Annotated in this window: 45 protein-coding genes (1 of these 45 running past the window's edge); 18 read left to right on the top strand and 27 right to left on the bottom strand. The window is 67.9% G+C overall.

The genetic code is table 11. The annotated features are described in order from the left end of the window. The 10 genes from HMPREF2914_RS10285 to HMPREF2914_RS10240 all read right to left on the bottom strand — a co-directional run. Nucleotides 1-516, bottom strand: the 5' portion of a protein-coding gene (locus tag HMPREF2914_RS10285; protein ID WP_023091508.1) for an MFS transporter. 651 nt of this gene lie to the left of the window's left edge; the window shows 516 of its 1167 coding nt (coding positions 1-516); its start codon is at nt 514-516; its stop codon lies beyond the left edge, outside the window. A gap of 91 nt (nt 517-607) precedes the next feature. After that, complete coding sequence (locus HMPREF2914_RS10280; protein WP_003130295.1) at nt 608-1360, bottom strand: SAM-dependent methyltransferase; 753 nt, start codon at nt 1358-1360, stop codon at nt 608-610. Nucleotides 1361-1477: 117 nt separating this feature from the next. Then, the gene (locus tag HMPREF2914_RS10275; protein ID WP_003091713.1) at nt 1478-1717 is read right to left on the bottom strand and encodes an acyl carrier protein Acp3; all 240 of its coding nucleotides are present in this window, start codon (nt 1715-1717) and stop codon (nt 1478-1480) included. A 13-nt stretch (nt 1718-1730) separates the two neighbouring features. Further along, nucleotides 1731-2723: a beta-ketoacyl-ACP synthase III gene (locus HMPREF2914_RS10270; RefSeq protein WP_003091712.1), complete on the bottom strand. Its 993-nt coding sequence runs from the start codon at nt 2721-2723 to the stop codon at nt 1731-1733. Between the two features lie 3 nt (nt 2724-2726). Further along, nucleotides 2727-3152, bottom strand: coding sequence for a nuclear transport factor 2 family protein (locus HMPREF2914_RS10265; RefSeq protein WP_003091711.1), 426 nt, complete (start codon nt 3150-3152; stop codon nt 2727-2729). Further along, nucleotides 3149-4405, bottom strand: a complete 1257-nt coding sequence (locus HMPREF2914_RS10260) for a cytochrome P450 family protein (protein WP_003091710.1) — start codon at nt 4403-4405, stop codon at nt 3149-3151. The genes HMPREF2914_RS10265 and HMPREF2914_RS10260 overlap by 4 nt, the downstream gene beginning before the upstream one ends. Continuing rightward, a complete protein-coding gene (locus tag HMPREF2914_RS10255; RefSeq protein WP_003119645.1) occupies nt 4398-5312 on the bottom strand; it encodes an SDR family NAD(P)-dependent oxidoreductase in 915 nt (304 codons plus the stop codon). The genes HMPREF2914_RS10260 and HMPREF2914_RS10255 overlap by 8 nt, the downstream gene beginning before the upstream one ends. A gap of 1 nt (nt 5313) precedes the next feature. Then, complete coding sequence (locus HMPREF2914_RS10250; protein ID WP_023434528.1) at nt 5314-6642, bottom strand: condensation domain-containing protein; 1329 nt, start codon at nt 6640-6642, stop codon at nt 5314-5316. Then, a complete protein-coding gene (locus HMPREF2914_RS10245) occupies nt 6639-7805 on the bottom strand; it encodes an FAD-dependent oxidoreductase (protein ID WP_003091709.1) in 1167 nt (388 codons plus the stop codon). The genes HMPREF2914_RS10250 and HMPREF2914_RS10245 overlap by 4 nt, the downstream gene beginning before the upstream one ends. Further along, a complete protein-coding gene (locus tag HMPREF2914_RS10240; RefSeq protein ID WP_023091509.1) occupies nt 7802-14860 on the bottom strand; it encodes an amino acid adenylation domain-containing protein in 7059 nt (2352 codons plus the stop codon). Before HMPREF2914_RS10240 ends, HMPREF2914_RS10245 begins: the two co-directional genes overlap by 4 nt. 481 nt (nt 14861-15341) lie before the next feature. On the opposite strand from HMPREF2914_RS10240, the gene HMPREF2914_RS10235 reads away from it, so the two are divergent. Then, nucleotides 15342-15947 (top strand): ATP-dependent Clp protease proteolytic subunit, encoded by a 606-nt coding sequence (locus HMPREF2914_RS10235; RefSeq protein WP_003091706.1) that lies wholly within the window; start codon nt 15342-15344, stop codon nt 15945-15947. A 344-nt stretch (nt 15948-16291) separates the two neighbouring features. On the opposite strand, the gene HMPREF2914_RS10230 is transcribed toward HMPREF2914_RS10235, so the two are convergent. Genes HMPREF2914_RS10230 through HMPREF2914_RS10220 form a run of 3 tightly spaced genes read right to left on the bottom strand, consistent with a single transcriptional unit; the run spans nt 16292 to nt 19839 of the window. After that, entirely contained in the window at nt 16292-17179 is an 888-nt protein-coding gene (locus HMPREF2914_RS10230; protein WP_003091705.1) for a metal-dependent hydrolase, read from the bottom strand. A 9-nt stretch (nt 17180-17188) separates the two neighbouring features. Next, nucleotides 17189-18967, bottom strand: coding sequence for an SDR family oxidoreductase (locus HMPREF2914_RS10225; RefSeq protein ID WP_023091510.1), 1779 nt, complete (start codon nt 18965-18967; stop codon nt 17189-17191). Further along, complete coding sequence (locus HMPREF2914_RS10220) at nt 18964-19839, bottom strand: M24 family metallopeptidase (RefSeq protein WP_023091511.1); 876 nt, start codon at nt 19837-19839, stop codon at nt 18964-18966. The genes HMPREF2914_RS10225 and HMPREF2914_RS10220 overlap by 4 nt, the downstream gene beginning before the upstream one ends. A gap of 311 nt (nt 19840-20150) precedes the next feature. Between HMPREF2914_RS10220 and HMPREF2914_RS10215 the strand changes: the two genes are divergently transcribed. Continuing rightward, nucleotides 20151-20963, top strand: coding sequence for a MerR family transcriptional regulator (locus HMPREF2914_RS10215; RefSeq protein WP_023091512.1), 813 nt, complete (start codon nt 20151-20153; stop codon nt 20961-20963). A gap of 7 nt (nt 20964-20970) precedes the next feature. Here HMPREF2914_RS10215 and HMPREF2914_RS10210 read toward each other — a convergent pair whose 3' ends face one another. Next, nucleotides 20971-21885, bottom strand: a complete 915-nt coding sequence (locus tag HMPREF2914_RS10210; protein ID WP_023091513.1) for a LysR substrate-binding domain-containing protein — start codon at nt 21883-21885, stop codon at nt 20971-20973. Nucleotides 21886-21973: 88 nt separating this feature from the next. Between HMPREF2914_RS10210 and HMPREF2914_RS10205 the strand changes: the two genes are divergently transcribed. Next, complete coding sequence (locus HMPREF2914_RS10205) at nt 21974-22429, top strand: DMT family transporter (protein WP_003110952.1); 456 nt, start codon at nt 21974-21976, stop codon at nt 22427-22429. Nucleotides 22430-22659: 230 nt separating this feature from the next. Beyond that, nucleotides 22660-24738, top strand: a complete 2079-nt coding sequence (locus HMPREF2914_RS10200) for a phosphocholine-specific phospholipase C (RefSeq protein WP_023091514.1) — start codon at nt 22660-22662, stop codon at nt 24736-24738. 57 nt (nt 24739-24795) lie between these two features. Here HMPREF2914_RS10200 and HMPREF2914_RS10195 read toward each other — a convergent pair whose 3' ends face one another. From HMPREF2914_RS10195 to HMPREF2914_RS10170, 6 genes are all read right to left on the bottom strand, one after another. After that, nucleotides 24796-25296 (bottom strand): hypothetical protein, encoded by a 501-nt coding sequence (locus HMPREF2914_RS10195; RefSeq protein WP_003091690.1) that lies wholly within the window; start codon nt 25294-25296, stop codon nt 24796-24798. A 65-nt stretch (nt 25297-25361) separates the two neighbouring features. After that, nucleotides 25362-26090, bottom strand: a complete 729-nt coding sequence (locus HMPREF2914_RS10190) for a hypothetical protein (RefSeq protein ID WP_003130333.1) — start codon at nt 26088-26090, stop codon at nt 25362-25364. 106 nt (nt 26091-26196) lie between these two features. Then, nucleotides 26197-26967, bottom strand: coding sequence for a phosphonate ABC transporter, permease protein PhnE (gene phnE / locus HMPREF2914_RS10185; protein WP_003091685.1), 771 nt, complete (start codon nt 26965-26967; stop codon nt 26197-26199). After that, nucleotides 26964-27797, bottom strand: coding sequence for a PhnE/PtxC family ABC transporter permease (locus HMPREF2914_RS10180; protein WP_022579668.1), 834 nt, complete (start codon nt 27795-27797; stop codon nt 26964-26966). The genes phnE and HMPREF2914_RS10180 overlap by 4 nt, the downstream gene beginning before the upstream one ends. Beyond that, complete coding sequence (locus HMPREF2914_RS10175) at nt 27791-28594, bottom strand: phosphonate ABC transporter ATP-binding protein (protein ID WP_003138286.1); 804 nt, start codon at nt 28592-28594, stop codon at nt 27791-27793. Before HMPREF2914_RS10175 ends, HMPREF2914_RS10180 begins: the two co-directional genes overlap by 7 nt. Continuing rightward, nucleotides 28591-29448 (bottom strand): putative selenate ABC transporter substrate-binding protein, encoded by an 858-nt coding sequence (locus HMPREF2914_RS10170; protein WP_023091515.1) that lies wholly within the window; start codon nt 29446-29448, stop codon nt 28591-28593. The genes HMPREF2914_RS10175 and HMPREF2914_RS10170 overlap by 4 nt, the downstream gene beginning before the upstream one ends. Before the next feature lie 148 nt (nt 29449-29596). On the opposite strand from HMPREF2914_RS10170, the gene HMPREF2914_RS10165 reads away from it, so the two are divergent. Then, nucleotides 29597-30487 carry an NAD(P)-dependent oxidoreductase gene (locus HMPREF2914_RS10165; RefSeq protein ID WP_003111584.1) on the top strand — a complete coding sequence of 297 codons (891 nt, stop codon included), beginning with the start codon at nt 29597-29599 and terminating at the stop codon, nt 30485-30487. Between the two features lie 3 nt (nt 30488-30490). Here HMPREF2914_RS10165 and HMPREF2914_RS10160 read toward each other — a convergent pair whose 3' ends face one another. Further along, nucleotides 30491-32671: a putative bifunctional diguanylate cyclase/phosphodiesterase gene (locus HMPREF2914_RS10160; protein WP_009313705.1), complete on the bottom strand. Its 2181-nt coding sequence runs from the start codon at nt 32669-32671 to the stop codon at nt 30491-30493. 331 nt (nt 32672-33002) lie between these two features. Between HMPREF2914_RS10160 and HMPREF2914_RS10155 the strand changes: the two genes are divergently transcribed. Further along, nucleotides 33003-34658 carry a phosphoethanolamine transferase gene (locus HMPREF2914_RS10155; RefSeq protein ID WP_003091675.1) on the top strand — a complete coding sequence of 552 codons (1656 nt, stop codon included), beginning with the start codon at nt 33003-33005 and terminating at the stop codon, nt 34656-34658. A gap of 69 nt (nt 34659-34727) precedes the next feature. Here HMPREF2914_RS10155 and HMPREF2914_RS10150 read toward each other — a convergent pair whose 3' ends face one another. Together HMPREF2914_RS10150 and rapA are read right to left on the bottom strand one after the other, a co-directional pair. After that, nucleotides 34728-35183 carry a universal stress protein gene (locus HMPREF2914_RS10150; protein WP_003091672.1) on the bottom strand — a complete coding sequence of 152 codons (456 nt, stop codon included), beginning with the start codon at nt 35181-35183 and terminating at the stop codon, nt 34728-34730. A 282-nt stretch (nt 35184-35465) separates the two neighbouring features. Further along, entirely contained in the window at nt 35466-38318 is a 2853-nt protein-coding gene (rapA, locus tag HMPREF2914_RS10145) for an RNA polymerase-associated protein RapA (RefSeq protein ID WP_369700334.1), read from the bottom strand. A 235-nt stretch (nt 38319-38553) separates the two neighbouring features. Between rapA and HMPREF2914_RS10140 the strand changes: the two genes are divergently transcribed. The 7 genes from HMPREF2914_RS10140 to HMPREF2914_RS10120 all read left to right on the top strand — a co-directional run bounded on the left by HMPREF2914_RS10140 (nt 38554) and on the right by HMPREF2914_RS10120 (nt 43315). Next, nucleotides 38554-38862 carry a hypothetical protein gene (locus HMPREF2914_RS10140; RefSeq protein ID WP_003091664.1) on the top strand — a complete coding sequence of 103 codons (309 nt, stop codon included), beginning with the start codon at nt 38554-38556 and terminating at the stop codon, nt 38860-38862. 53 nt (nt 38863-38915) lie between these two features. Beyond that, on the top strand, nt 38916-39518 hold the full coding sequence (locus HMPREF2914_RS10135) for an alpha-ketoglutarate-dependent dioxygenase AlkB family protein (protein WP_009313707.1): 603 nt from the start codon (nt 38916-38918) through the stop codon (nt 39516-39518). Beyond that, the gene (locus tag HMPREF2914_RS32620) at nt 39515-39676 is read left to right on the top strand and encodes a hypothetical protein (protein ID WP_003091659.1); all 162 of its coding nucleotides are present in this window, start codon (nt 39515-39517) and stop codon (nt 39674-39676) included. Before HMPREF2914_RS10135 ends, HMPREF2914_RS32620 begins: the two co-directional genes overlap by 4 nt. A gap of 248 nt (nt 39677-39924) precedes the next feature. Beyond that, nucleotides 39925-40038: a cytochrome c oxidase subunit CcoM gene (gene ccoM, locus HMPREF2914_RS33080; protein WP_003091657.1), complete on the top strand. Its 114-nt coding sequence runs from the start codon at nt 39925-39927 to the stop codon at nt 40036-40038. Between the two features lie 207 nt (nt 40039-40245). Next, complete coding sequence (locus HMPREF2914_RS10130) at nt 40246-42240, top strand: FUSC family protein (protein ID WP_023091517.1); 1995 nt, start codon at nt 40246-40248, stop codon at nt 42238-42240. Beyond that, nucleotides 42227-42430 carry a DUF1656 domain-containing protein gene (locus tag HMPREF2914_RS10125; protein WP_003091655.1) on the top strand — a complete coding sequence of 68 codons (204 nt, stop codon included), beginning with the start codon at nt 42227-42229 and terminating at the stop codon, nt 42428-42430. The genes HMPREF2914_RS10130 and HMPREF2914_RS10125 overlap by 14 nt, the downstream gene beginning before the upstream one ends. 27 nt (nt 42431-42457) lie before the next feature. Continuing rightward, nucleotides 42458-43315, top strand: coding sequence for an efflux RND transporter periplasmic adaptor subunit (locus HMPREF2914_RS10120; RefSeq protein ID WP_023091518.1), 858 nt, complete (start codon nt 42458-42460; stop codon nt 43313-43315). Here the strand turns inward: HMPREF2914_RS10120 and HMPREF2914_RS10115 are convergent. From HMPREF2914_RS10115 to HMPREF2914_RS10105, 3 genes are all read right to left on the bottom strand, one after another. Then, the gene (locus tag HMPREF2914_RS10115; RefSeq protein ID WP_003130346.1) at nt 43296-44471 is read right to left on the bottom strand and encodes an MFS transporter; all 1176 of its coding nucleotides are present in this window, start codon (nt 44469-44471) and stop codon (nt 43296-43298) included. The genes HMPREF2914_RS10120 and HMPREF2914_RS10115 overlap by 20 nt on opposite strands. 150 nt (nt 44472-44621) lie before the next feature. Continuing rightward, nucleotides 44622-45092 carry a MaoC family dehydratase gene (locus tag HMPREF2914_RS10110; protein ID WP_003091647.1) on the bottom strand — a complete coding sequence of 157 codons (471 nt, stop codon included), beginning with the start codon at nt 45090-45092 and terminating at the stop codon, nt 44622-44624. Continuing rightward, a complete protein-coding gene (locus HMPREF2914_RS10105) occupies nt 45089-46039 on the bottom strand; it encodes an alpha/beta hydrolase (RefSeq protein WP_003115465.1) in 951 nt (316 codons plus the stop codon). Before HMPREF2914_RS10105 ends, HMPREF2914_RS10110 begins: the two co-directional genes overlap by 4 nt. Nucleotides 46040-46285: 246 nt before the next feature. Between HMPREF2914_RS10105 and fadD2 the strand changes: the two genes are divergently transcribed. From fadD2 to hrpA, 4 genes are all read left to right on the top strand, one after another. Further along, nucleotides 46286-47974: a long-chain-fatty-acid--CoA ligase FadD2 gene (gene fadD2, locus HMPREF2914_RS10100; RefSeq protein ID WP_003091644.1), complete on the top strand. Its 1689-nt coding sequence runs from the start codon at nt 46286-46288 to the stop codon at nt 47972-47974. A 234-nt stretch (nt 47975-48208) separates the two neighbouring features. Next, nucleotides 48209-49897, top strand: coding sequence for a long-chain-fatty-acid--CoA ligase FadD1 (gene fadD1, locus HMPREF2914_RS10095; RefSeq protein ID WP_003091643.1), 1689 nt, complete (start codon nt 48209-48211; stop codon nt 49895-49897). A gap of 121 nt (nt 49898-50018) precedes the next feature. Further along, nucleotides 50019-50144 carry a hypothetical protein gene (locus tag HMPREF2914_RS32950; protein WP_023091519.1) on the top strand — a complete coding sequence of 42 codons (126 nt, stop codon included), beginning with the start codon at nt 50019-50021 and terminating at the stop codon, nt 50142-50144. A gap of 175 nt (nt 50145-50319) precedes the next feature. Then, nucleotides 50320-54300 carry an ATP-dependent RNA helicase HrpA gene (hrpA, locus tag HMPREF2914_RS10090; protein WP_023091520.1) on the top strand — a complete coding sequence of 1327 codons (3981 nt, stop codon included), beginning with the start codon at nt 50320-50322 and terminating at the stop codon, nt 54298-54300. 72 nt (nt 54301-54372) lie between these two features. Here hrpA and phoA read toward each other — a convergent pair whose 3' ends face one another. Next, nucleotides 54373-55803, bottom strand: coding sequence for an alkaline phosphatase (gene phoA / locus HMPREF2914_RS10085; RefSeq protein WP_003091639.1), 1431 nt, complete (start codon nt 55801-55803; stop codon nt 54373-54375). 204 nt (nt 55804-56007) lie between these two features. Here phoA and HMPREF2914_RS10080 point away from each other — a divergent pair, with 204 nt between their 5' ends. After that, nucleotides 56008-56445 (top strand): HIT family protein, encoded by a 438-nt coding sequence (locus tag HMPREF2914_RS10080; protein ID WP_003091638.1) that lies wholly within the window; start codon nt 56008-56010, stop codon nt 56443-56445. Nucleotides 56446-56561 lie beyond the last annotated feature (116 nt).

The raw sequence follows: 56561 nt of genomic DNA, 5'->3' as shown, positions 1-56561 counted from the left end.
CAGGCCGACCAGCACCGCCACCAGCGCCACTGCGAAGAAGCTCGCGCGCCAGCCGTACCATTCGCCCAGCCAGGTGGCGACGGGCAGGCCGAGCACGGTGCCGACCATCAGGCCACCGAGCACCAGCGACGACGCGCGGCCGAACTGGTTGCCTTCGACCAGTTCGGCGCAGGCGGTCAGCGCCACGCCGAAGAAGGCCGCGGCGGCGACCGCGGTGACCAGTCGCGCCGCCACCATCACCGCATAGCCCGGCGCCAGGGCGCCGATGACCTGGCCGACCACGAACAGCGCGATCAGGCCGAGCAGGGCGTTCTTGCGCGGCACGCGGAGCAGGGCGGTGGTCAGCAGCGGGCCGCCGAGCGCCATCGCGCCGGCGTAGAAGGTGACCAGGTAGCCGATCGCGGCGAAGGACACGCCGAATTCGGCGGCCAGCGCCGGCATCAGCCCGGCGACCATGTATTCGCTGGTGGTCAGGGCGAAGATCGCGGCACCGAGCACGTAGACAATCAAAGGCATGTTTCCAGCTCCCGAGCGGTTCAGACGACGATGAAGCGAGCCACGGCGAGCTGCCCGTGCCGTGGCCGCGCGATGAATGCACGACGGCGACTCATGCCGCCGACGAACCGAAGCCCTGGTCGGCGCCTTCGGGCAGCACCGTCACGCAGTGGGCGAACAGGTTCGAAGCGCTGCGCACCACGGTCAGCCCGCACTCGGCGAGCAGGGCGTGGAGGCAGGCGCGCGAATACGAGCGCGAGTAGAAGCCGTCGCTGCCGGTGAACACGGTGCCGTCGTCCCGCGCGTGCAGCTCCAGGCCCTGCACCCCGCAACGGCGGTAGTAGCTCTGGCGGACGCGGGTGGCCTCGGCGCTGTCGCCGAACACCGAGACCACCGCCGCCACGCTGCGCTCGGCGAGGGAGTCGAGCAGCCGTTTCGGCTCGCGGAAGTTGCCCAGCAGGTTGAACGGCAGCAGGTAGAGTGCGCGCGAGCCGACCGAGGCACCGCGCCTGGTGTGGTTGAGGATGTCGTCGACCACCGTGTCCGCGCGATCGCTCATGCCCTCGCGCTCGATCCGCGTGCGCAGCGTCTCGATCGCCCGCTGGTCGAGGTCGACGCCGAGATAGCGGGCATTGAGCAGGCGCGCGATTTCCAGCGCCCGGCCGTCGTAGCAGCCTAGCTCGACCAGTGCGTCGCAGCGCAGGTAGGCCATCGCCTCGAAGGTCATCAGGCTTTCCATTTGCAACAACGGCAGCACGTCGTCCGGAAAGTTGGCCAGGGTCATTATCGTCCTCGGTCCGAACTCCAGCTCGTAGAAAGCCGACTCCCGATGCGTCCCGATCGTGAGATCCATGTTCTGACTCACCTCTTCCTCCAGCGAATCTCGCTCTGGTGTTGGTTGATCGAAGGCGATGCGCGTTCCCGTGTCCCGGCACCGCCTTCGCCTGGCAGAGAAGCGACGGAACGCCGGCGTTCGCTGGCCTCAGGCGGCGCGGTGCTTCTCGACCAGCTGGAACAGTTCGTCCACCGTTTCCAGCAGGTCGAGTTCGTCGTCGATCCCGGTGACGCCGAACTCCTTGCGCAACTTCAGCGACAGCTCGCTGACCACCAGCGAATCGAAAGCCAGGTCTTCCATCCTGCTGTCCCGGCTGATTTCCTCCTTCGGCACGCCGCTGGCGACGCTGAGCACGGTGAGGAGATGGTCTTCCATGTCGTTGGGCATTGTTCTTCCCTCTTCAGTCCATTGTCGGAACGATCTTCGGCCAGCGCAGGGCGACCGAACCCCAGGTCAGTCCGGCACCGAAACCGGTGAGGACCATGTTGCCGCCGTCGCGCAGGATGCCTTGGCGCAGGCCGTGGGCCAGGGCCAGGGGAATCGAGGCGGCGACGGTGTTGCCCACCTCGGCGATGTTGCTCACCACTCGCTCGACGGGAAGGTCGAGCTGGTCGGCGACCGCCGCGAGGATGCGTGTGTTGGCCTGGTGCGGGACCAGGTGATGGAGGTCCGAAGCTTGCCAGCCGACCCGGTCGAGCACCCGCCGCACCGAGTCGCTCATCTGCGTCACCGCCTGGCCGAACACTGCCTTGCCGTCCATCCGGAAGTAGTTGGAGGCCTGTCCGGAACTGCGTTCGGCGCGACTGACGGCGGGGGTCATCAGCAGGTCGAACTGGTGGCCGTCGCTGCCGAGGTCGAAGGCCAGCAGCGCGCCTTCTTCCTCGGCATCGCCGGCACGCAGCACCACCGCTCCGGCGCCGTCGCCGAACAGTGCGCGGGTCGAGCGATCGGCGGGGTCGAGGGTATGGCTGAAAGTGTCCACCCCGACCAGCAGCGCGCTGTCCGCCAGCCCGGCGCTGATCAGCGAGCCGACGCTGGCCAGGCCGTAGACGAAGCCGGTGCAGGCGGCGGACAGGTCGAACGCGAGCGCGCCGACCAACCCCAGGCGCGCTGCGACCCTGGGCGCGGTGGCCGGGCAGCAGAAGTCGCCGGTGCTGGTTGCCAGCACCACCGCATCGACTCGCTCCAGCCCCGCCGAGGCGAGCGCGGCGGAGGCCGCCCGCAGGGCCAGGTCGCCGCTGCCGAGGTCGCCGGCGATATGCCGCTGGCGCACGCCGGTGCGGCTGCTGATCCAGGCGTCGGAAGTGTCCAGCTCGGCGGCGAGCATGTCGTTGCTGAGCACGGCCTCGGGCAGGTAGCTGCCCAGGCCGCAGACCACGGCGGCGCGCGGCATGGCTCAGGCTCCCTGGACGATCTTGGCGGCGGCCTCGACCCCGCCCAGGGCCTCGAGGTGCCGCAGCGGATTCCAGAAGTCGCGGTAGAGCAGGATCTGTCCGTCGCGGGTGCGCAGCACCGAGATGTAGTCCTGCGCCAGCTTGCCGCCGGAAACGGTGGCCACGCCGTCGCCATGGAATTCGCCGATGGCCAGGTCGGGGTCGGCGGTCTCGTAGAACTGCACGTCGGTGAAGCGCACGGTCAGGTGCTCGGGAAACAGGCGCATGTGCGCCCAGATGGTTTCGCGGCCCTCGAAGCGGGTCTTCCAGCCCGGCGGGGCGTAGGGGAATTCGAGTACGCCTTCCGGATGGAACAGGTCGCACCAGCCACGGGCATCGCCGTTTTCCAGGAGGCGCAGGCTGTGGACGAGAATTTCCTTGGCATTCATTGGGCGATCCTCTCGATCGGGTTGGCGTGGGAGGCGGTGTTCGCCGGGGCGCTGCATCCGGTGCGCACCGGCACGCTGATCAGGGCGCGGAGGAAGGTGATCGGCAGCCATTGCAGTTCCGCGTGGGGCACCGCCAACTGGAGGTCGGGGAAGCGCGCGAGCAGGCGCTGGATGGCGATCCGCCCCTCCAGCCGGGCCAGCGAGGCGCCGACGCAGTAGTGCACGCCGAAGCCGTAGCCGAGATGGCCATCGGTGTTGCGGGTGAGGTCGAGGCGGTCGGGATCGTCGAAGCGCTCGGCGTCGTGGTTGGCGGTCAGGTTGGAGACCAGGATGTATTCGCCGGCGGGAATGGTGACCCCGTCCAGTTCTACGTCTTCCACGGTGAAGCGCAACATCGAGGCGCGCACCGGGCTGTCGTGGCGGACCAGTTCTTCCATGGCGTTGGGCAGGAGTTCCGGCTGCGCCCGCAGCAACGCCAGTTGCTCCGGGTTGACCAGCAGGGTGACCAGCGCGTTGCCGATCATGTTCATGGTGGTCTCGAAGCCGCTCATCATCAGCAGGTGGGCCATGGAGACGAGTTCCGCCTCGCTCAGCTGGCCGCTCTCGTCGGCGGCCTGCACCAGCCCGCTGTAGACGTCGTCGGCTGGCTGCCGGCGCTTGGCCTCGAGCAGCACGCGCAGGTAGTCGACCTGCGCATCGGCCAGGGCCTGGGCCTCCTCCGGCGACAGCAGTTCCGCCTGGCGCTCCCAGGACTGGCGGGCGTGTTCGCGCTCGGCCTCGGGAATGCCCAGCAGCTCGAAGATCACCGCGATGGTCAGCGGGATCGCGAAGTCGGCCATCAGGTCGGCCTGTTCGCGGCCGGCCATGGCGTCCAGCAATTCCTCGGTGATCCGTTCTATATGCGGTTGCAGGCGCTCCACCTGGCGCGGGGTGAACGCGCGGCCGACCAGCGAGCGCAGGCGGGTATGGTCCGGCGGGTCGAGGTTGAGCATGTGGTGGCTGAGTCCCTCGCCGATCCCCGCGCGCGGGCTGCCGGTACGCTTCGCGTAGAGTTCGGCGGCCTGCCGGGCGTCGCGGCGGACGCCCGGATGGTTGAGGACCTTGCGCGCGTCGCGGTAGCGCGTCACCACCCACACCGGATGCTCGGCGGCGCGATGCGCGGGACGCGGCGCGCCGTCCACCTGCAGGCCGTCGTAGAGCGCGTGCAGTGGCGAGATCAGTTCCTCGCCCAGTCTCAGTTTGCGATCAGGCACGTTGCTCCTCCTTCGCCGCCGGGGCGGCGGTGACGATGGGGCGGAACATCCCGTCGATCACGCTATCGGGCAGCAGCCGCGCCAGCAGGGTGCCGCGGCGCACGTCGGCGCCCACCCGGTAGCGGGTCCGCGGCTTGGCCGCGGTGAGCGCGGCATGCACCGCGGCGGCGACGTCGGCGGGCTTGGTCGCGCTGTTGCGCGCGCCGTCCTCGTTGGCCTGGAGGAAGCGCAGGTAGGTATCGCGATAGAGGTCGGCGACGGCGTCGGGGGCGTCGGCCAGGGCGCGCTCGCCCTCGCTGGCGATCTTGCCCCAGATCGGCGTCCAGATCGCCCCGGGGCTGACCACCGAGACCTGGATGCCCATGGGCGCCAGCTCGCGGCGCAGGGCGTCGCTCACTCCCTCCTTGGCGAACTGCGCGGCGGAGTAGGCGCCCAGGTAGGGAATGGCGACCGAGCCGAGGCCCGAGGTGACGTTCACCAGGCGCGCCGCGCCGCCACGGCGCAGCAGCGGCAGGATCGCCCGGGTCACCGCGAGCTGGCCGATCAGGTTGACTTCCAGCTGGCGCCGCAGCAGGTCGCTGGAGACGCATTCCAGCGGCGCGGAAATGCAGATCCCGGCGTTGTTCACCAGGCCCCAGAGCCCGGTATCGCCGACTTTCTCCGCCACCTGCGCGGCGGCCCGGCCAATGGATTCCTCGTCGGTGACATCGATCAGCAGCGTGCTGATCCGGCCGGACGGGCAGGCGTTCGCCAGGCGCTCGCCATCCTCCTGGCGGCGCACCCCGGCGATCACCTGGAAACCCTGTTCGGCCAGGTGCAGCGCGGTTTCCCGGCCGAGGCCGCTGGAGGCGCCGGTGATCAGCACGTGGCGGCCCTGGGGCGAGAGAGGTTTGCTGGTGAAAAACATGTCATTGCTCCTCGAGGGCGGATCGTTGGGGGGCGTGGATCGCCGACAGCAGGGTGCCCAGGCAATCTTCGGCCAGGCGTTCGGCGCGTTCGCCGGGGACCGCTTCGTCGATGTAGGTGAAGTTCCAGAACAGCCGGCCATGGCTGGAGTTGATGGCGGCCACGAAGTAGCCGTTCACCGAGATGCCGGTGAGGAACTGCGCGTCGGAGAGGCGCAAGGCGCCGATCCGCTCGGGGAACGGATAGCGACCGATGTTGGAGGAGCACAGGTTGATCGGCCCTTCGGCTTCCATGAAGGCCATGAATGGCCGCGCGTCGGCCATGCAGCGCGGCGCAGCGCTGGCGACCAGGGTGACCAGGTTGAAATGATGGCCCTGGCGACGGCGTTCGCCGAGGTCGTCGGTGAGCGCGCGGGCGACCTCCCAGAACGGTCGGGCGATGTCCAGCACCACCGGTACCGTGGCGACGTAGGTGCCTACTTCGTCGGGGCGCACCGGCGGCTCCAGTTCGTCGCGGAAGTCGATCGGCGAGCCGATGGCGATGTGGCTCGGGCGGCGCTGGTGGTCGTGGCCGGCGGCGATGGCCAGCGCCGCGGTCAGCGCGCCGTGTACCGTGGTGCCGTGTTCGCGGGCGCGTCGTTGCAGCTGTTCCAGCTGCGCGCCGTCCAGCTCCCGGTGCAGCAGGCGGGTACGCCGCGCTTCCAGCGGCACCGGGTTGCTCGGCTCGATCCGGCCCGGGCGGTGGCGGCCGACCAGCGCTTCGTCCCGGGCGGTCTGCTCGGCCAGGCGCGCCGCGCCTTCGTCGCCGGTGAAGCGGCGCGGACGCAGATCCTCCGCCGGCGGCAGGGCGCTGGCGGTCCAGGGTTGCGCGGCGGGGTCGGCGGCCAGGGTCAGCCATTGTTCGGCGAGGGTCAGCACGGTAGTGCCGTCGGCGATGATGTGCGGTACCACGACCAGCAGGTCGTGGGCGCCGGCGTCGGTGGCGATCGCCACGGTACGGATCAGTGGCCCGCTGTCCGGATCGATGCGTTCCGGCAATTCGCGCTCGTTGATTTCCCGCAGCCATTGCTCCTCGCCACCACCGCGCACCTCGCGCAGCGGGATGGGCCGCTCGCAGGGCACCCAGCGCGGGTCGAGCCCGGCATCGTGCTCGATCCGCGCGCGCAGCAGCGGATGCCGCGCCTGCAGCGCGTCGAGGCCGCGGCGCAGGTCGTCGATGGACAACTGGCCATGGACCCGCACCCGGGAAATCACGTTCAGCGCGGAGAACTGGTCGCTGAGCCAGTACCAGCGTTCCACCGCGGACAGCGGGCGTCGTATCTCGGCCATCATTCGACTCCTGGGAAGGTCAGTGCCAGTTCGTTCTGCCGGGCGAAGGTTCGCTCCGGAGCGAAGCGGAAGTAGAGATCGCGGGCGACGGTGCGCAGCGGATGCTCCAACTGCTCGATGCGGCTCAGCGCCCGCGAGGTCTCGACCATCGCCCTGGCGCGGTCGCGACGGCGGTTCTCGTAGGCGCGCAGGGCGGCTTGCGGGTCGTCGATGGTGGCCAGGCAGTGGGCCAGCACCGCGGCGTCTTCGATGGCGATGGCGGCGCCCTGGCCGAGGCTGGTCAGCATCGGATGCGCGGCATCGCCGAGCAGGGTCACCGGGCCGTCGCCCCAGCGCTCCAGGAACGGTCGGTCCTGGGCCGGCAGGCTGCTGATGTCGGCCTCCGGGGTCGCCTCGATGACCGCCTGCACTTCGTCGGCCCAGCCGGCGTAGAGGCGCTGGATGCCCGCCTTGCCGCCGCGCCAGTCCTTCGCCTGTTCGGCCGGCATGTTGCGGGTGCCCCACCAATAGACGTTGCCTTCGCCGATGTCGGCGAGACCGAAGCGCTGCCCACGACCCCAGTAATGGGCGACGTAGCCCGGCGTCACCTTCGGATGGCGGAACGCCGGCGTGGCGCGCCAGATCACGTAGTGCCAGTCGGTGGGACGCTCCGGGCCGGTCATGGTGGCGCGGATCGCCGAGTTGAAGCCGTCCGCGCCGATCAGCACGTCGGCGTGCACTTCGCGGCCGTCGCTGCAGAGCACGGTGACGCCTTCGCCGTCGGCGTGGCGCAGGTAGCCGGTGGCGCTCACGCCCAGTTCGATGCGGCAGTCGCGGGCCTGTTCCAGCAGCGCCTGCTGCAGGCTCGCGCGGTGGATCGCCAGGCTCGGCTGGCCGAGCTGACGGGCCAGGCCGCCGAAGTCGATGGCGCGGATCGGTCGCCCGCGCCGGGTGAGGAACCGTAGCGAGTCGAAGGCCTGGGCGCGGGTAAGGTCAGGGCGCACGCCGACCCTCTCCAGGGCGGTCAGCGCGTTGGGCATCAGCGACAGCGCCGAGCCGACCGCGCGCAGCTCCCTGGCCCGCTCGTAGAGTTCGACCTCGAAGCCGGCGGCCTTCAGGCAGGCGGCCGCGGCGAGCCCGCCGATGCCGGCGCCGGCGATGACGATCTTCAGGGGGTGTCTGCTCATGGGCGGGTCCGTTCGCTGGAGGTGGAGGGTTCGAGCAACGCGGCGATCTCTGCCGCGACCGTCTCGACATAGGGTTCTTTCATCAGCACCAGGTGGTCGCCGGGGACGTCGATCACATCGAGGCGGCCGCTGGTCCAGTGCTGCCAGCCGTTCTTCGGGTCGCCGTAGTGGGTGCCGGCGGCGTCGTGCATCGGCTTCAGCGCCAGCGGCAGCGGGCCGTCCGCGCGCAGCAGGGTCATGTCCTGGTCGCTGACTTCCGGGCGATAGCCGATGAGTGCCTGCCAGCTCGCCCGGAACAGCTCGTAGAGCCGCTGCACGGTGGCGCGCGGGGTGCCGGCGGGAAGTACGCCGGCCTCGATGGCGCGTTCGACGATGTGGTCGAGTTTCTGCTCCAGGCTCGCGCCTTCAGGCAGCGGCTCGACCTCCTCGTCGCTGCGCTCGAACCAGACCAGTTCCCAGTAGAAGAACAGCAGCAGGGCTTCGTCGCTGGCGCTGCCGGCGTGGTTGCGGTCGACGGTGATGGAGTCGAGCACGATCAGTTGGGCGACCGCCTGCGGGTCGAGCGCGCGCAGTTGCCGGGCCATCTCGTAGGCGACGAAGCCGCCGAACGACCAGCCGCCGAGGTAATAGGGGCCTTCCGGCTGCACCCGGCGGATCGCCGCGAGGTAACTGGCGGCGATGTCCTCGAGGACCGCCAGCGGCGTACTGCCCTGGCCGGTGCCGGCCGCCTGCAGGGCATATACCGGCTGGTCCGGCGGCAGTGCGCGGACCAGCGGCAGGTAGCAGAGTACGTGGCCGCCGAGCGGGTGGACGAGGAACAGCGGCGGGCGGCTGCCGCCGGCACGGATCGGTACCAGCGGGTCGAAGGCGCGCACCGCCGAGCGTTCCCGCAGGCGTTCGGCCAGGCCCTCCACGGTCGGCGTCTCGATCAGCGCGGCCATCGGCAGGTCGACGCCATAGCGCTTCTCGATCAGCAGCATGAAGCGCATCGCGCTGAGCGAGGTGCCGCCGAGGTCGAAGAAGCTGTCGCGGATGCCTACCCGGGGACGATCCAGCAACTCGCCGAGGAGTCCGGCCAGGGTGCGCTCGTAGTCGTCGCGCGGGGCCAGGTACTCGATGTTCGACCCGTGCTCCAGCGGCAGCGCGCGCAGGGCGGCGTCGTCGCGCTTGCCGCTGGGAGTGAGGGCGAAGCCGTCGACCCAGGCGAAGTGCGCCGGCACCATGTGTTCCGGCAGTTCGCTGCGCAGCGCCTGCTTCAGTTCGGCGAGATCCACCGCCTCGGGCTCGCCGAGCAGGAAGGCAGCGAGGAATGCATCGTTGCCCTGGCGCTCGCGAGCCACCACCGCCGCGCCGCGCAGGCCCGGCTGGCGCTCGGCCTGGCGCATGATCGCCAGCTCGACCTCGGCCGGCTCGATGCGGAAGCCGCGGACCTTGACCTGGGTATCGGCGCGGCCGAGCCAGACGATCTCGCCGTTGCCGAGGATGCGCCCGAGGTCGCCGGTGCGGTAGAGCCTGGCGCCGGGGCGCCAGGGATGTTCGACGAAGCGCTCGGCGGTGAGTTCGGGGGCGCGGTGGTAGCCGCGCGCGAGGCAGTCGCCGCCGAAGTACAGCTCGCCGGTAACGCCGACCGGTACCGGGCGCAGCGCGGCGTCGAGCACCTGCACCTCGACCCCGTCCAGCGGCCGGCCGATCGGCGGCAGGTCCGGGTAGTGCGCCGGATCGCCGCTCAGCGAGTGGTAGGTGACCTGGTGCGTCTCGGTGGGACCGTACTGGTTCTCTAGCAGCAGCCCGGGCATCGCCGCGCAGAACGTGCGGACGTCTTCGGTGATGCGCAACTGCTCGCCGGAGGACACCACCACGCGCAGGGCGCCGGGGCGTACGCCCAGGGTGTTGGAGGCCTCGGCGAGGCGTTGCAGGGCGACGAAGGGCAACAGCACGCGCTGGACCTGGCGGCGTTCGAGGACATGCAGCAGCGCGGAGGGGTCCATCCGCTCGCGGTTGGAGATGAGTTGCAGCTCGCCGCCGCCGCACAGCGTGGAGAAGATCTCCTGGAAGGCCATGTCGAAGCTCAGCGGCGCGAACTGCAGGGTGCGCAGCCCCGGTACGCCGCTGGCGACGCGCAATTGCCACTGGGTGTAGTTGGCCCACATCCGGTGGCTAAGCTCGACGCCCTTCGGCCGCCCGGTGGAACCGGAGGTGAACAGCAGCATGGCCAGCTCGTCGAGCTGCGGCGCGGCGAAGGTCTCGGGCTCGATGTCGGCGACCAGTTCCTCTACCGGCAGCACCCGTTCCGCCGCGGCGACATGGGCGTGCTCGGGATGCGCGACCACCCGGAACGGCTGTGCGGTCTCCAGGATCAGCGCCAGGCGCTGCGCGGGATAGCTGACGTCCAGCGGCACGCAGACCAGGCCGGCGCGCAGGATGCCCCAGATCGTCGCGATCATCTCCGGCGAACGGTTCAGCGCCACTCCGATCGCATCGCCGCGGCGCGCGCCGGCGCGGACCAGGCGGGTGGCCACGCAGCGCGCCACATGGTCGAGGTCGCGATAGGTCCAGCGTTGCTCCTCGAAGGCCAGCGCGGCGCTGCCCGGCAGCGCCTCGACCTGGCGTTCGAACAGGCTGACGACGTCGACCAGCGGCTCGGGCTGGGAAGCGGCGTCGCGGCGAGGGGCGAGGAAGGCGAAGTCGGCGGCTTCGTCGGGATGCTCGGCGAGGCGCCACAGGAGTTCGACGAAGGTCGCGCCGATCAGCGCGGCCTGGCTGCGGCTGATGCCGCGGCCGTCGCTGTCGATGCGCAGGTACATGCCGTCGCTGGGCGTGGCGATCACGTTGACCAGCAGGGCGAAGTTGGTTTCTTCCCAGACGCGGAAGTCGCGCAATTGCCACAGCGGTTCGAGGACATGCAGGTTGACGTAGTTGAAGGCGCTGCTCAGTTCGTCGCCGACGATCTGCTGGATGGCGCTGAGCGGATAGCGGCGGTGGGCGTGTCCGTCGCGCTCCTGGCGGAACAGCGCATCGGCTACCTCGATCCAGCTACACCCGGCAATCTCCGAGCGGACCGGCACGGTATTCAGGAACAGGCCGACCATGCGGTCGGCGTCGGGCAGTTCGGGGCGGCCGTTGCTGATCGCGCCGGTGACCACGCTGTCGCTGCGGGAGAACAGATGCAGGGTCAGGCAATGGGCGGCGAGCAGCAGCGACTTCAACGGCAGTCCGCGTTGCGCCGCAGTGGCCTTGAGTCGTTCGAGCAGCCCGTCCGGCAGCGCTTCGCGATGGCTGGCCGGACCTTGCGCGGCTTGCGGCTCGTGGGCGCCGAAGCCGTCGAGGCGGGTCATCCTCGCGCCCTCCAGCAGCCCGGTCCAGTACCCCACGGCGGCCGGCGAAGCCAGCGCGGCCAGCTCCTCGCGGACATGGCAGGCCAGCGCCGGCGCGGGGCTCGGCAGCGGCTCGCCACGGTAGGCGGCGACCAGCGCGACGATCAGGTTGGCCACGCTCCAGCCGTCGAGGATCGCATGGTGGAAGCTGAACACCAGGTCCAGGCCGTCCTCGCGGACGAACGCGGCGAACAGGAACAGCCCGGGCTGTTGCAGCGAATAGCGATGGAAGCGGCGTTGGCGGATGTGCTCGTCGAGCACCGTCCCGGCCTCCGGGTTGCCGCGCAGGTCCAGGATCAGCGGTTCGCTGCGCGCCTGGGCATGCACCAGTTGCAGCGGTTCGGATGCACCGCTGAGGTCGAACGACGAACGCAGCGCGGGATAGGCGGCGACCACCCGGTCCAGCGCGTGGCGGAACGCGGCTTCGTCCCAGGCCAGGTCGAAGCGGTAGTGGAACACGTCGTGGTAGACCGACGAGTCGGGGCGCTGGCGGCTATGGAAGAGCAGGCCGAGACTCAGCCGGCTGGTCGGGAAGGCGTCCTCCAGCCCTTCCAGGCGCGGCTTGTCGACTTCGGAAACCAGTTCGAACGGCTGGTAGCTTCGCTCCGCGAGCGGACGCACCAGGCGCTCGGCGAGGCCCGCCACCGTCGGGTTGCGCATCAGGTCGGCGAGTTCGAAGCCCAGGCCGCGCCGCTGTGCGGCGGCGCGGATGCGCAGCATCAGGATCGAGTCGCCGCCGAGGGCGTAGAAGTCGTCGTGCACGCCGACCTCCGCCACGCCGAGGACATCGGCCCACACCGCCGCCAGTTCGGCCTCGGTCGCCGTGCGCGGCGCAACCGCCGCCACCTGTTCCGGCGGTGCCGGCAGTTGCCGGCGGTCGAGCTTGCCGTTGGCGCTGAGCGGGAGGCTGTCGATGCGCACGAAGAAGGCTGGCAGCATGAAGTCCGGCAGCGTCGCCGAAAGTCCGGCGCGCAATTGACCGGCGTCGAGTTCCGCCGCAGCCACGTAGTAGCCGACCAGGTGCGTGCCGCGTACCGCCGAATCGCGTGCCACGACCGCGGCGTCGCGTACGCCGGGAAGCGCGGCGAGGCGGTCGCGTACTTCGTCGGGTTCGACCCGGTTGCCGCGGATCTTCACCTGGTCGTCGGCGCGGCCGAGGTATTCGAGGTTGCCGTCGGCCAGCCAGCGGGCCAGGTCGCCGGTACGGTAGAGACGGCCGCCGGCGACGAAGGGGTCGGCGAGGAAGCGGTCGGCGTTCAGCTCCGGCCGGTTCAGGTAGCCGCGGGCGACGCCGACGCCTCCTATATATAGCTCGCCGACGGCGCCGAGGGGCTGCGGCCTGAGCGCGCGGTCGAGGACGTACAGGCGCAGGTTGTCGATCGGCCGGCCGATCGGGACCCGCGTGGGGTTGTCGCTGGCGCATTCATGGTCGGACACGTCGACGGTGGCCTCGGTCGGTCCGTACAGGTTGACCAGTCGCACGGCGTCGCCGAACAGCCGGCGGAAGCGCGCGACCTGCAACGGCGCGAGGGCTTCGCCGCTGCAGAACACCAGGCGCAGCGAGCTTGCCGCCGCGCGGGCGGTCGGGTCGCCGTCGAGCAGGTCGAGGAACGGCGTCAGCATCGACGGCACGAAGTGGATGACCGTGACCGCGTCGCGCTGGATGCTCCGCAGCATTTCCCGCGGGTCCTTCTCGGCGCCGGGCGGCAACAGCGACAGGCGGGCGCCGGTGAAGCTCCACCAGAACAGTTCCCAGACGGATACGTCGAACGTCACCGGAGTCTTTTGCAGAAGCACGTCGCGTTCGCCGATCGGATAACGACGCTGCATCCAGTTCAGGCGGTTGATCACCGAGCGGTGTTCGACCATCACGCCCTTGGGCACGCCGGTCGAACCGGAGGTATAGATGACATAGGCCAGGTCGCTGGGCGCCACGTTGGCCGCCGGCAGGTCGCCGGTGCTCTGCGGCAGGCGTTCGAGGTGCAGCACGCGCGTCTCGCCGAGGCTCTCGCCGAGTGTCGCCGCGCGTTCGTCCACCAGCACCACGCGGGCGCCGCAGTCTTCCAGCAGCAGGCGGACGCGCTCCAGGGGATGGTCGGGATTGATCGGCACATAGGCGCCGCCGGCGCGCTGCACGCCGAGGATCGCCGGCAGCAGGTGGGGACCGCGGGCGACCAGTAGTGCTACCCGCTCGTCGGCGCTAACACCCGCTGCGCGCAAGGCGTCGGCCACGGCCTGGACCTTGGCGTCCAGCTCGGCATAGCTGAGCGTGCCGCCGTCGGCTTCCAGCAGCGCGGTGCGTTGCGGGGTGCGCGCCACCTGCTCGGCGAACAACGTGGGCAGGGTAGCCTGCTCGGGGAATGCCTGGTCGGTGGCGTTGCGGGTGTGGATCAGTTCCTCGCGCTCGGCGGCCGACAGCGGATCGAGTTCGCCGAGGCGGCGCTCGCCGCCCTCCACCAGGGCGCGCAGGAAGGTTTCGATATGCCGCGCCGCGGCGTCCATGGGGAAGTCGGCGTCGAACACATCGCAGGCGTATTCGAAATCCACCTGTGCGTCGCTGTGCCCGTCGAACTCGGAGACCCAGATGGCCAACGCGTCCGGGTCATGGGCGTGGGTCTGCGCCACGGTCTCGACGCTGGCGTTCGGGATCGCCTGGGCGGCGGGCCAGCGCATGTAGGAAAGGGTGGTGTCGAACAGTGGCGAGGCGCCGCGCAACAGGTCGCCGAGGGGCATCTTCTGGTGGCGCAGCAGCGTCCGGGTCGCCTCGCGCAACTGCGCCAGGAATTCGTCGACGGTCTGTTCCGGCGCGGTGCGGATGCGTAGCGGCAGGGTATTGGCGAAGTGCCCGACCACTTGCTTGGCCGCGCGGTCGGCGCGGTTCAGCACCGGTACGCCGAGGACCACGTCGTCGTTCTGGTGGATCCGCGCCAGGTACAGCGCCACGGCGGCGGAGAGGAACAGAAAGGGCGATTCGCCGCGATCGCGGATCGCGTCGAGCAGCGCGCGTTCCAGCGTCAGCCTGTGGCGCGCGGTGCGGCGCAGCCCGGCCGGGCGCCTGCGGGTGAAGAGGGCCGGCTCCAGGCCCTCCAGGGCCTCGGCGAAATAGGCGCGGTCGCCGCGGTACTGTTCCGAACCGGAGTAGTCGTCGGTCTCGAGCTGCGCCAGGAGGGAAGCCGTCGGCATCTGCGCCTGCGGCTCGCCTAGCTCGCCCAGGTAGCCGGCGCGCACCCGGCTGAGGAATAGCTGCAGGCCCCAGGCGTCGCTGACGATATGGTGGGTGCGCACGTAGACGTAGAGCGCCTGGTCGCTATGCAGCAGGGCCAGGTCCACCAGGCTGCGGCCGTCCAGCGGGTAGGCGTGACGGAAGGCGTCGCGCAGCCAGGATCGCACGGCGGCCTCGGGGTCGCGGTCGGCGCGCAGGTCGACGTGGCGCGCCTCGAACTCGGCATCCGCGTCCAGCCACTGGTACGGCGTACCGTCCGTCTCGCCGAGGCGCAGGCGGAACGCCTCGGTGTCTCGCGCCGCCTGCAGCAGCGCCCGTTCCAGGGCCTGGGTATCGACCTCGCCGGTGAAGCGGTCGTAGCTGAAGATGGTGTACTGGTCGAGTTCCGGAAACTGCGCGGCGGCGACCCAGATGTCCCGTTGGTAGGGCGATAGCGGCAAGCGAGCGAAACGAACCATCCCTGCGTCCTCTTCAACAATCCATCGATTCGGCGAACACGGGCACCGCACGCCTCGCCGGACAGGTTCCACCCGTCGACGTTTCAGCGCGCCGTAGCCAGCGTGGTTGGCAGGGAAGCGGCGGCACCCGAAGCAAGAGCGGGGTGTACTATTACTTTTGGCAGGCTCGAAGAAATAGCTGTTAATTCTTGCAGGGTAATCGCGTTGTTAACTGTTAATTCTGGTAGGTATTTACGAGGCAACTTACAAATCTGTTAGGTTCCGGGAAACGTACGTCGCGGCCCTGCATGGCTATGCTTCACGAGATTACCTTCGCCGGTCTTTTCGAAGTTGAAGCAAGCCTTTCGAAAGTGTCTGGCTGATGCATAATGGGCCGCTCGGAAGAGGCGCATTAACGGATATATATCCGCGCCCTGGCGAACAACGAACGCATGCCCTGAAAGGTTTGCCGGATGGATTACCAACAGTTCCAGGAGGTTGCATGAAAACCGATGACAAGGACCGCGAAGGCGGCGACTCCCACGGCGCCATCGGCGCCAAGCTGATGGAGTACGCGCTCAAGGTCAGGAAGGTGTTCGTCACCGGCGGGGTCGACGAGAAGATGGCCAAGGACGTCGTCCAGCAGCTGCACATCCTCGCCTCGATCAGCGACGATCCGATCTACATGTTCGTCAATTCCCCGGGTGGCCACGTCGAGTCCGGCGACATGATCTTCGACGCGATCCGCTTCATCACACCGAAGGTCATCATGATCGGTTCCGGCAGCGTAGCCAGCGCCGGCGCGCTGATCTACGCCGCGGCGGACAAGGAAAACCGCTATTCGCTGCCCAATACCCGCTTCCTTCTGCACCAGCCGTCGGGCGGCATCCAGGGGCCGGCGAGCAACATCGAGATCTACCGCCGCGAGATCGTGCGGATGAAGGAACGCCTCGACCGGATCTTCGCCGAAGCCACCGGGCAGACGCCGGAGAAGATCAGCGCCGACACCGAGCGCGACTTCTGGCTGAACGCGGAAGAAGCCGTGCAGTACGGCCTGGTCAACAAGATCATCGTTTCGGAACGGGAGATCACGCTGCCTGGCCAGTGAGTCACCGCAGGTCGGACAAATACGAAGGCGGGCGCGAAGAGCGTATTTCTCGATTCTCTTCTCGCTCGCTTTTCTTTCTTTAATTTCCGATCGATAGGGTAACTTTTCTTACTTTTATTTTGCTTGTCTTCAAAATGCCATCAGAAGAATGGCTGGCTTTTTGCAAAGTCTCGCCTCACGCGCCCGTTATTTTCAATCATTCTATCGAGCACCATTTTTCAGGCTTACGGAAATTACCTTCCGTCTGCCGGCCTTGTTTGACGTCGACCTGACGTAAGCAATGGGCAAGCGCCGCGAAAGTTCCAACTTTCGCGGCGCTTGCCGGTATTTCCAGTGAATTGTTTTCAGGCGTTCGCCGCGCGCCGGGCCGCCGGCGAGTTGGCCAGGTATTCCAGGGCTTCCTGGGTATTCGCCTCGTGCTCGGGGTGGTACCAGGGATTGAAGTAACGGGCGACGTCGCGGAAGGTGTGCGCGAGGTTCGGCAGCAGGCCCTGCTTGCCGAGCCGCCACCAGGTTCGTAGGAATCCCTGGCGCTTGGCGCCGCGCAGGCTCGGGTCCTGGTCGAGGAGGGTGCGGGTGCCGTCGGCGAGCAGGTAGACCAGTATCGCGATGACCAACAGCATGGTCAGTTGCCGGGTGACGAAGCTGCCGCCCAGGTGCACGTGCAGGTCGTGGGCGACGCTGCGGTGCTCGACTTCCTCGGCGCCGTGCCAGCGCAGCAGGTCGAGCATCACCGGGTCGCTGCCGCGGCGATCCAGCTCCCGGGCCTCCAGCACCCACTTGCCGAGCACGCAGGTGAAATGCTCCACCGCGGCGATGATCGCGCAGCGCTGGCGCAGCCACCAGCCGTCGAGGGCGCGGGTCAGGCGGTTCTGCCCCAGCGGGTAGTCGCAGAGCAGGCGTTCGAAAAGGAAATCCATCTTGTCGGTGAACGGCTTGGAGTCGATGTCGAACCTGCTCAGGTAGCGCTGGATCGCGCCGTCGTGGGCCCGCGAATGCATCGCTTCCTGGCGGATGAAACCCTGCACGTCGTCGCGCAGGCGGGCGTCGCTAACCAACGGCAGGGCTTTGTTGTAGAGGCGGCAGAACCACAGTTCGCCCGAAGGCAGGAGCATGTGCAGGACGTTCATCACCTGGGACGCTTCCGCTTCGCCGGGAACCCAGTGCAGGGGGGTATCGCTGAAGTCGAAGCGGACCTTGCGCTGGACCAGCTTGTGGTGGAATTCGCTCATGGCAGGCTCTCAGGAAGTCAGGTCGAAGCGCGCGAGAAACCGCGTGGCCCAGGGCGCGAAGCGCCATTGCAGGGCGCCGAGGTGCACCTCGCTGCCCACCGAGACCACCGCCTTGTTGCGCTCCACGGCGCGCACCAGCTTTTCCCCAACGGTGTCCGGGCTGAGCCGGCGTCGCTTGTAGAAGCGCTGGATCTTCGCCTGGCGCCGCGCCTGGCGTTCGGCGTCCATGCCGACGAAGCGGGTGGCCTGGACGATGCCGGTATCGACGAAGCCCGGGCACACCGCGGTGACTCCGATCGAACGTCCGGCCAGTTCCGCCCGCAGGCATTCGCTGAGCATCAGTACCGCGGCCTTGCTGGTGGCGTAGGCGGGGTAGTTGCGCGACGGCGCGAAGGCCACGCCGGAGGCGACATTGACCAGGTGCCCCGGCTTGTTCGCCGCGACCATCTGCCGGCCGAACAGGCGGCAGCCATCGATCACGCTCCACAGGTTGACCCGCAGCAGGCGCTCCCATTCCGCGGGCGAGGTGTCGAGCATCGGTCCGGCCATGCCGATGCCGGCATTGCTGACCACCACATCCGGGACTCCGAGGGTGTCGCGGACCCACTCGGCGAAGCGCTCCATGGCCTGGGTATCGCCGACGTCGACCTGGTAGACATGGGCCGTGGCGCCAAGGGCGCGGGCCAGTTCGGCGCTGCGTTCGGCGGCTTCCAGATCGAGATCGGCGGCGAGCAGGCTGGCGCCGCGCTCGGCGAAGCTGAGCAGGGTCGAACGGCCGATGCCGCCGCCGGCGCCGGTGACCACCACCAGCTTGCCGCTCATCGAGCGCGCGTCGGGCCGGACCTGGGCGCGTTGCAGGGCCGGCGGCGACTCGCCGGTTTCCTGGGCGTCGATGAACTCGCCGAGCCAGCCGGCCAGTTGCTCCGGCTCGGCCAGCAGTTGCCAATGGCCGACGCTCGCCTCGCGCCGCCACAGGCGTGGCGCCCACAGGCTGAGGTGCTGGAACAGCTGGGCGCCGACGTAACGGTCGCGGGTCGGTACGATCAGTTGCACCGGCACTTCGGTGTGGCGCTTGCGCGGACGGAACAGGCTGCGGATGAAGTTGCCGCGGTACAGCTTGACCCCGTGCCGGCCGTCGCTGGCCTGGGTCGGGTTGACCTGCGGATGGCGGACGCCTTCGGCGTGCTTCAGGAACTGCGGCCAGAGCCGGGCCAGGCCGGCGCTCCAGAGCAGCTCGGGTACGACGGGGGTATGGAAGAAGGCGATGTACCAGGAGTGGAGCAACTGGCCGAATACCGCTTTCAGGGCCTTCGGACTGCGCTGCCTGAGGTGTTCGCGCATCCAGAAACCGACATGGTCCAGGCAGGGCCCGGAGATCGAGGTATAGGACGCGATCAGCGGTCGGCACTGCGGATCGGTGACGCTTTCCCAGGTCTGGATCGAGCCCCAGTCATGGGCCAGCAGGTGTACCGGGCGGTCCGGGCTGGTGGCGCGGATCACCGCCTGCAGGTCTTCGCTGAGCCGCTGCAGGTGGTAGTCGCGGCTCCAGCGTGGCTTGTCCGAAGCGCCGGCGCCACGCACGTCGTAGGCGACGATGCGGTAGCGCCCGGCCAGTTGGCGGATCAGCGGCAGCCAGGTCTCGTGGTTGTCCGGGTAGCCATGCACCATCAGCAGCGTCGGCTTGCCGTTGTCCGGCGCGCCCCAGCAATGAACCGCCAGGCGCACGTCGCCGGATTGCACGAACAGGCGTTCCGGCTGCAGGTCGGGGAGGGCGAGGAGCGCGTTCATGCGGCCTCCCGTGCTTGCGGCAGCAGTCCGCGCGCCTGCCAGCGGCGGACGTGCGGCAGGTCGTCGTCGAGCCAGTAGGCGTCGTCTTCGGTGACCACCAGCAGTTCTTCGAACTTGGCGCCCACCCCGCGTAGCCCCAGGTGCGGTTCCACCGCCCAGAGACCGGGCGTCGGCGGGTGCTCGGAGCGCTTGCCGCTGGACCACAGCGGCGACCAGCCTTCGCGCTTGCCGGTGACCAGCGCGTTGCGCGTCAGGGTGTACAGGTTGCGCACGCCGAAGCGCGCCACCGAGGGACCGCGGCGGTTGCCGAGCTTTTCCACGCGATGGGCGAGCACTTCGAAGGGATAGGCCTTGTGCCGTGGCAGGGTGCCCTGGATCACGCAGAGCCGGTCGACCGCCTGGCTGACTTCGGCCAGGGGGCGCCGTTCGCGGACCAGGTCGAGGATGATGCGTCGGTGTATCAGCAGGTCGTCCATCAGCCGCTCCTGCAACAGGTTGTGGCCGAGCGCGCCGGAGTAGCCGACATCGGCGGTATAGGCGCCGAGGGTCGGCGCGCAGTCGAGGATGAACGGCATGCCTTCCTCCAGGCGCTGCTTGCCGGGGTAGAAGGCCAGGTTGAAGCCACCGAGATGACGCAGGCCGTCGAAGCCCTTGAACGAGGTGCGGCTGCCGAACCAGGCGAAGGGCTGGTGGAACCAGTCGTCGACGCCGTGATCCTGCAGCCAGGTCTTCATCAGCGCCGCAGCTTCCCTCTCGCTGATGCCGGCGCGCAGTTCGCCGTGGATGGTTTCGCAGCAGGTATAGGCCAGTCGCTGGACCTGGCGGAAGTGATCGAGATCGTCGGGAGTGGGTACCCAGGCGCCTTGGGACATGGCTCTCTCCAGGCTGGCTTGTCGTTATTGTGACATTGATTGATGTCATGGTTGATGCTGGCCCATAAGCAGGCGTTGCGCCAGCCCTGGGAAGTCTCTTCACGCCGGTGTTACGGCACTTGCTACCGGCGCCGGAAGGCCCGGGGCAGAAGGCTCGGGACGTTTCCCCCGGGTTGTGGCGGCGGTGCCGGAGGAGCGGCTGACCGACGAGTCCAGTCTTTGGTTGGCGCCCGCGCATCCCGACGCCGGCAAAGAGCGTTGCACCCCCGGAGGTTGTGGCCGTTCGGCGGGCCTCGTTATGATCCGCCTCCATGAGCACACCCCTGACCCTCCTGCAGCGCCTGCTGCAACGTGGCGAGCAGCCGTCCGCCGAGGATGCCCGCGAATACAGTGTCGACGAACTGGCGCGCGCGGCCGGCAGCAGCGTGCGCAACGTACGTGCCTACCAGGACCGCGGCCTGCTGCCGCCGCCGGAGCGGCGCGGTCGGGTCGGCGTGTATTTCGACAGCCATCTCAAGCGCCTGCGGCTGATCAACCAGTTGCTCGAACGCGGCTATTCCAGCGCCAACATCAAGGAATTGCTGGAGGCCTGGGAACAGGGCCGCGACCTCGACCACGTGCTCGGCCTGGACCAGGCGATCATCGGCGAGTGGAACCTGGAGACGCCCGGCAGCATCGGCTTCGACGAACTCCAGGCGATCTTCGGCGACGAACTGAACGACCGGGTGATCGACAAGGCCCAGGCGCTGGGCCTGCTGCTGTTCGACGGCGAGTGCATGAAGATCCCCAGTCCGCGGCTGTTCCAGGCCGGGCTGGAGCTGTACCGCAGCGGCATCCCGCTGGAGGCGCTGCTCGATCACCTCGGCGAGTTGCGTAGCGACACCGAGCACCTGGCGGCGGGGATCGTCCGCCTGATCGTCACCCACCTGGTGGACGGCCGCGGCACCGACCTGCTGCCCGGGGCGCCGGACCTGCAGGAGTTGGCCAAGGTGTTCCTGCGCCTGCGCCCGCTGGCGGAACACGTGGTCCAGGTGGAACTGGCGCGCGGCCTCAAGCTGTCGGCCAACGAAATGCTCGGCGAGCGTGTCGGCGAGATGCTGCGCAAGCTGGAAACGCCTTCCTGACTCTTCTTCAGATCTTCCGCGCCGCCGCCTGGATCTGTTCCCGCAGCCAGGCGCCGGCCGCTTCGCGCTCGGCGTCGCCGCGCCAGATCTGCACGTAGTCGAAGCGCGGGATCGCCAGCGGCGGCTCGCAGACCGCCAGTTCCTCGGGTAGCCGCAGGCGTTCGAGGATGCGCTCGGCGATGGTCAGTACCAGGTCGGTGCCGGCCAGCAGCGCCGGGGCCACGGTGAAGTGCGGCAGGGTCAGCGCTACCTGCCGGCGCAGGCCGCGTTTTTCCAGGGCGCTGTCGACTTCCTCGGCCGGGTTGTCCTGTAGCGAGACGCGCACGTGGCGGGCCGCCAGGTAGCGGTCGAGGGACAGGCCGTCGGGGCGGTCGAACAGGCTGTGCCGACAGACGCAGACGAAACGCTCCTCGAACAGGCGCCTGGCGCGCACGCCCTCCGGAAGCAGGGGGAATACCCCCAGCGCGCAGTCCAGTTGTCCTTCGGCGACCTGCCGGGCGGTTTCCAGGCGCGGTTCCTGGACTATCCCGAAGCTCACCCCGGGCGCCAGCGCCTGTTGCTGGCGCAGCAGCGCCGGCAGCACCACCCAGGCGCCGTAGTCGGACATGCCCAGGCGGAAGTGGCGCCGGCTGCGCACCGGCTCGAAGGCCGGCCCGCCGATCACCCCGCGCACCTGGTCGAGGCTGGCCTGGAGCTTCGGCGCCAGCTCCAGCGCCAGGCTGGTCAACTGCATGCGGCTTTTCACCCGCACCAGCAGCGGATCGCCGAACAGTTCGCGGAGACGCCCGAGGGCGTGGCTGACCGCCGGCTGCGACATGGCCAGGCGCTGCGCCGCGCGGGACACGTGGCGCTCGCTGAGGAGCGCGTCGAGCACCACCAGCAGGTTGAGGTCGATACGGCGTAGGTCATGAATCTGCTGCATGGAGGCTGTACCAACTATCGATTTCCATTCGCGAAGTGGATAGCAAAAACTCCGCTCCAGAGGCAATGGCCGGAGGAGGAGAATCAGCATGCCCAATTATCTGATGGTACTGATGGCAGTTTCGGTGGGCGGCATGGTGGTGCTGCAGGCCGGCAGCAACGCCTTGCTCGGGCGCCTGCTCGGCCATCCGCTGAGCGCCAGCCTGACTTCGCTGGGCGTCAGCCTCGGGGCGGTCTGCCTGGGCCTGCTGCTGGTGCGGGTGCCGCTGCCGGCTACCGCCAGCCTCGGCGGCGCGCCTTGGTGGAGCTGGCTCGGCGGGCTGTTCGGCGCGGCCTACCTGACGGTGGCGATCCTGGTCGCGCCGCGCCTGGGCGCCGCCACTTTCATCGCGTGCGTGGTGGCTGGGCAGATGCTGGTCTCGGCGCTCTGCGACCAGTTCGGCTGGGCCGGTTTCCCGGTGCGCCGTTTGTCCTGGGAGGGCTATCTCGGCCTGGCGCTGGTGGTGGCGGGGGTATTGCTCCTGCAATGGCGGGGAAGAGCGTGAGGAGAGTGCCGGCGAAGGCTGTCAAGTGGAATCTGGCCTAGACCAAAATCTTGATCTGAAATTGTGATGAAGTTGGCATGAATAGTTGTTGCAAAGCGTGTTGAAACCAAAGCGTCTTTTTCCCTCACTAGCGTCGTCGGGGTTCGAACAGCTTGCTGCCGAGTGAGCCTGCGGGCGTCATGGATGCGCTCGGCAGCCCTGTGCCACACCCTGACCTGGTGAGTCCCCCGATGATTTCGAAAAGCAGAAGAAGCTTCATCCGCCTGGCCGCCGGTACGGTCGGCGCCACCGTCGCCACCAGCATGCTGCCGTCGAGCATCCAGGCGGCCCTGGCGATTCCCGCGCACCGCCGGCATGGCAACCTCAAGGACGTCGAGCACGTGGTGATCCTGATGCAGGAGAACCGCTCCTTCGACCACTATTTCGGCACCCTCAAGGGCGTCCGCGGCTTCGGCGACCGCATGGCGATCCCGCTGCCCGACGGCCAGCGGGTCTGGCACCAGAAGGGCAGCAAGGGCGAGATCCTGCCCTACCACTTCGACACCAGCACCACCAGCGCCCAGCGCGTCGACGGTACCCCGCACACCTGGCCGGACGCCCAGCAGGCCTGGAACGAAGGGCGCATGGACAAGTGGTTGCCGGCCAAGACCGAGCGTTCCCTGGGCTACTACAAGGAGCAGGACATCGCCTTCCAGTTCGCGATGGCCAACGCCTTCACCATCTGCGACGCCTATCACTGCTCGTTTCAGGGCGGCACCAACCCCAACCGGCTGTTCCTCTGGACCGGCACCAACGACCCGCTCGGCCAGCATGGCGGCCCGGTAACCACCAACGACCACGACAGCAACGGCCCGGTGGAGCAGGGCTACACCTGGACCACCTATCCCGAGCGCCTGCAGGCCGCCGGCATCACCTGGCGGGTCTACCAGGACATGGCCGACAACTTCTCCGACAACCCGCTGATCGGCTTCCGCCAGTACCGCGCCGCGGCGCCTGACTCGCCGCTGATCGTCAACGGCCTGAGCACCTGGAAGCTCGATGCGCTGAAGCGCGACGTGCTGGCCAACAGCCTGCCGCAGGTGTCCTGGATCGTCGCCCCGGCCAAGTACTCCGAACACCCCGGCCCGTCCAGCCCGATCTGGGGGGCCGAGTACACTTCCTGGGTACTCGACGCGCTGACCGCCAACCCGGAGGTCTGGAGCAAGACCGCGCTGCTGGTGATGTTCGACGAGAACGACGGCTTCTTCGACCACATCGCCCCGCCGGCCGCGCCGAGCCTGAACAAGGACGGCACGCTGCGCGGCAAGACCACCGCCGACGCCACCCTCGAATGGCACACCAAGGGCGATATCCGTTATCGCAACCAGCCCTACGGCCTCGGCCCGCGGGTGCCGATGTACGTGATCTCGCCGTGGAGCAAGGGCGGCTGGGTCAACTCCCAGGTGTTCGACCACACCTCGGTGATCCGCTTCCTGGAGCAGCGCTTCGGGGTCATGGAGCCGAATATCAGTCCCTGGCGTCGTGCCGTCTGCGGCGACCTGACCTCGGCGTTCAACTTCGCCAACCCGAACAACGAGCCGTTCCCCGAACTGCCCGACACCAGCCAGGCCGACGCCATCGTCGCCAGCCAGATCAAGCTGCCGAAGCCGAAGCCGCCGACGGTGGCCGCCATGCCCAAGCAGGAAATGGGCATCCGTCCGGCCCGCGCCTTGCCCTACGAGTTGGGCGTGCATGCGCGCTACCGCAGCGGCGGAGACGCGCTGAGCCTGACCTTCGCCAACACCGGCAAGGCCGGCGCGGTGTTCCAGGTGTTCGACCTGCTCGACAGCGAGAACCCGCCGAAACGCTACACCGTTGGCGCGCGCAAGCGCCTGCACGACAGCTTCCAGGGCGACGCCAGCGGCGACTACCACCTGGAAGTGCACGGTCCGAACGGTTTCCTCCGGGTCTTCCGCGGCAACCTGCGGCGCGATCTGGCGGAGCGCAAGGCGCCGCTGCCGGAAGTGCGGATCGACTACGAGCCGCTGTTCGGCAACCTGCGCGTGCAACTGATCAACCGTGGCCGCCATCCGGTCAAGCTGACGGTCAAGGACAACGTCTATCGCCAGGGCGAGCGGCGTACCGTCAACGTGCCGCCGGGACAGCGTCGGGAAGTCCGCTATTCGCTGCGCAGCAGCGGCAACTGGTACGACTTCAGCGTCAGCGCGCAGGGGTCGGACAGCTTCCTGCGGCGTTTCAGCGGTCGCATGGAAGATGGTCGCTCCGGCTTCAGCGACCCGGGCATGGGCCTGGGCACGCTGACCTTCTGACCCGGACGGCCGCGCCGGCTCCCTGCAATGGGGCGGCCGGCGCGGACGGCCTGCGCCCTAGTCGAGGGGAACCGGGTAGAGGGTATTGAGGATCCACTTGCCGTCCTTCAGGACGAAACCGTACGAAATCTCCTTGGCCATGTACGTATCCCAGCGCGTGCAGACGCCCTGGCCGTCGGCCTGCTTGCAGGAGTAGGCATCGATCTTGCCCATGTGCAGCTTCTCCAGGGAAACCACCTGGAACTTGCTGTTGCCGCTGCAGGCCACCGGATTGTCGATGTATCCGTACTGGCGCCAGGCCGCGTCGTAGTTGCCTCTCGACTTGAACAGGGTCTTGTCTTTCTGCGACGAGCCGGACGGCGGCGTCATCCCGTAGATGTGCTGGGTCACGTGGCCGCCCATCGAGGTATTGCGCGTGGCGTCGGCGCTTTGCTGCACGCTGGTGATGTCGCGGCAGGCGGCGGCGTTGGCCGAGGAGGCCAGCAGCAGAAGGGCGGAGAAACCCAGGCCGGCGACGCACTGGCGTGCGTCGGGGCGGGGCAGTGAAAAGCGGTTCATCGGCGGCTCCTGTGAGATGGATTGCTTATGAAGGAACGCCGCCGCGCAGTTTTCGTGAAGATGCCTCAGTCGCGATAGCGCGGCGGCGGCGCGTAGCCGCCGCCGTTCCGGGCGTCGGCGGGAAATGCCTGCGGTCCGTCGGCCGGCGCCTCGCGACCGCTGGCCGGAGCGTCCAGCTCGAACAGGGCCACGCCGATCACGCCGAGGTTGCGGCTGTCGCCGGCCGCGCTGTTGCTGGCGTAGGCATCGTCGGGACTGGCGAAGCGGAATGCCGCGACTTCCCGTTCGCTCTTGCGGAAGCCCTCGATCACCAGGTTCTCGCCCGGTTCCAGCACATAGCCGCGGTTCTTCAGGCTGCCCGGCTGGCCGTTGAGCACGTCCAGGCCGTCTACCGTGGCGACCACCTCGTAGGTCGCGCTGCCGAGGTTGTTCAGCCACAGTCGGTAGCGCTGGCCTTCACGACCCTGGAGTTGCAGGGTGCTGCGGTGCTGCACCAGGTCGAACTTGCCGCCATCCTCGTCGAGTACGGCGAAGCCCACCCGGCCCTTGGCCAGGGGCAGTTCCTTGATGGCACGTCCATCGAAGCGGCTCGCGCTGTAGAACACCTGGCGGCGATCGACCGGTTGCTCCGATAGACGTCGCAGGGCCACCGAGGTGACCGGCGAGGCGACGCCTTCGCCCCATTGGGTGCCGAGCCGCTGCTCGGTCGGCGCGCCGGCCTGCTGTTGGGGCAGGCTGCAGCCGCCGAGGGCCAGCAGGCCCAGCAGTAGCGCGGATAGCAGTGGTGTACGCATGATTTTCCTCTCCCTGGATGAGCGGAGGCGCAAGCCGCCTCCCCGATGTCTCTGACCGTCGATGATGGCCGATCTTCGACGGGATTCGGAAATTTCCTAAGGGAGGTTATTGACTGACCCAGCGCTGCCGCGCCCAGGCGCTCAGGCTGTCGACCCCGAGCACCAGGACCAGCATGGCCAGGATCACCGTGGCGGCCTGGGCCTGCTGGAACAGGCTGAGGCTGAAATAGAGCATCTGCCCGAGCCCGCCGGCACCGACGAAGCCCAGCACGCTGGCCATGCGGATATTGTTCTCCCAGCGGTACAGGGTATAGGCCACCAGTTGCGGCCAGACCCCCGGCAGGGTGCCATAGGCGAATGCCGCGAGGCGTCCGCTGCCGGCCAGGCGCAAGGCCTCGGCGGGCTGCGCCGGGGTGTTCTCCAGGGCTTCGGCGAACAGCCGGCCGAGCACGCCGCCGGTGTGCAGGGCCAGGGCGAGGGTCCCGGCGTTCGGCCCGAGCCCGGCCGCCAGCACCATCAGCGCACCCCAGACCAGCTCCGGCACGGCGCGCAGCGCATTGAGCAGGAGTCGCGCCAGGCTCTGCGCCGGCACGCCGAAGCGACCCGCCGCTGGCAGCGCGAAGAGCAGGCCGAGCAGTGCCGCCAGCAGGGTGCCGATGGCCGACATGGCCAGGGTTTCCAGCAGCCCCCGGCCAATCGCCCGCAGGTGCGGGGCGGACAGGTCGGGCGGGAAGAACTCGCTGGCGTAGGCGGCCATCTGGCCCAGTCCCTTGCCGCTGAAAAGACCTGCGGTGTCCATGTCCAGGTAGGCGAACGAGGCGCCCACCGCGGCCACCACCAGCAGCGGCCAGAGCAGCAGGCGCCAGGTCCGGCTCATGCCAGCCTCCCGCGCAGGAAGCGGCTCAGCAGGTCGGCGAGGAGGACCAGCAGGAGGAAGGTCAGCAGGATGCTGGCAACCTCGCCGCCGGCGAACATCCGCAGCGACAGGTCGATCTGCTGGCCGAGGCCGCCGGCGCCGACGAAGCCCATCACCACCGAAGCGCGGATCGCGCACTCCCAGCGATAGACGGTGTAGGAAATCATTTCCCCGGCGGCGTTCGGCAGCACCCCGTAGGCGAACGCCGCCAGCCGCGATCCGCCGCCCAGCAGCAGGGCGCGGGTGGGGCGCGGATCCACCGACTCGAAGATTTCCGCGTAGACCTTGCCGAGCATGCCGGCATAGGTGATGGCGATGGCCAGCACCCCGGCGGTGGGCCCCAGGCCCACGGCGCGGACGAACAGCAGCGCCCAGACGATTTCCGGCACGCTACGCAGGAGGATCAGCAGGCCGCGCACCGGCCAGCGCAGCGCCCGTGCCCACCAGGCCGGCAGGCCGCCGCGCGGCAGCGCCGAGAGCGACAGGGCGCGGGTCGCCAGCAGTGCGGCGGGAAACGCCAGGAGCCAGGCCAGGGCCATGCCGGCGGTGGCGATGGCGAGGGTTTCCAGGGTCGCGCGGCAGAGCAGGGCGAGAAACTCGGGATCGTGCGCCGGCGGCCAGAAGCCGGCGAGAAAACCGCCCATGGTGCGTGCGTTGTCGCCGCTGAACAGGCCGGGGATATCCAGTTCGCTGAGGCGCAGCCCCGGCCAGAGCAGCAGCAACGCGGCCAGGGTCAGCAGCAGGCGCGGCAGGGCGGCGGGATCGCGCGGTGGAGAAGCGGCGTTCAGCATCGTGGGATGTGCACCACGGCGGGTTCGCTGGCCGGGCTGGCGCGCTCGGCTTGCAGTTGTTCGTTGGCGTAGAGGGCGTCCAGCGCGGCGCGGTCGACTTCGCCGGCGGGCAGGTCGAAGGCGATGCGTCCGGCGCGCAGGCCGATCACCCGGGGGAAGTGTTGCAACGCCAGGTCCACCGCGTGCAGGCTGGCCAGCAGGGTGCTGCCGCGCGCGGCGGCCTCGCGGTTGAGCAGGGCCAGGGTATGGCCGGCGAGCACCGGGTCCATGGCCGAGACCGGTTCGTCGGCGAGGATCAGCTCGGCGCGCTGGTAGAGCACCCGGGCGATGCCGACCCGCTGCAACTGGCCGCCGGAAAGCTGGTCGCAGCGCTGGAACAGCTTGTCGCCGAGATCCAGGCGTTGCAGCGCGTCGTGGGCGCCGGCGCGGTCCAGCGGATAGACCAGGCTGGCCAGGCTCTTCCACAGCGGCCACTGGCCGAGGCGTCCGGCCAGTACCGCGCTGACCACCCGCTGCCGTGGCGGCAGCGGCGGCGCCTGGTGGACCAGGCCGATGCGCGCGCGCAGGCGTTGGCGGGCGGCGGCGGATAGCGCCCAGGGCTCCTCGCCGAGCAGTTCGACACGGCCGGCGCTGGGCCGCCATTGGCTGGCGAGCACCCGCAGCAGGCTGGTCTTGCCGGCGCCGGAAGGTCCGATCAGGGCCACCCGTTCGCCGGCGGCCAGGCGCAGGCGGATGTCGGCGAGGGCGCGTTGGCCGTCGGCGTGGACCAGGTCCACGCCGTCGAGGCTCAGGCTCACTTCAGCAGGCCGGCGGCGCGTGCGGACTCCTCGATGCCCTTGTAGTTGTCCGGATTGGTCTCGATGAAGCGGCTGGCGGCCTGCAGGTCGAGGATCTCCTTGTCGGCCGGTTTCGCCGGGTCGAGGGCGAGGAAGGCCTGCTTGATCTTCTCGGCCAGGGTCGGGTCGAGGTTGCCGCGCACGGTCCAGTTGTAGTCGTAGTAGGTCGGCGTGGTGGCGAAGACCTTGACCTTGGCGGTATCGACCTTGCCGCTGTCCACCAGCTTCTGCCAGACCGAGGCGTTCAGCACGCCGGCGTCGACCTTGCCGGCCTGGACCCAGGCCGCGGTGGCGTCGTGGGCGCCGGAGTAGGCGACGCGGGAGAAGAACTGCTCGGGGACGATGCCGTCCTTCTGCATGAAGTAGCGCGGCATCAGGCTGCCCGAGGTGGAGGAGACCGAGCCGAAGGCGAAGGTCTTGCCCTTCAGGTCCTGCAGGGATTTCACCTGGGGATCGGCCGTGATGAATTTGCTGGTGAACTGCTGGTCCTGCTCGCGCTGCACCAGGGGGATGGCGTTGCCGGTCTTCAGCCGCGCCTGGACGAAGGTGAAGCCACCCAGCCAGGCCATGTCCAGGCGGTCGGCGGCCAGCGCCTCGACCACCCCGGCGTAGTCGGCCACCGGGACGAACTTCACCGGCATGCCGAGTTGCTTCTCCAGATAGGCGCCGAGCGGCTTGAACTTGCGCAGCAGTTCGGTGGGCGCTTCGTCGGGGATCGCCGAGACCTTGAGTTCTTTCAGGGCTTCGGCGTGGGCGAGCGCGGCGGACAGGGACAGGGCGATGCCGGCGGCGAGCGCCAGGGAGCGTTTCAACATGGGAGAGTTCTCCGGTTCAATGGCGGAAAAAACCCGGGGAGTATAGTGGTGCGCGGCCCGCTTGGGCAGCCGTCGCGGCGTTGCTCGCCGGCGCCTCGCGGGTAATATGGCGCTCCCCGTGCCCATTCGTTGCGTATTGGAGTCCGCCATGTCCGCTTCCCTGCCTTCCCTTGCCTTCGCCGGTCTCGGCCTGATGGGCGTGCCCATGTGCCGCCGGCTGCTGGCCGCCGGCTATCCGCTGGCGGTGTGGAACCGTTCGCCGGGCAAACGCGAGTTGCTCGCGGCCGAAGGCGCGAAAGCCGTCGAGGTCCCGGCCGAACTGGCCGCCGACGCGGAAATCCTGATGCTTTGCCTGGCCGATACCGCGGCGGTGCGCGAAGTGGTGTTCGGCGCCGGCGGCATCGTCGAGAACGCCAGGCCCGGGCAGTTGCTGGTGGACTTCTCCAGCGCCGAGCCGGCCGCCACCCGCGAGATGGCCGCCGAGCTGGAGGCGCGCTGCGGCGCGCGCTGGGTCGACGCGCCAGTCTCCGGCGGCACGCCGGGCGCGGAAAGCGGCAGCCTGGCGATCATGGCCGGCGGACGCGCAGCGGATATCGAGCGCCTGCGGCCGGTCCTCTCCCGGCTCGGCCAGCGCCTGACGCGCATGGGCGAGGTGGGCGCCGGGCAGGTGACCAAGGTCTGCAACCAGATGATCGTTGCCTGCAACGCCCTGGTGATCGCCGAAGTGGTGGCGCTGGCGGAGCGGGCCGGAGTCGACGCCAGCCTGGTCGCTCCGGCGCTGGCGGGCGGCTTCGCCGACTCGAAGCCGTTGCAGATCCTCGCCCCGCAAATGGCCGAGAGCCGTTACGAGCCGGTCAAGTGGCACGTACGGACCCTGCTCAAGGACCTCGATACCGCGGTGAAGCTGTCCCGCGAGCAAGGCGCGGCCACCCCGATGAGCGGGTTGGCCGCACAGCTGATGCGTCTGCACGGCAGCCAGGGCAATCTCGAACGCGATCCGGCGACCCTGGTGGAGCAATACCGGACCGCCGTCGAGTGAACCTCAGGCCTGGTTCAGGCTGCGCAGCGGCGGCGCGGCGTCGAAGCGGTAGGCGCGGAGGAACTCTTCCAGGGCCGCCAGCGGCAGCGGCCGGCTGAACAGGTAGCCCTGCACCAGCTCGCAATGGTTCTCCCGCAGGAACGCCAGTTGCTGCGGGGTCTCCACGCCCTCGGCGACGACTTTCAGATGGAGCTTCTGGGCCATCGCGATGATCGCCTGGGCGATTTCCATGTCCCGCTGCGAGGCGGGGATGTCCATGATGAACGAGCGATCCACCTTCAGCGCGTCCAGCGGCAGGCGCCGCAGGTAGGCGAGCGACGAATAGCCGGTGCCGAAGTCGTCGATCGACAGGCTGACGCCCAGCTCGCGGAGGCGTTCGAGCAGCGGGATGGTCTGGTCGATGTTGTACATCAGCGCGTCCTCGGTCACCTCCAGTTCGAGGAAGCACGCCGCCAGCCCGGCCTGCTCCAGCGCATGACGGACTTCGTCGACCAGGCTGGCCCGGCCGAGATTGCTGGCGCAGCAGTTGACCGCCACCCGCAGCCGTTCGTGGCCGGCCAGGTGCAGGCTGCGCAGGTCGCGGCAGGCGCGTCGCAGCACCCAGTCGTCGAGCTGGTCGATCATGCCGTTGGCTTCGGCCAGGCCGATGAAGCGGTCCGGACCGAGCAGGCCCTGGGTCGGATGGCGCCAGCGCACCAATGCCTCCAACTGGTGTACCTCGCCGTCGGCGAGGGCGAGGATCGGCTGGTAGTGCAGCTCCAGCTGGTCGTCGCGCAGGGCCTGGCGCAGTTCCTCCTCCATCTGCAGTTCCTGGGTCGCCCGCACCAGCAGTTGCCGGCTGAAGAACTGCGCGTTGTTGCGCCCGCAGGCCTTGGACTGGTGCAGGGCCAGGCCGGCGTTCTTCAGCAGCTCCTCGCACTGCTCGCCGTCGTTCGGGTAGAGGCTGACGCCGACGCTGGCGGTCATCACCAGGGTGCGCCCGTCCAGGGCGATGGGTTCCTTCATCTTCTGCATCAGGCGTTGCGAGAGGATGTGCGCCTCGTGGTCCTGGGTGAGGTCGGCGAGCACGCAGAACTCGTCGCCGGCGAAGCGCGCCACCACGTCGCTATCGCGCAACACGCTGCGGATGCGTTCGGAGACGATCTTCAGCAGTTCGTCGCCGGAGTCGTGGCCGAGGGAATCGTTGATCCGCTTGAAGTGATCGAGGTCGAGGAACATCACCGCCAGGCCCTTGCCTCTCAGGCGACAGTTCTCCAGGTGCTGGACGAACACTTCGTTGAATGCCGTGCGGTTCTGCAGGCCGGTCAGGCTGTCGTAGCGAGCCATCTGGCGCAGCGAGGCGTGGGCGTGGTCGAGCTGGTTGAGCAGGGCGTTGACCCGGCTGTTTTCGCTGAGCCGGCGCTCCCGCTGTTTCTCCGACCATGCGGCCCAGATGCCGCAGGCGGCGATGGCGCTGGCGAGCACTCCGGTGAGCCAGCCCAGGCGCAGCGAGTCGGCGCTGGCTTGCAGTTCCAGCGGCGTGCCGGCGGGTACGCTGAGCACCAGCGCGGCCATCCCGGTGAAATGCATGGCGGCGATGGCGCCGGCCAGCAGCAGGCTGGCGATCAGTTTCATGTAGCGGTAGCGCGCGCTGCGCCGGCCGCGCAGGTAGGGGACCGCGGCGAGGGCGGTGAAGGCGGCGCCGATGGCGATCAGTACCGAAAGGGCGAACAGCGATGGCTGGTAGTACTGGGTGGCCACCGAGCGCATCGCCGCCATCCCGGTGTAGTGCATGGCGGCGATGCCCAGGCCGATGCAGCAGGCGGCGAGCAGGCAGGGCAGCAGGCCGAAGCGCGGGCGGGCGGTCATGTACATCGCCAGGTACGAGGCGGCGACGGCGATCAGCAGCGACAGGCCGGTGATCGGCAGGTCGTAGCGCAGGGCGATCGGCGCGTGGAACGCGAGCATGGCGACGAAATGCGTGGCCCAGATGCCGCTGCCCAGGCAGAACGCCCCGACCCATTGCCAGCGGCGCGGGTGGCTCAGGCTGTTGCCGACCCGCTCGACCATGTCCAGCGCCGTGTACCCGGCGAGGCAGGCGACGAGGAAGGCGAGCGCCACCAGCGACGGAGAATAGGTGCAGTTCTGCAGCACGTAGCCGTCGATGGGAGACTCTCCGAGGAAGCGCAGGCCTTGCCAATCCATAGCGGTGTCTCCCTGGACACGGAAAACCCGCGGACGGCGCGGGCGCGGGCTGGGGATGGGGGTGGCATTGTGCTTCCAGTATAGATAGCGGGAGCCACCTGCAAGGTCGGCATGGAAGGAAGTCGCTGGCCGCCGACATACGGCCGGTTTCGGCATCTTCCCGGGGAGAAAAGGCATAGCTGAGCTTGTTCCGGCTCCATCGCCACGGGCATGATCGCTGCGCCCGCGAGGGCTCGCGAGGCTTCACGAAATTTTGACCAGGCGCCCGATAGAGTTCGGGCGCCCCGCCACGGGGGTGGCGGCGGTCCGTTACGTTTCAGGAGTTGCTTCAATGGGTGGGGGTATCAAGCGTTTCTTGCCGGCGATCGGTTCGACCCGGCTGGTGATGCTGTTCGCGCTGGTTCTGGTGGTGTTCTACAACGCGGCGACCTGGAAGGCCCTGCATGGCCTGGTGCCGCTGCAAGGCTTGAAGGGCTTCGCGTTCTTCGCCTCGTTCGCGGCGTTCCTGTGGGCCGCCTTCACGCTCCTGCTGACCCTGGTTTCCTTCCGCCCGCTGCTCAAGCCGGCCTTGACCCTGGTCGCCCTGTGCTCGGCCGGCGCGACCTACTTCATGGGCAGCTACGGCATCAGCATCGACACGGTGATGGTGCAGAACGTCTTCGAGACCAACGCCACCGAGGCCGGCGACCTGGTCAACCCGACCCTGCTCGGCTACCTGCTGCTGCTCGGTGTCCTGCCTTCGCTGCTGATCTGGCTCTGGCCGGTACGCTACCGGCCGTTCTTCCGCGGCCTGCTGAACAAGATCCTGACGCTGCTCGGCTGCCTGCTGATCGTCGCGGTAATGGTAGGCAGCTTCTATTCCACCTACGCGCCGATCTTCCGCGAGGAAGACAAGCTGACCCACTTCATCAACCCGACCAACTACATCTACGCGGTGGGCAAGTACGCCAAGCAGCGCCTGGTGATCAAGGAGCACCTGGTGGTCGAGCCGATCGGCCTGGACGCCCGCCAGGCGCCGGCTGCGCTGCAGCGACAGAAGAAATCGCTGCTGGTGTTCGTGGTCGGCGAGACCGCCCGTGCCGACCATTTCTCGCTGAACGGCTACGCCCGCGAGACCAACCCGGAGCTGAGCAAGCAGGACATCGTCAACTTCACCCAGGTCCGTTCCTGCGGCACTTCCACCGCGGTCTCGGTGCCCTGCATGTTCTCCCAGTACCCGCGCGAGGACTACAGCGACAAGAAGGCCAAGACCCACGAAGGCCTGCTGGACATTCTCCAGCGTGCCGGCGTGCAGGTGTTGTGGCTGGAGAACAACAGCGACTGCAAGGGCACCTGCCTGCGGGTGCCCAACCGGGACATCCCGAAGACCCAGCCGAGTCCGTTCTGCGACGGCAAGAACTGCCTGGACGAGTCGCTGCTGGTAGGCCTGCAGGAGTACATCGACGGGTTGCAGGACGACGCCATCATCGTCCTGCACTCCGATGGCAGCCACGGTCCCGAGTACTACGAGCGCTACCCTAAGGAGATGGAACGCTTCCAGCCGGTATGCCGGACCAACCAGCTCGGAAGTTGCAGCAAGGAAGAGCTGGTGAACGTCTACGACAACACCATCCTCTATACCGACCACTTCCTGACGAAGGTGATCGAATTGCTCAAGCGGAATGCCGACAAGCGCGATACGGCGATGATCTACGTGTCCGACCACGGCGAGTCGCTGGGCGAGAATGGCGTCTACCTGCACGCGGCGCCTTATTCGATCGCGCCCCAGGCGCAGATCCACGTGCCGATGGTCATGTGGTTCGCCCCGCAGGCGCTGGGCAACTGGGGCATCCAGCGCAGTTGCCTGGACGGCAAGCGCGACGACAAGGACCTGAGCCACGACAACCTGTTCCACTCGGTGCTCGGCCTGCTGGACGTACAGACTTCGCTGTACCAGCCGGCGCTGGACATCTTCGCCAGTTGCCGCGCGCCCAGGGCAGCCCAGTGAGCGACGGGGGCTGAAAGAAAAAAGGCCGTGGAGGATTCCCCCCCACGGCCTTTTTCGTCGGCTTTCGCCTTATTTGTCGCGGACCAGCAGGACCGGACGCGAAGCCACGCGGATCAGGCCTTCCGCCACGCTGCCGAGCATCAGGCGGCGCATGCCGCGACGACCATGGGTGCCCATGACCACCACGTCGGCATCGCTGGCCTGGGCCTCGAGTTCGATGCGCTCGGCGATTTCCTCGCTGGCGCGCTCCTGGCAGACGCGATCGAAGGTGGCGCCTTCGACGTTGCTCGCCTCGACCTTCTCGCGGGCCTTGGCCAGGACGTCATCGGCGGCTTTCAGCGCGGCTTCGCGCAGCGGCTCGGGGTTGTAGTACACCGCGTAGTCGGGAAGGTGGCGCAGCGGGCTGTCGACGATGGTGATGACGCGCAGCTTGCCGCCGCTGAGGCCGGCCAGCTTGATGGCCTCTTCCAGGGCGCGGTCGGAGACCGGGCTGCCGTCCACGGCTACCAGAATGCGATCGTACATAAGGTGTCCCTCCAGAGTGAGTGTCCGCCCGCCGGGCGTTCTTGAAACTTCAAGGACACTGTAGACCCTCGCGGCCGGCGGACCTTTGCCGGAGGTCAATAAGTCGCAGGGCGACCGTCGCGATTCCGCTGCGACGCCTGGCTCGCGGCCCGGCGGGGGCCGGGGAACGGGGCGAACGGTCGCCGCGCGGCCATCCGCCGTTGCGGCCTTCGCTGGAAATGAAATGAAAGAAGCCATGGGGGAGGCCCATGGCTTCTCGTTTCGCGCAGCCGTTGCCGGGCGTCAGCCGGCGACCAGGATGCGAATCGCCTCGAGGCGCAGGGAGGCCTTGTCGAGCAGGGCCAGGCCTTCCTCGCGCTGGGTGCGCAGGCTGTCCAGCTCGCTGTCGCGGACGCTCGGGTTGACCGCCTTGAGCGCGGTCAGGCGCGCCAGTTCCTCGTCCATGGCGGCGGCGAACTGCTGCTTGGCCCTGGCCACGCGTTCCTCGTGGCGCGGGACGATCTTGCCCTCGGCCACGTCGAACTGCTTGGCCAGCACATCGCGCTGGGCCTGGACGAACTTGTTGGCGCTGACCCGTGGCACGCTTTCCAACTGGTCGTTGAGGGTTTCCAGGGACACCCGGCCGGCCAGGTCGTTGCCGTTGGCGTCGAGCAGGCAGCGCAGGGCCTGCGGCGGTAGCCAGCGGCCGAGCTGGAGGGCGCGCGGAGCCACGGCCTCGCTGACGAACAGGAGTTCGAGCAGCACGGTGCCGGGCTTCAGCGCCTTGTTCTTGATCAGCGCCACCGAGGTGTTGCCCATCGAGCCGGACAGCACCAGGTCCATGCCGCCCTGAACCATCGGATGTTCCCAGGTGAGGAACTGCATGTCCTCGCGGGCCAGCGCCTGGGCACGGTCGTAGGTGATCGTCACGCCTTCGTCGTCGCCGAGGGGGAAGCCGGCGTCGAGCATCTTCTCGCTCGGCTTGAGGATCAGGGCATTTTCCGAATGGTCTTCGCTGTGGATGCCGTAGGCGTCGAACAGGCGCTCCATGTAGATCGGCAGGGCGAAGTCGTCGTCCTGCTCCTCGATGGCCTCCACCAGCGCCTCGCCTTCGCCGGCGCCGCCGGAGTTCAGCTCCAGCAGGCGGTCGCGACCGCTGTGCAGTTCCGCTTCGAGGGCTTCGCGACGGGCGCGGCCTTCGGCGAGCAGCGCGTCCCAGGCCTTGTCCTCGCCGCCGTCGAGCAGCGGCAGCAGGCGCGGGCCGAACTCGTGTTGCAGGGCGTTGCCGGTGGGACAGGTATTGAGGAAGGCGTTCAGCGCCTGGTGGTACCACTGGAACAGACGCTGCTGGGCGCTGTTCTCCAGGTGCGGTACGTGCAACTGGATGGTGTGTCGCTGGCCGATCCGGTCGAGGCGGCCGATGCGCTGCTCGAGCAGGTCCGGGTGGGCCGGCAGGTCGAACAGCACCAGGTGGTGGGCGAACTGGAAGTTGCGGCCTTCGCTGCCGATTTCCGAGCAGATCAGCACCTGGGCGCCGAACTCTTCGTCGGCGAAGTAGGCGGCGGCGCGGTCGCGCTCGAGAATGCTCATGCCTTCGTGGAACACCGTGGCGGAGATGCCCGAACGCAGGCGCAGGGCGTCTTCCAGGTCGAGGGCGGTCTCGGCGTGGGCACAGATGACCAGGACCTTGAACTGCTTGAGCATCTTCAGGGTATCGATCAGCCACTCGACGCGCGGGTCGAAGCGCCACCAGCGATTGTTGTCGTCGCCGTCTTCCCACTGTTGCTGGAAATTCACTTCCGGATACAGGTCCGGGTGTTCGCCGGCCGGCAGTTCCTGGTACTGGCTCGGCATCGGCAACGGATAGGCGTGCAGCTCGCGCTGGGGGAAGCCCTGCACGGCGGCGCGGGTGTTGCGGAACAGCACGCGGCCGGTGCCGTGGCGGTCGAGCAGTTCGCGGACCAGGCGCGAGCGGGCGTCTTCATCGCCGCCCTCGACGCTGGCCAGCAGCTCGTCGCCCTCGCTGCCGAGGAAGCCGTGGATGGCCGTGCGCGCGCCGGCGGAAAGATTGCCGTGGTCGAGCAGTTCCTGCACCGCTTCGGCGACCGGGCGGTATTGCTCGCTCTCCCGGCGGAACGCTTCGAGGTCGTGGAAGCGGTTCGGATCGAGCAGGCGCAGGCGCGCGAAGTGGCTGTCCTGGCCGAGTTGCTCCGGGGTCGCGGTGAGCAACAGGACGCCTGGAATGATCTCCGCCAGTTGCTCGACCAGCGCGTATTCGGCGCTGACCTGGTCCTGGTGCCAGACCAGATGGTGGGCTTCGTCGACTACCAGCAGGTCCCAGCCGGCGGCGAACAGGGCGTCCTGGGCGCGTTCGTCTTCCTTCAGCCACTCCAGGGCGACCAGGGCCAACTGGGTGTCCTCGAAGGGATTGCTGGCATCGCTTTCGGCGAAGCGCTCCTTGTCGAACAGGGCCACCTGCAGGTTGAAGCGCCGGCGCATCTCCACCAGCCACTGGTGCTGGAGGTTTTCCGGAACCAGGATCAGCACCCGCCCGGCGCGGCCGGAGAGCAACTGGCGATGGATGATCAGGCCGGCCTCGATGGTCTTGCCCAGGCCCACTTCGTCGGCCAGCAGGACGCGCGGCGCCATGCGGTCGGCGACTTCGCGGGCGATGTGCAACTGGTGGGCGATCGGCTGGGCGCGGGCGCCGCCGAGGCCCCAGAGCGAGGACTGGAGCAGTTGGCTGCGGCGTTCGAGAGTGTGGTAGCGCAGGGAGAACCAGGGCAGGGGATCGATCTGTCCGGCGAACAGACGGTCGCTGGCGAGGCGGAACTGGATGAAGTTGGAGAGCTGGGTTTCCGGCAGGGTGCGCTGCTCGTTCTGCGCGGTGAGGCCGTGGTAGACCAATAGGCCCTCGCTTTCCTCGACCTCGCGGACGGTCATCTTCCAGCCTTCGAAGTGCGTCACTTCATCGCCGGGGGCGAAGCGCACGCGGGTCAGCGGCGCATTGCGCAAGGCGTACTGGCGGGTATCGCCGGTCGCCGGATAGAGCACGGTGAGCAGGCGGCCATCCTGGGCCAGGATGGTCCCCAGGCCCAATTCCGCTTCACTGTCGCTGATCCAGCGTTGCCCCGGTTGATACTGCGCCATGTCCACCTCCCAAAAAAGCCGGGTATGGTACCGCAACGCGTGGCGTTGAGCGACGCTTGGCGATGGATTGCGTGTTGCGCCAGGGCTTCGTCGGAGAGCCGTCCGTCGGTACGGGAGCGACCGCCTGGCGGCTGGTTCTCAAGTCGAGCGGCGGGTCGACCGATAACCCTTGTAGAAGAACGCCGCAAACCGGCACGCTGCGAGAACCCATGACGCGGCACTACCCAGAGAGGTTGCCTGCATGCTTCCGCCGATCCCCCAGGGCCTGATCCCGGTCACCGTCCAGCAGGACCCGCCCAAGCCCCGTCCGGCCACGCCGCCGGTCGCGCCGACCCAGGCTGGCGCGGGCAGCGATGGCGTCGCCTTGCGCCAGGAGCGCGACGAGGAAAGCTGGCTGGAAGAGGAATACCGCCGTCGCCAGCGCCGCCAGGGCGGCGAGGCGCACGCGCGGAGCGACGAGGGGGACGAGGCGCCGGCTGACGAGGCGGGGGAGAGCGCCCAGGCGGACGAGCTGCCGCGCAAGGGACAATTGATCGACATCGAAGTGTAACCCTGGTTTTCCAGGCTTCAGCAGCGGCCTTGCGGCGTAGTAACCTGCGGCCCATGGACCTGTTCGCCGACGCACCCCTGACCCTGCCGGACGCCGACCTGCGCTATCTCCCGCATTGGCTGGATGCGCCGCTGGCGAGCGCCTGGCTGTTGCGCCTGGAACAGGAAACGCCCTGGGAACAGCCGATCCTGCGCATCCATGGCGAGGAGCGCCCGACCCCGCGCCTGGTGGCCTGGTACGGCGACCCGGAAGCCGCCTACCGTTATTCCGGCCAGGTCCACCGGCCGCTGCCATGGACCGCGTTGCTCGGCGAGATCCGTGAGCGCGTGGAGCGCGAGGTCGGCCAGCGGGTCAACGGCGTGCTGCTGAACTACTACCGCGACGGCCAGGACTCCATGGGCTGGCACAGCGACGACGAGCCAGAGCTGCGCCGCGATCCGCTGGTCGCCTCGCTCAGTCTCGGCGGCAGCCGCCGCTTCGACCTGCGGCGCAAGGGCCAGACCCGCATCGCCCATTCCCTGGAACTGACCCATGGCAGCCTGCTGGTCATGCGCGGCGCAACCCAGCATCATTGGCAACATCAGGTGGCGAAGACCCGCCGCTCCTGCATGCCCCGTTTGAACCTGACCTTCCGCCTGGTGTACCCCCAGCCATGAACGACGACGACAAGGTGATCGACCTCAGCGCCGAGCGCGACAAGCGCATCCACGACGTGCACGAGAAGCGCCTGCAGGAGGTCCGCAAGGCCTTCGAACAGGTGTTGCCGCTGGGCAAGCCGCGGAAGAAGCCGAAAGGCAAGCCGAAGAAGCGCTGAAGCCTCCGCCGCCGCGTTCGCCGGCGGCGCATTCCTGCGGGCAACGTGCGGCGATCGGGCAGGTTTTTCCCGGTTATCTGCGGCGTCCGACCGCATTCTCTCTCCTGCGAAACTTGACCTGGGTCAGTGTCATGCACCTGGCCGAAAAAGCCCGTCCGGGCGATTGATCCAGGTCAATATTGCGCCGCCGTGCCTCGCTAATCTGAGCCCATCGAGCAACACCCAACCGGCAACTGGAGGCCATCAACATGTTCATCGACGAAGTGGTTCTCGCAGGGATTCTTACAGTAGGCCTCATGGTCGCTTTCTTCGGTGGGGTCGGTTACTTCATCTGGAAGGATTCCCATAGCCGCAAAGGCTGATCCTCCCGGATACACAGAGCACGCAAGGCACTTAGGGCGACTTCGGTCGCCCGTTTTTTTGCGCCTGGAAAAACACCGGCGCAGCGATCGGGATACTACGAATGTCGCTGGACGATATTGTTAGCAGCCTAATAATATAGGCTGCACATATCGCCTCGGCGTTCGCCGGCTATCTATGCTGATGTAGACCCCGTTTCGGAAGACCCTGTGCCCATTCACTGGAAGCCGTTCCTGGCACCCTCGACGCTGGCGCTCAAGTTCGCCATCAAGACGCTCCTGGCCGGCGGCCTGGCGTTGTGGTGCGCCTTTCGCTTCGACCTGGAGCAGCCGCAATGGGCGCTGATGACCGTGCTGATCGTGTCCCAGCCGTTGTCCGGCATGGTGGTGGCGAAGGGCTTGTTCCGCCTGCTCGGCACCCTGGTCGGCACCGCGATGTCGGTGCTGATGATCGCGCTGTTCGCCCAGGCGCCCTGGTTGTTCCTGCTGGCCATCTCGCTCTGGCTGGGGCTCTGCACGGCGGCCTCGACCTCCCTGCGCAACCACGTTTCCTATGCCTTCGTACTTTCCGGCTATACGGTGGCGATCATTGGCCTGCCGGCGGTGGACCAGCCGCTGCTGGTCTTCGAGCAGGCGGTGGCGCGTTGTACCGAGATCTGCCTGGGGATCATCTGCGCCTCGGCGGTCAGTGCGATCCTCTGGCCGCAGCGGGTCGAGCAGAACCTCGACAAGCAGGCCCACGCCACCTGGCTGCTGGGCATGCAGGCCGCGCGCGGCGAGATCGACCCGCGCCAGCGGCAGCCGCAGGGGCTGCTCAACGCGCTGAGCAAGATCGTCGAGGTCGATGCGCAGCGCGACCATGCCTGGTTCGAGGGCGAGCGCGGGCGGCGCCGGGCCGGCGCCCTGGCGTTGCTCTCGCGCGACCTGCTCAGCCTGTTGCGCACCGCGCGCGGCGTGGCCCGGCAACGGGCGCGGCTGAACGACGAGGAAGAGCGCCAGGTGGAGCGCTGGCTGGCTGCGCTGGCCAGCGCCCTGGAAGGGGCCGATCCGGCGTCGATGCAGGCGCTGCGCGAGGAGTTGGCGCAGGTCGCGGTCGAGCCGCAGTGGAGCAACGACCAGCGTTACCTGCTGACCCGTTGCTCGGTGCTGCTGCTCAAGGCGGTGAATGCCGAGAAGGGCATGCGCGCGGTGGCCAGCGGCGAGGTCGAGGGGCGGGTGGGCAGCGCCGGCACCCTGTCCTGGCACCGCGACCTGCAGATGGCGCTGTTCTACGGCGCGCGTAGCGCCCTGGCGTTGCTCGGGCTGTCGGTCTACTGGATCTATACCGCGTGGCCGGCGGCGTCCGGCGCGATGCTGCTGGCGGCGGTGGTGTGCAGCCTGTTCGCCAACCGCGACAACGCGGTGGCCATCGGCCTGAGCTTCCTGCGCGGCATCGTCTACGCGATCCCGGCGGCGATGCTGGTCAGCCAGTGGCTGCTGCCGCAGTGGAATGGCTTCCCGCTGCTCTGCCTGGCGATGGGCGTGCCGCTGTTCTTCGCCACCCTGGGCATGGCCGTACCGGTCACCGCCGGCACCGCCACCTCGTTCGCGATCCACTTCATCGTCCTGGTCGCGCCGCGCAACCAGATGGACTACGACCTCGCGACCCTGCTGAATTCCGCCCAGGGCGTGCTGATCGGAGTCGGCTTCGCGGTGGTGATCTTCCGCTTGCTGACCTTGCGTCCGGGCTGGCTGACCCGACGCCTGCTGGACGCCACCTGCGTCGATCTCGGCCGCCTCACCCGGCGCCCGCTGGCGCAGGCGGAGAACTGGTTCGGCGGGCGCATGGCCGACCGCCTGTTGCGCCTGGCGCGGCACGCCAACCTGTTGCCGGAGCAGGAGCGGCGGCGTTGGGACGATGGCCTCCTGGCGCTCGACCTGGGTAACGAACTGATCCACCTGCGGGCCTGCCTGGAAGGCGCCCGTGGCGTCCTGCGCAAGGCGCGCGACCGCTTCCTCGGGGAACTGGGCGAGCTGCTTGAGGCCGGTCCCGCGGGGCCGCGCAGCGGCCGCCTGGAACGGATCAGCCTGCCGTTGCGCGAAGCCCTGGAGCGCGACGCTCGCCACGACGACGAAGCCAGCCGCCTGGCGCGCGCGGCCCTGGCGCAACTGCTGTTCACCTGGCAGCAGTGGTGCCATCAGGAGGAAAGCCATGAGTCTGCATGAGTCGGCCTGGGGCGGCGTCTACCTCAGCCCGCTGTTCGTCTATGCCCTGCTGGCGCTGGCGGCCACCGCCGCGCTGCGGGTGCTGATCCAGAAAACGCCGTTGCGTCGCTGGGTCTGGCACGAGGCGCTGTTCGACTGCGCCCTGTTCATTTTGATGTTGAGTGGCATTACCTGGGCGGCCACGACCTGAATCCGTCGCCCCGAGAAGGAGATTCGCATGCGTGCATCGCTTCGCGTCGTCGTCACCCTGCTGGTGGTCGCTGCCGCTGTCCTCGCCGGCACCTGGCTCTGGCGCTACTACATGCTCTCGCCCTGGACCCGCGATGCCCGGGTACGGGCCGACGTGGTGGTGGTGGCGCCGGACGTGTCCGGCTGGGTGACCGACCTGGAGGTCAAGGACAACCAGGTGGTCAAGGTCGGCGACGTGCTGATGCGCATCGACCAGGAACGCTACCAGGCCAACCTGGAGCAGGCCCGCGCCGTCGCCGAGACCCGTCACCAGCAATACCTGTTGCGCCAGAACGAGGCGGCCCGGCGCAGCCGCCTGGGCATCGGCGCGATCAGCGCCGAGGACAAGGAAAACGCCCAGATCAATGCCGCCATCGCTCGCAGCGAGTACCAGGAAGCGCTGGCCCAGGTGAAGATCGCCGAACTCAACCTCAAGCGCAGCGAACTGCGCGCCGCGCGCAACGGCCAGGTGACCAACCTGCGCCTGGCCCAGGGCAACTACGCCACGGCGGGCCAGGCGGTGATGGCGCTGGTCGACCAGCAGTCCTTCTATGTGGTCGCCTACTTCGAGGAAACCAAGCTGCCCGGCATCCGCGTCGGCATGCGCGCCCAGGTCCGCCTGATGAGCGGCGATCAGCCGATCGACGGCACGGTGGAGAGCATCAGCAGCGGTATCACCGACCGCAACTCGACGCCGGACGGCCAGTTGCTGGCCAATGTCGAGCCAACCTTCAACTGGGTGCGCCTGGCGCAGCGCATTCCGGTGCGCATCCGCCTCGACCAGGTGCCGGCGGATGTCCACCTGAGCGCCGGGATGACCGCCAGCGTTACCGTGCAGGGGGACTGAGCGGCAGCGCTTGCGTGGCGCCATCCAGCGTGCTGGCGCCAAGCGCGCAGGCCAGCGCCGCCAGCACCAGGGCGAGGCCGACCCAGGGCGTCGCGGCGACTCCCAGTGCCGCCACCACCAGGCCGCCCAGCGCCGCGCCGAGGCCCACGCCCAGGTGCATGGCCGAGGTGTTCAGGGCGACGCCGGCGGAACCGCTGGCCGGATCGCTGCGCAGCAGGAAGCTCTGCACCACCGGCGAGATCATCCAGCTGATCGCGCTCCAGACCATCAGTACCGGCAGGAACCCGATGCTGCCCAGGCTCAGCGGCACCGCCGCCAGCGCCAGGGCGAAGGCCGCCGGCACCAGACGCAGGGCGCGCCGGTGGCCGAGGCGGTCGGCCAGCCAGCCGCCGATATAGCCGCCGCTCAGCGCTGCCAGGCCGATCAGCAGGAGGATCAGGCTGATCTCGCCGGGCGAGCGAATACCGGCCATGCTCGCCAGGTACGGGGTGAAATAGGCGAACAGGGTGAAGTGCCCGCCGAGCAACAGGATCGATACCAGTTGCGCGAGCCACAGCGCGGGCTGGCGCAACTGCCGCAGGTAGCCTTCGCGGCCGGGCAGGTCGCCGGCCTGGCGTTGCGGCAGGTAGCGCCAGAGCAGCAGGCACAAGGGCAGCGAATAGACCGCGATGCCGGCGAAGATCCAGCGCCAGCCGAACCAGTCGCTGATCTGTACGCCCAGTGGCACGCCGAACACCAGCGAACCGCTGATGCCCATGAAGATCAGGCCGATCGCCCGGCCGCGTTGGGCCGGGGCGGCCAGCTCGGCGGCGAGCAGGCTGGCGAGGACGATCAGCAGCCCGCAACAGGCCGACATTCCCAGGCGAGCCAGGAGCAGGCCGAGATAGCCCGGAGCGAGGGCGGCGAGCGCGTTGCTGAGGGCGAACAGCAGCAGGGTCGCCAGCAGCAGGCGGCGGCGTTCGATGCGCCGGGTCAGCCAGCCGAGCAGCGGTGCGGCGAGGGCGAAGCCGAGGGAGAACAGGGTGGTGAGCTGGCCGGCCAGGCTGATGGAGACCCGCAGGTCTTCGGCCAGGGGCGGCAGGATGCCGATCAGGATGCTTTCCGCCAGGCCGGCGGCGAAGGTGGTCAGGGATAGCAACAGCAAGCGAAGGTCCATGGCGGCTCCGATTCCCGGTAAGGGGTTTCGGGCGGTGGAGTGCCTTCGGTTATCCCTGATGATTGAGGTAAGACAGCGGACAGGGTAGAGCAGCGCGCGGCGGCCCGGCAAGTCCGCCGGGCCGGATGGCCCGACGGTAGGGAAAGCCGCTCAGCCGATGCTGATCGGCGGCAGTTCGGCCAGCTCGACGCTGAGCTTCTCTTCCGGCGCCATGATCTCCGCTTCGCCGTCGACCACCTGCTTGCCTGCCTGGTTGAACACCCGCGTGGCCATGCGCACGCGGTTCTTCGGCAGCTTCTCGAGGACTTCCAGTTCGACCTTCAGGTCGTCGCCGAGCTTGACCGGACGGGTGAAGCGCAGGGTCTGGCCGAGATAGATGGTGCCTGGGCCGGGCAGCACGGTGGCGATCGCCGCGCTGATCAGGGCGCCGCTGAGCATGCCGTGGGCGATGCGTTCCTTGAACTGGGTGGTGGCCGCGTAGGCGGCGTCCAGATGCACCGGGTTGCGGTCGCCGGAGACTGCGGCGAACAACTGCAGGTCGCGCTCGGCGATGCTGCTGGTGTACTCGGCCTTTTGCCCGACCTCTAGCTCGGCGTAGGGAATGTTCTGGACCTGGCTCATGTTCTCTCCTTTGTCGAATGATCCCGGCGGTGGCGCAGGGCCTGTTCCAGCCAGTCGATCAGGTCTTGGGTGACCGCGTCGCGGTTGCTCTCGTTGAACAGCTCGTGACGGGCCTCGGGATAGGTCTTCAGGGTCACCTGGCGCAGCCCGGCACCGCGCAGGGCGTCGGCCAGGTCGCCCAGGCGCTTGCCCTGGCTGACCGGGTCGCGTTCGCCGCCGATGATCAGCAGCGGCAGGTCGGCATCGATCTGCCGCAGGTGGGTGGGCGGGGTGATATCGGCCAGGCCGCCGAGCAGGTCCACCCACAACTGGTTGCTGCAGCGGAAGCCGCACAGCGGGTCGGCCACGTACCTGTCGACTTCCTGCGGATCGCGACTGAGCCAGTCGAAGGCCGTGCGATTGGGCTTGAACGCCTTGTTGAACGAGCCGAACGAGAGGAAGTCGATCAGCGCGCTCTTGCCCAGCGGCCCCTGGCGCCAGCGCTCGAAGCGGGCGATCAGGCGGGCGATCCGGTAGAGCGCTTGCGGCTGGTAGTTGGAACCGGAAAGGATCGCCCCTTGCAGGCTGCAGCTGTGGTGCAGCAGGTAGGCCATGGAGATGTAGCTGCCCATGCTGTGGCCCAGCAGGAAGATCGGCAGTTCCGGGTGCTGCTGGCGGATATGGTGGTTCAGGCTGGCCAGGTCGCCGACCACCTTGCCCCAGCCGCCCTGGTCGGCGAAGTGGCCCAGCTCGTCGGCTTCGGCGGTCCGGCCGTGGCCGCGCTGGTCGATCGCATAGAAGTGGTAGCCGGCAGCGTTCAGCGCGGCGGCGAGACGCTCGTAGCGACCGGCGTGCTCGGCCATGCCGTGGGACAGCATCACCGCGCCGACGGCCGTTGCGCTCGGCCAGTGGCGGGTGTACAGCGGGGTTTCGTCGCTGGCGGGGAGCCAGTAGGCAGCGGCGGGCATGTTCGTTCCTTGTGCCGGGCGGACGCGTTCCGGCGCATTCTAGCAGCGTACGCGGCTTCGTCCCGGAAAAGCGCCACCCTTGGGCACGGGCCGCTCTGGAATGGCGGGCGGCGAAGAGCGACAGGCTGGAGATTCACACTATCAATAAGGGCAGGAGGAGTATTTGCGCTGTCCGACGCAACTGCTAAGTTGCCCGATGCCCCGCACATGCGGGCCAGACCCGCTCAGGTAAGAGGACAAGAATAAATGCAACCTGAATTCTGGAACGACAAACGCCCGGCCGGCGTACCCGACAGTCTCGACTTCGCCGCCTACCGTTCCGTGGTCGAGGTCTTCGAGCGCTCCTGCAAGAAATTCGCCGACCGCCCGGCCTTCAGCAATCTCGGCGTGACGCTCAGCTACGCCGAACTCGATCGTCTGTCCGCCGCCTTCGCCGCCTACCTGCAGAAACAGACCGATCTCCAGCCCGGCGACCGCATAGCGGTGCAGATGCCCAATGTCCTGCAATATCCCATCGCGGTGTTCGGCGCCTTGCGCGCGGGGCTGGTGGTGGTCAACACCAATCCGCTGTACACCGCCCGCGAAATGCGCCACCAGTTCAAGGACGCCGGCGTGCGTGCGCTGGTCTACCTGAACGTGTTCGGCAAGCTGGTCGAGGAAGTGCTCCCGGATACGCGGATCGAGTACCTGATCGAGGCGCGCATGGGCGACCTGTTGCCGGCGCTGAAGGGTTGGCTGGTGAACAGCGTGGTGAAGTCGGTGAAGAAGATGGTCCCCGATTATCGCTTGCCCCAGGCGCTGCCGTTCAGGCAGGCCTTGAAGCAAGGCCAGGGCCATGCCCTGCAGCCGGTCAGGGTCGGCCTGGAGGATGTCGCCGTGTTGCAGTACACCGGCGGCACCACCGGGGTCTCGAAGGGGGCGATGCTCACCCACGGCAACCTGGTGGCGAACATGCTGCAGGTCCACGCCCAGCTTTCCCAGCTCGGCAAGGATGGCCTGCCGCTGATGAAGGAGGCGCAGGAGGTGATGATCGCGCCGCTGCCGCTCTACCACATCTATGCCTTCACCGCGAACTGCATGTGCATGATGGTCAGCGGCAACCATAACGTGCTGATCACCAACCCGCGCGACATCCCCGGTTTCGTCAAGGAACTGAAGAAGTGGCGTTTCTCCGCGCTGCTCGGCCTCAACACCCTGTTCGTCGCCCTGATGGAGCACCCCGGGTTCAAGGACGTCGATTTCTCCAACCTGAAGCTCACCAACTCCGGCGGCACCGCACTGGTCAGCGCCACCGCCGAGCGCTGGAAGGGCGTCACCGGCTGCACCGTGGTGGAAGGCTATGGCCTCACCGAATGCTCGCCGGTGGTGACCACCAACCCCTACGGCGAGCAGGCACGCCTGGGTACGGTGGGGATACCGGTCGTGGGCACGGCGCTCAAGGTGATCGACGAGCAGGGCAACGAGCTGCCTGTCGGCGAACGTGGCGAACTCTGTGTGAAAGGTCCGCAAGTGATGAAGGGGTACTGGCAGCGTCCCGAGGCCACCGAGGAGATTCTCGATGCCGAAGGCTGGCTGAAGACCGGCGACATCGCGGTGATCGACGAGGACGGCTTCGTGCGCATCGTCGATCGCAAGAAGGACCTGATCCTGGTCTCTGGCTTCAATGTCTACCCCAACGAGATCGAAGACGTGGTGATGGCCCATCCGAAGGTGGCCAGTTGCGCGGCGGTGGGCATTCCCGACGAGAAGTCCGGCGAGGCGGTGAAGCTGTTCGTGGTGGCCCGCGACCCCAGCCTGTCGGTCGAGGAGCTCAAGGCCTACTGCAAGGAAAACCTCACCGGATACAAAATTCCGCGACAGATTGTGCTCAAGGATGCATTACCGATGACGCCTGTGGGTAAAATCCTCCGTCGTGAGCTGCGCGAAATCGCCTGATAGCCTTACAAGGCTCTGAAACGGGCATTTGCCGGGGACAGGAAAGACCGTGACCGAGACTAATGTCTCGGTCATTTTTTTGACCGAATAGGTCATGTTTGGTGCTGGTCTGCCTCTGGCAAAGCTGATAATCTCGGCGCGCCTAATAGCCCTGGGTCCAGGGTTAGCGAGCAGATCACAACAAGATGCCGCCATGAGCGGTGAAGATTAGCTGTTGCTTAGGAGTGGGCTTCCATGATCGAAAACTTCTGGAAGGACAAGTACCCAGCGGGTATTGCTGCCGAGATCAATCCCGACCAGTACCCGAACATCCTGTCGGTACTGAAGGAGTCCTGCCAACGTTTTGCCACCAAGCCCGCGTTCACCAACCTGGGCAAGACCCTGACCTACGGCGAGCTGTACAAGCTGTCCGGCGACTTCGCCGCCTACCTGCAGCAGCACACCGATCTCAAGCCCGGCGACCGCATCGCCGTCCAGTTGCCCAACGTCCTGCAATACCCGATCGTGGTCTTCGGCGCCATGCGCGCCGGCCTCATCGTGGTCAACACCAACCCGCTGTACACCGCGCGCGAACTGGAACACCAGTTCAACGACTCCGGCGCCAAGGCGGTGGTCTGCCTGGCCAACATGGCCCACCTGGTCGAGGGCGTACTGCCGAAGACCGGCGTCAAGCAGGTGATCGTCACCGAAGTCGGCGACATCCTGCCGCCGCTGAAGCGCTTCATCGTCAACTTCGTGGTCAAGCACATCAAGAAGATGGTGCCGGCCTACAGCCTGCCGCAAGCCACCAAGCTGACCGACGCGCTGGCCAGGGGCGCCGGCAAGTCGTTCCAGGAAGCCGCGCCGCAGGCCGACGACGTCGCCGTGCTGCAATACACCGGCGGCACCACCGGGGTCGCCAAGGGCGCCATGCTGACCCACCGCAACCTGGTGGCCAACATGTTGCAGTGCAAGGCGCTGATGGGCGCCAACCTCAACGAGGGCTGCGAGATCCTCATCGCGCCGCTGCCGCTGTACCACATCTATGCCTTCACCTTCCATTGCATGGCGATGATGCTCACCGGCAACCACAACATCCTGATCACCAACCCGCGCGACCTGCCGTCGATGCTCAAGGACCTCGGCCAGTGGAAGTTCACCGGCTTCGTCGGCCTGAACACCCTGTTCGTCGCCCTGTGCAACAACGAGACCTTCCGCAAGCTGGACTTCTCCGCGCTGAAACTGACCCTCTCCGGCGGCATGGCACTGCAGCTGGCCACCGCGGAGCGCTGGAAGGAAGTCACCGGCTGCGCCATCTGCGAAGGCTACGGCATGACCGAGACCGCGCCGGTGGTATCGGTCAACCCGTTCCAGAACATCCAGGTCGGCACCATCGGTATTCCGGTGCCCTCGACCCTGTGCAAGGTGATCGGCGACGACGGCCAGGAAGTGCCCCTGGGCGAGCGCGGCGAACTCTGCGTGAAAGGCCCGCAGGTGATGAAGGGCTACTGGCAGCGCCAGGAAGCCACCGACGAGATCCTCGACGCCGATGGTTGGCTGAAGACCGGCGATATCGCGATCATCCAGGAAGACGGCTACATGCGCATCGTCGACCGGAAGAAGGACATGATCCTGGTCTCCGGCTTCAATGTTTACCCGAACGAGCTGGAAGACGTGCTGGCGACCCTGCCGGGCGTCCTGCAGTGCGCCGCGATCGGCATCCCCGACGAGAAGTCCGGCGAGTCGATCAAGGTCTTCGTGGTGGTCAAGCCGGGGGCGACCCTGACCAAGGAACAGGTCATGCAGCACATGCATGACAACCTGACCGGCTACAAGCGGCCGAAGGCCGTGGAGTTCCGCGACAGCCTGCCGACCACCAATGTCGGCAAGATCCTGCGCCGCGAACTGCGCGACGAAGAGCTGAAGAAAGCGGGCCAGAAGTAAGTCCGCCGTTGCCTGAAGAAGCCCCGCCGATGCGGGGCTTCTTCGTTGCAGGCAGTCGGTTGCGGGTGGACGGGCCTGTGCGGGCATGCCTGTAGCGCATCACCTGCCGGAGGAACCCCCCATGGCCCGCCTCGATCCTGCCCTGGCCGAAGAAATACGCCGTCTGCCGATCAGCCGGTGTCTGGAACTGATCCAGGCATTGCTGGATCGCGCCGGCCCCGAGGTGCTCAAGCGACTGGGGCGCTGAGAGGGCCATTGCCCACCAGCAGCGTCGGCCGTATCGCGGCAGCGAGCGTTAACCGGGATTCGTCCTCTTCCGCTCAAATCTGCGACAATTCCGAATATTTTTCGCCTCGGCAGTGGCCGGAGCTTCTTCCCGTCCTCCGCGACTGCGGCACGCTCACAGCATTCGAAAAGCCTAGATGACCGACCAGACTCCTTCCCTCGACCAACTCGTCCGGCGCCTCGACCAGGCCCAGATCAGCGACCGCCACCGCTTGCGCCGGCAGCTCCACGAACTGCGCAAGCAGCCCGACGACGCGCGCCTGGCGCAGTGGGTCGAGCGCTTCCAGGCCTCCTGCGCCAAGGTCGAGGCGCGGCGCGCCAGCGTGCCGGCGATCCGCTACGACGACAGCCTGCCGATCGCCGCCAAGCGCGACGAGATCAAGGCCGCCATCGCCGCCCACCAGGTGGTGGTGATCGCCGGCGAGACCGGCTCGGGCAAGACCACCCAGTTGCCGAAGATCTGCCTGGAGCTGGGGCGCGGCATCCACGGCCTGATCGGCCATACCCAGCCGCGTCGGCTGGCGGCGCGCAGCGTGGCGACGCGGGTCGCGGAAGAGATCGGCACGCCGCTGGGCGCGCTGGTCGGCTACCAGGTGCGCTTCGAGGACCAGAGCGACGACAGCACCCTGGTCAAGCTGATGACCGACGGCATCCTCCTGGCCGAGACCCCGCACGACCGCTACCTGGAGCGCTACGACACGCTGATCGTCGACGAAGCCCACGAGCGCAGCCTGAACATCGACTTCCTCCTCGGCTACCTGAAGACCCTGTTGCACCGGCGTCCGGACCTGAAGCTGATCATCACCTCGGCGACCATCGACCTGGAGCGTTTCTCCCGGCATTTCGACGGCGCCCCGGTGATCGAGGTTTCCGGCCGCACCTATCCGGTGGAGACCTGGTACCGGCCGCTGGCGGCGGAAACCGACGAGGAGGGCAACCGGGTCGAGGACGACCTGTCGGTGGACCAGGGCATCCTCGCCGCCCTCGACGAGATCGCCGCCCACGAACGCGAGGTCGGCAAGCGGCCCGGCGACGTGCTGGTGTTCCTCCCCGGCGAGCGGGAGATCCGCGACGCCGCGGAGATGCTGCGCAAGGCCAACCTGCGCCACACCGAGGTGCTGCCGCTGTACGCGCGACTGACCCCGGCCGAGCAGCAGAAGATCTTCCAGCCGCGCCCGGGACGCAAGATCGTGCTGTCCACCAACGTCGCGGAAACCTCGCTGACGGTGCCGGGCATCCGTTACGTGATCGACAGCGGCACCGCGCGGATCAGCCGCTACAGCTACCGCGCCAAGGTCCAGCGGCTGCCCATCGAGGCGGTGTCGCAGGCCAGCGCCAACCAGCGCAAGGGCCGTTGCGGACGGGTCGAGCCGGGCATATGCGTGCGTCTCTACAGCGAGGAGGACTTCAACGCGCGTCCGGCCTTCACCGACCCGGAAATCCTCCGCACCAACCTGGCCGCGGTGATCCTGCAGATGCTGCACCTGCGCCTTGGCGACATCGAGGCGTTCCCCTTTATCGAGCCGCCGGACGGCAAGGCGATCAAGGACGGCTTCACCCTTCTGCAGGAACTGTCGGCGGTCAACCGCGAAGGCCAGCTGACCCCGCTGGGGCGCCAACTGGCGCGCCTGCCGATCGACCCGAGGCTGGGCCGCATGCTGCTGGAGGCGGCCCAGCAGGGTAGCCTCGAGGAAGTGTTGACGGTGGCCAGCGCGCTGTCCGTGCAGGACCCGCGCGAGCGTCCGGTGGAGCGGCAGCAGGCCGCCGACCAGGCGCACGCGCAATGGAAGGACCCGGATTCCGACTTCGCCGCGCTGATCAATCTCTGGCGTGGCTTCGAGGAGCAGCGCCAGGCGCTGGGTTCCAACGCCCTGCGCAGCTGGTGCCGGAAGAACTTCCTCAACTACCTGCGCCTGCGTGAGTGGCGCGACGCCCACCGCCAACTGACCTTGATCTGCCGCGAACTGAAGCTGCCGTTCGGGCGTCCGGCCAAGGCCGAGGCGCGCAAGCCGGAGGCGAAGAAAGGCGCGTCGGCCGACAACGAACGCGAGGTACCGGGGATCGATTACGCGGCGGTCCACAAAGCGATCCTGTCCGGCCTGCTCAGCCAGATCGGGCAGAAGGCCGAGGAAGGCGACTACCTCGGCGCTCGCCAGCGACGTTTCTGGATCCATCCGTCCAGCGGCATCGCTCGCAAGCGCCCGCAATGGATCATGGCCGCGGAACTGGTGGAGACCACCAAGCTGTTCGCCCGAATGGTCGCGAAGATCGAGCCGGACTGGCTGGAGCCGCTGGCCGGGCACCTGATCAAGACCAACCACTTCGAGCCGCACTGGGAGAAGCGTCGCGGCCAGGTGGTGGCGTTCGAGCAGGTCACCCTCTACGGCCTCATCGTCATCGGTCGACGTCCGGTGCACTATGGTCCGATCGACCCGCCGGTGGCGCGCGAGCTGTTCATCCGCGAAGGCCTGGTGCGCGGCGAGATCAACAGCCGCGCCAGGTGCCTGAGCGCCAACCGGCAGTTGCTGGAAAAGCTCGACGAGCTGGAAGCCAAGGCACGCCGGCGCGACATCCTGGCCGACGAGGAAACCCTGTTCGCCTATTACGACGCGCGCCTGCCGGCGGATATCTACCAGACCGCCAGTTTCGAGAAATGGTACGCCCGCGAGCGGCAGAACCAGCCGGACCTGCTGCTGATGCGCGAGGAAGACGTGCTGGCCCGCGAAGCCAGCGAAGTCACTGCGGCGCAGTACCCGGATCGCCTGCGCCTGGGCGATCTGCACCTGTCGCTGAGCTACCAGTTCGAGCCCGGCACCGCGCGCGACGGCGTCACCGTGCGGGTACCGGCGCCGCTGCTGCCGCAATTGCCGGCCGAACGCATCGACTGGCTGGTGCCCGGCCTGCTCTACGACAAGGCGGTGGCGCTGGTGCGCAACCTGCCGAAGGCGATCCGCAAGAGCTTCGTGCCGGTACCGGACTTCGTCCGCGCCGCCCTGGAGCGCATCACCTTCGGCGAAGGTTCGCTGCCGCAGGCGCTGGGCCGCGAGCTTCAGCGCATGACCGGCGTGCGGGTAGCCGATGAGGCCTGGGCCGAGGCGGCGACGCAGTTGGACGATCACCTGCGGATGAACATCGAGGTGGTCGACGCCCAGGGCAAGTTCCTCGGCGAGGGCCGCGACCTGGCCGAACTCACCGCGCGTTTCGCCGAAGCCAGCCAGGCGGCCCTGGCGATACCCCAGGTCGACAAGGAACAGCAGCGTCCGGTGGAGGCCAAGGCCTTTGCCAGCGTCGCCGAGAAGGCCCAGCAGAAGGTCGCCGGATTGTCGATGACGGTATACCCGGCGCTGGTGGAGGAGCAGGGCGAGGTCAAGGAAGGGCGCTTCCCGACCCAGGCCGAGGCCGACTACCAACACCGCCGCGCCCTGCAACGACTGCTGTTGCAGCAACTGGCCGAGCCGGCCAAGTACCTGCGCGCCAAGCTGCCGGGGCAGATCGAGATGGGTCTGCTGTACCGCGAGCTGGGACGGGTCGAGGCGCTGGTCGAGGACATCCTCCTGGCCAGTCTCGACAGTTGCGTGCTGCAGGGCGAAAGCCTGCCGCGCGACGGCGCCGCCCTGGCCGCGCTGGCCGAGCGCAAGCGCGCTGCCTGGAACGAGCACGCCGAGCGCCTGGCACGCCTGGTGCTGGATATCCTCAAGCTCTGGCACGGCCTGCAGAAGCGCTTCAAGGGCAAGGTCGAGCTGGCCATGACCGTGCCGCTGAACGACGTCAAGGGCCAACTGGCCAACCTGGTGTATCCGGGGTTCGTCCGCGCCACCCCGCTGGAGTGGTTGAAGGAGTATCCGCGTTACCTCAAGGCCATCGAGCAGCGCCTGGACAAGGTCGCCGGCCAGGTCCAGCGCGACCGGGTGTGGAGCGGCGAGCTGGGCGAACTCTGGGCGCAATACCAGGCGCGCCTCGCCAAGCACGCCCAGGAAGGCAAGCGCGACGCCGAGTTGCAGGTGTATCGCTGGATGCTGGAGGAGTACCGGGTCTCGTTGTTCGCCCAGCAACTGGGGACCCGGCTGCCGGTCTCGGACAAGCGCCTGGCCAAGCAGTGGAGCCAGATCGAGGGCTAGTTCCAGGGATGCCGCGCGAAATGAAAAAGGCGCGCCGGTCGAAACCGGCGCGCCTTTTTCGTTCTGGTCCGATCAGTCGCGCAGGTTCAGTGCGCGACGGATGGTGAAGAACAGGTCGGTCTGGTCGGTCAGGCCGGTGACATTGGCGGCCTGCGGGCCGTAGGCGGCGATGCGCAACTGGGTGCCGGTGTGCTCCTGGGAGCCTTCCTCGGAGTTGCCGTAGCTGATCGCCAGCGGCGCGCCGTCCTTGGTCGTGAGCAGTTGGGTCAGCCCCGGCGCGGCGGTTTCCGGCGGGATGATCTGGCTGGAGTGGGCGTGGTCGGCGGTGACGATCACCAGGGTCTCGCCATCGGCCTTGGCGAAGGCCAGGGCCTTCTGCACGGCTTCGTCGAGGTCGACGGTCTCGCCGATCTGGCCGCACGGATTCGCGGCGTGGTCCTGCTTGTCGATGGACGCGCCCTCGACCTGCAGGAAGAAGCCGTTCGGATTGTCCTTCAGCAGCTCGATGGCCTTGCTGGTCATTTGCGCCAGGGTCGGGATGTCGGCGGTGCGCTTCGGGTTCGCCTCGCAGCTCACCGCCGGCTGGTTCAGGTTGCCGTGGTAGGTGGCGGTCGGACCGAGCCAGCGCACTGGCATGTTGCCCGGCGCGAACAGGCCGATCAGCGGCTGCTTCTGGTTGGCGCGGCGCACGGCTTTCAGCTCGTCGAGGTTCTCGACGATCCGGTAGCCGCGGGCTTCGGCCTGGGTGCGGAGGGTCTTGCCGGCATAGCGGCCAGCCTTGGCGGTTTCCGCGAAGGTCGCGGCGCCGCCGCCGAGGACCACGTCAGGGCGGGTCTTCAGCCATTGCTCGGTGATCGAGCCGGCGCCGCCGTTCTCCAGGGCATTGCTCGGGCACTGCTTGCTGGTGGCTTCGGGGCCGTAGCACTTGCGAGCGGTGACGTGGGCGAGCAGGGCGGCCGGGGTGGCGTCCTGCAGCTCGGCGGTGGAGACGTTGCCGGTGGCCTTGCCGTTGAGCTTGGCCAGCTCCAGCAGGTTGCGGTGTGGCTGTTCGTGGATATCCACGCCGATTGCGCCGTTGTACGACTTGACCCCGGTGGTCCAGGCGGTGGCGGAGGCGGCGGAATCGGTCACGTAGTCCGGCAGGCCGCTGTCCTTGTGCAGGGAGTAGTGGGTGTACTGGCCGGTCAGCGGCAGCGCATCGATACCCTTGAAGTAGCCGCCCGCGCCGCGCGCGTAGTTGCGCGCCACGGTGATCTCGGAGTCGCCCATGCCGTCGCCGATCAGCAGGATCACGTTCTTCGCCTTCTTCTTCGACAGCGACTGCTTCAGGGCCTGGGTCAGGTCCTGCTCGACGCGCCGTGCGCCGCCGTATTCGCTGAGTTCGCCACGGGCCTGGCGGTTGAACAGCGACGGATCGTCCTGGCGCGCCTGGGCCGGCAAGGCGCTGCCGAGCACGGCCATGGAGACGGCAAGAGAGAGGGCGAGGGGATAACCTGGGGTCATGACGCATTTCCCTATGTTGAGGAGGTGGCTGTGCGAGACGGCGGGGCCATCCGGCGAGTGCTACGAAAGTAGGGAAGGGTGATGACGGGCTTGTGACAATTTCTTTCGAAGTGTGTGGAGCACGCGACGCATCACGTCGTGACGAGCGGGGAGCGAGCCGGTATGGTGCGCAGGTCTATTCCGGTTCGTTCAAGGAAAGCCTCCATGAGTCTGCACGGCGTTTACGATTCCCAGAACATCTTCGCCAAGATCATTCGCGGCGAAGCTCCCTGCTACAAGGTCTACGAAGACGAGGACGTGCTCGCCTTCCTCGATCTGTTCCCGCAGTCCTACGGGCATACCCTGGTGATTCCCAAGCACGCCGAGGCGCGCAACCTGCTCGAGATCGATGCGCAGAACCTGGCCAAGGTCATGGCCGTGGTCCAGCGCCTGACCCGCGCCCTGGTCGAGGAGGTGCAGCCGGACGGCGTGCAGGTCGCCCAGTTCAATGGCGCCCCCGCCGGGCAGACGGTCTTCCACATCCATTTCCACATCGTCCCGCGCTTCAGTGGCGAGAACCTCGGCATCCATGCGGCGAAGCAGGGCGACCCGGAAGTGCTCGCACAACTTCAGGAGCGTTTGGCGCAGCGTCTGCAAGGCTGATTGCGCAAGGGCCGGCCCGGGACGGGGGCGGTCCTTCGCTCGTTGGATTTCTCTGAAATATTTTGTTACATACTGTCGAGAGTCAGGCGCGCCGCGGTTTTCCGGCGATGTGCGCA

It is taken from the genome of Pseudomonas sp. HMSC067G02 (assembly GCF_001813485.1).
Taxonomy (GTDB): Bacteria; Pseudomonadota; Gammaproteobacteria; order Pseudomonadales; family Pseudomonadaceae; genus Pseudomonas; species Pseudomonas aeruginosa.
This window is presented reverse-complemented; position numbering and strand designations above follow the sequence as displayed.

What these genes read in the sequence shown, in the direction of transcription:
- HMPREF2914_RS10275 (WP_003091713.1), bottom strand. Translation starts at nt 1,717, where the DNA reads ATGCCCAACGACATGGAAGACCATCTCCTCACCGTGCTCAGCGTCGCC.
- HMPREF2914_RS10270 (WP_003091712.1), bottom strand. Translation starts at nt 2,723, where the DNA reads ATGCCGCGCGCCGCCGTGGTCTGCGGCCTGGGCAGCTACCTGCCCGAG.
- HMPREF2914_RS10265 (WP_003091711.1), bottom strand. Translation starts at nt 3,152, where the DNA reads ATGAATGCCAAGGAAATTCTCGTCCACAGCCTGCGCCTCCTGGAAAAC.
- HMPREF2914_RS10255 (WP_003119645.1), bottom strand. Translation starts at nt 5,312, where the DNA reads ATGTTTTTCACCAGCAAACCTCTCTCGCCCCAGGGCCGCCACGTGCTG.
- HMPREF2914_RS10250 (WP_023434528.1), bottom strand. Translation starts at nt 6,642, where the DNA reads ATGATGGCCGAGATACGACGCCCGCTGTCCGCGGTGGAACGCTGGTAC.
- HMPREF2914_RS10245 (WP_003091709.1), bottom strand. Translation starts at nt 7,805, where the DNA reads ATGAGCAGACACCCCCTGAAGATCGTCATCGCCGGCGCCGGCATCGGC.
- HMPREF2914_RS10240 (WP_023091509.1), bottom strand. Translation starts at nt 14,860, where the DNA reads ATGGTTCGTTTCGCTCGCTTGCCGCTATCGCCCTACCAACGGGACATC.
- HMPREF2914_RS10235 (WP_003091706.1), top strand. Translation starts at nt 15,342, where the DNA reads ATGAAAACCGATGACAAGGACCGCGAAGGCGGCGACTCCCACGGCGCC.
- HMPREF2914_RS10230 (WP_003091705.1), bottom strand. Translation starts at nt 17,179, where the DNA reads ATGAGCGAATTCCACCACAAGCTGGTCCAGCGCAAGGTCCGCTTCGAC.
- HMPREF2914_RS10225 (WP_023091510.1), bottom strand. Translation starts at nt 18,967, where the DNA reads ATGAACGCGCTCCTCGCCCTCCCCGACCTGCAGCCGGAACGCCTGTTC.
- HMPREF2914_RS10220 (WP_023091511.1), bottom strand. Translation starts at nt 19,839, where the DNA reads ATGTCCCAAGGCGCCTGGGTACCCACTCCCGACGATCTCGATCACTTC.
- HMPREF2914_RS10215 (WP_023091512.1), top strand. Translation starts at nt 20,151, where the DNA reads ATGAGCACACCCCTGACCCTCCTGCAGCGCCTGCTGCAACGTGGCGAG.
- HMPREF2914_RS10210 (WP_023091513.1), bottom strand. Translation starts at nt 21,885, where the DNA reads ATGCAGCAGATTCATGACCTACGCCGTATCGACCTCAACCTGCTGGTG.
- HMPREF2914_RS10205 (WP_003110952.1), top strand. Translation starts at nt 21,974, where the DNA reads ATGCCCAATTATCTGATGGTACTGATGGCAGTTTCGGTGGGCGGCATG.
- HMPREF2914_RS10200 (WP_023091514.1), top strand. Translation starts at nt 22,660, where the DNA reads ATGATTTCGAAAAGCAGAAGAAGCTTCATCCGCCTGGCCGCCGGTACG.
- HMPREF2914_RS10195 (WP_003091690.1), bottom strand. Translation starts at nt 25,296, where the DNA reads ATGAACCGCTTTTCACTGCCCCGCCCCGACGCACGCCAGTGCGTCGCC.
- HMPREF2914_RS10190 (WP_003130333.1), bottom strand. Translation starts at nt 26,090, where the DNA reads ATGCGTACACCACTGCTATCCGCGCTACTGCTGGGCCTGCTGGCCCTC.
- phnE (WP_003091685.1), bottom strand. Translation starts at nt 26,967, where the DNA reads ATGAGCCGGACCTGGCGCCTGCTGCTCTGGCCGCTGCTGGTGGTGGCC.
- HMPREF2914_RS10180 (WP_022579668.1), bottom strand. Translation starts at nt 27,797, where the DNA reads ATGCTGAACGCCGCTTCTCCACCGCGCGATCCCGCCGCCCTGCCGCGC.
- HMPREF2914_RS10170 (WP_023091515.1), bottom strand. Translation starts at nt 29,448, where the DNA reads ATGTTGAAACGCTCCCTGGCGCTCGCCGCCGGCATCGCCCTGTCCCTG.
- HMPREF2914_RS10165 (WP_003111584.1), top strand. Translation starts at nt 29,597, where the DNA reads ATGTCCGCTTCCCTGCCTTCCCTTGCCTTCGCCGGTCTCGGCCTGATG.
- HMPREF2914_RS10160 (WP_009313705.1), bottom strand. Translation starts at nt 32,671, where the DNA reads ATGGATTGGCAAGGCCTGCGCTTCCTCGGAGAGTCTCCCATCGACGGC.
- HMPREF2914_RS10155 (WP_003091675.1), top strand. Translation starts at nt 33,003, where the DNA reads ATGGGTGGGGGTATCAAGCGTTTCTTGCCGGCGATCGGTTCGACCCGG.
- HMPREF2914_RS10150 (WP_003091672.1), bottom strand. Translation starts at nt 35,183, where the DNA reads ATGTACGATCGCATTCTGGTAGCCGTGGACGGCAGCCCGGTCTCCGAC.
- HMPREF2914_RS10140 (WP_003091664.1), top strand. Translation starts at nt 38,554, where the DNA reads ATGCTTCCGCCGATCCCCCAGGGCCTGATCCCGGTCACCGTCCAGCAG.
- HMPREF2914_RS10135 (WP_009313707.1), top strand. Translation starts at nt 38,916, where the DNA reads ATGGACCTGTTCGCCGACGCACCCCTGACCCTGCCGGACGCCGACCTG.
- HMPREF2914_RS32620 (WP_003091659.1), top strand. Translation starts at nt 39,515, where the DNA reads ATGAACGACGACGACAAGGTGATCGACCTCAGCGCCGAGCGCGACAAG.
- ccoM (WP_003091657.1), top strand. Translation starts at nt 39,925, where the DNA reads ATGTTCATCGACGAAGTGGTTCTCGCAGGGATTCTTACAGTAGGCCTC.
- HMPREF2914_RS10125 (WP_003091655.1), top strand. Translation starts at nt 42,227, where the DNA reads ATGAGTCTGCATGAGTCGGCCTGGGGCGGCGTCTACCTCAGCCCGCTG.
- HMPREF2914_RS10120 (WP_023091518.1), top strand. Translation starts at nt 42,458, where the DNA reads ATGCGTGCATCGCTTCGCGTCGTCGTCACCCTGCTGGTGGTCGCTGCC.
- HMPREF2914_RS10115 (WP_003130346.1), bottom strand. Translation starts at nt 44,471, where the DNA reads ATGGACCTTCGCTTGCTGTTGCTATCCCTGACCACCTTCGCCGCCGGC.
- HMPREF2914_RS10110 (WP_003091647.1), bottom strand. Translation starts at nt 45,092, where the DNA reads ATGAGCCAGGTCCAGAACATTCCCTACGCCGAGCTAGAGGTCGGGCAA.
- HMPREF2914_RS10105 (WP_003115465.1), bottom strand. Translation starts at nt 46,039, where the DNA reads ATGCCCGCCGCTGCCTACTGGCTCCCCGCCAGCGACGAAACCCCGCTG.
- fadD2 (WP_003091644.1), top strand. Translation starts at nt 46,286, where the DNA reads ATGCAACCTGAATTCTGGAACGACAAACGCCCGGCCGGCGTACCCGAC.
- fadD1 (WP_003091643.1), top strand. Translation starts at nt 48,209, where the DNA reads ATGATCGAAAACTTCTGGAAGGACAAGTACCCAGCGGGTATTGCTGCC.
- HMPREF2914_RS32950 (WP_023091519.1), top strand. Translation starts at nt 50,019, where the DNA reads ATGGCCCGCCTCGATCCTGCCCTGGCCGAAGAAATACGCCGTCTGCCG.
- hrpA (WP_023091520.1), top strand. Translation starts at nt 50,320, where the DNA reads ATGACCGACCAGACTCCTTCCCTCGACCAACTCGTCCGGCGCCTCGAC.
- phoA (WP_003091639.1), bottom strand. Translation starts at nt 55,803, where the DNA reads ATGACCCCAGGTTATCCCCTCGCCCTCTCTCTTGCCGTCTCCATGGCC.
- HMPREF2914_RS10080 (WP_003091638.1), top strand. Translation starts at nt 56,008, where the DNA reads ATGAGTCTGCACGGCGTTTACGATTCCCAGAACATCTTCGCCAAGATC.